This window comes from Nonomuraea sp. NPDC050540 (assembly GCF_044457485.1).
GTDB lineage: Bacteria > Actinomycetota > Actinomycetes > Streptosporangiales > Streptosporangiaceae > Nonomuraea.
Window position 1 is genome coordinate 223,970 of sequence record NZ_JBITHA010000002.1, and the last position, 55,302, is coordinate 279,271.

At 71.3% G+C, this 55,302-nt stretch carries 56 protein-coding genes (2 of these 56 only partly in view); 21 read left to right on the forward strand and 35 right to left on the reverse strand.

Annotated elements, in window-relative coordinates; all coding sequences use genetic code 11:
- The 3 genes from ACIBI5_RS07520 to ACIBI5_RS07530 form a co-directional block, all read right to left on the reverse strand.
- On the reverse strand, window positions 1–338 hold the 5' portion of the coding sequence (locus ACIBI5_RS07520) for a TetR/AcrR family transcriptional regulator (protein WP_397244220.1). 280 nt of this gene lie to the left of the window's left edge; the window shows 338 of its 618 coding nt (coding positions 1–338); the start codon lies at window positions 336–338; the stop codon falls past the left edge of the window.
- Between the two features lie 91 nt (window positions 339–429).
- Window positions 430–1,566, reverse strand: coding sequence for a pyridoxal phosphate-dependent aminotransferase (locus ACIBI5_RS07525; protein ID WP_397244222.1), 1,137 nt, complete (start codon window positions 1,564–1,566; stop codon window positions 430–432).
- Window positions 1,563–2,213 (reverse strand): methyltransferase, encoded by a 651-nt coding sequence (locus ACIBI5_RS07530; protein WP_397244225.1) that lies wholly within the window; start codon window positions 2,211–2,213, stop codon window positions 1,563–1,565. The genes ACIBI5_RS07525 and ACIBI5_RS07530 overlap by 4 nt, the downstream gene beginning before the upstream one ends.
- Window positions 2,214–2,336: 123 nt before the next feature.
- Between ACIBI5_RS07530 and ACIBI5_RS07535 the strand changes: the two genes are divergently transcribed.
- Together ACIBI5_RS07535 and ACIBI5_RS07540 are read left to right on the forward strand one after the other, a co-directional pair.
- Window positions 2,337–4,103: a gamma-glutamyltransferase family protein gene (locus ACIBI5_RS07535; RefSeq protein WP_397244227.1), complete on the forward strand. Its 1,767-nt coding sequence runs from the start codon at window positions 2,337–2,339 to the stop codon at window positions 4,101–4,103.
- A 129-nt stretch (window positions 4,104–4,232) separates the two neighbouring features.
- Window positions 4,233–4,532: a hypothetical protein gene (locus tag ACIBI5_RS07540; protein ID WP_397244228.1), complete on the forward strand. Its 300-nt coding sequence runs from the start codon at window positions 4,233–4,235 to the stop codon at window positions 4,530–4,532.
- A gap of 4 nt (window positions 4,533–4,536) precedes the next feature.
- Here ACIBI5_RS07540 and ACIBI5_RS07545 read toward each other — a convergent pair whose 3' ends face one another.
- Together ACIBI5_RS07545 and ACIBI5_RS07550 are read right to left on the reverse strand one after the other, a co-directional pair.
- Window positions 4,537–5,247 (reverse strand): hypothetical protein, encoded by a 711-nt coding sequence (locus ACIBI5_RS07545; protein WP_397244230.1) that lies wholly within the window; start codon window positions 5,245–5,247, stop codon window positions 4,537–4,539.
- A gap of 134 nt (window positions 5,248–5,381) precedes the next feature.
- Entirely contained in the window at window positions 5,382–5,726 is a 345-nt protein-coding gene (locus ACIBI5_RS07550) for a VOC family protein (protein ID WP_397244232.1), read from the reverse strand.
- 121 nt (window positions 5,727–5,847) lie between these two features.
- Here ACIBI5_RS07550 and ACIBI5_RS07555 point away from each other — a divergent pair, with 121 nt between their 5' ends.
- The gene (locus tag ACIBI5_RS07555) at window positions 5,848–7,050 is read left to right on the forward strand and encodes an MFS transporter (RefSeq protein ID WP_397244234.1); all 1,203 of its coding nucleotides are present in this window, start codon (window positions 5,848–5,850) and stop codon (window positions 7,048–7,050) included.
- Window positions 7,050–7,421, forward strand: a complete 372-nt coding sequence (locus tag ACIBI5_RS07560; RefSeq protein ID WP_397245282.1) for a MerR family DNA-binding transcriptional regulator — start codon at window positions 7,050–7,052, stop codon at window positions 7,419–7,421. The genes ACIBI5_RS07555 and ACIBI5_RS07560 overlap by 1 nt, the downstream gene beginning before the upstream one ends.
- On the opposite strand, the gene ACIBI5_RS07565 is transcribed toward ACIBI5_RS07560, so the two are convergent.
- Window positions 7,422–8,390: an alpha/beta hydrolase gene (locus ACIBI5_RS07565; protein WP_397244236.1), complete on the reverse strand. Its 969-nt coding sequence runs from the start codon at window positions 8,388–8,390 to the stop codon at window positions 7,422–7,424. It abuts the gene before it with no gap.
- A 214-nt stretch (window positions 8,391–8,604) separates the two neighbouring features.
- On the opposite strand from ACIBI5_RS07565, the gene ACIBI5_RS07570 reads away from it, so the two are divergent.
- Window positions 8,605–9,462, forward strand: a complete 858-nt coding sequence (locus ACIBI5_RS07570; RefSeq protein WP_397245284.1) for a GNAT family N-acetyltransferase — start codon at window positions 8,605–8,607, stop codon at window positions 9,460–9,462.
- Here ACIBI5_RS07570 and ACIBI5_RS07575 read toward each other — a convergent pair.
- The 11 genes from ACIBI5_RS07575 to ACIBI5_RS07625 all read right to left on the reverse strand — a co-directional run bounded on the left by ACIBI5_RS07575 (window position 9,423) and on the right by ACIBI5_RS07625 (window position 21,652).
- A complete protein-coding gene (locus ACIBI5_RS07575) occupies window positions 9,423–11,033 on the reverse strand; it encodes a PucR family transcriptional regulator (protein WP_397244239.1) in 1,611 nt (536 codons plus the stop codon). The two genes, ACIBI5_RS07570 and ACIBI5_RS07575, sit on opposite strands and share 40 nt — an antisense overlap.
- A gap of 222 nt (window positions 11,034–11,255) precedes the next feature.
- Complete coding sequence (locus ACIBI5_RS07580; protein ID WP_397244241.1) at window positions 11,256–11,897, reverse strand: FMN-binding negative transcriptional regulator; 642 nt, start codon at window positions 11,895–11,897, stop codon at window positions 11,256–11,258.
- The gene (locus tag ACIBI5_RS07585; RefSeq protein WP_397244243.1) at window positions 11,888–12,730 is read right to left on the reverse strand and encodes an ABC transporter ATP-binding protein; all 843 of its coding nucleotides are present in this window, start codon (window positions 12,728–12,730) and stop codon (window positions 11,888–11,890) included. Before ACIBI5_RS07585 ends, ACIBI5_RS07580 begins: the two co-directional genes overlap by 10 nt.
- A gap of 12 nt (window positions 12,731–12,742) precedes the next feature.
- Window positions 12,743–13,804: a FecCD family ABC transporter permease gene (locus ACIBI5_RS07590; RefSeq protein ID WP_397244245.1), complete on the reverse strand. Its 1,062-nt coding sequence runs from the start codon at window positions 13,802–13,804 to the stop codon at window positions 12,743–12,745.
- A 5-nt stretch (window positions 13,805–13,809) separates the two neighbouring features.
- Window positions 13,810–14,844: a FecCD family ABC transporter permease gene (locus ACIBI5_RS07595; RefSeq protein ID WP_397244247.1), complete on the reverse strand. Its 1,035-nt coding sequence runs from the start codon at window positions 14,842–14,844 to the stop codon at window positions 13,810–13,812.
- Window positions 14,841–16,211, reverse strand: a complete 1,371-nt coding sequence (locus tag ACIBI5_RS07600) for a serine hydrolase domain-containing protein (RefSeq protein WP_397244249.1) — start codon at window positions 16,209–16,211, stop codon at window positions 14,841–14,843. The genes ACIBI5_RS07595 and ACIBI5_RS07600 overlap by 4 nt, the downstream gene beginning before the upstream one ends.
- Window positions 16,208–17,314, reverse strand: coding sequence for an o-succinylbenzoate synthase (menC, locus tag ACIBI5_RS07605; RefSeq protein WP_397244251.1), 1,107 nt, complete (start codon window positions 17,312–17,314; stop codon window positions 16,208–16,210). Before menC ends, ACIBI5_RS07600 begins: the two co-directional genes overlap by 4 nt.
- Window positions 17,315–17,344: 30 nt before the next feature.
- Window positions 17,345–18,430, reverse strand: a complete 1,086-nt coding sequence (locus tag ACIBI5_RS07610; RefSeq protein WP_397244253.1) for an ABC transporter substrate-binding protein — start codon at window positions 18,428–18,430, stop codon at window positions 17,345–17,347.
- 50 nt (window positions 18,431–18,480) lie between these two features.
- A complete protein-coding gene (locus tag ACIBI5_RS07615) occupies window positions 18,481–18,606 on the reverse strand; it encodes a hypothetical protein (RefSeq protein ID WP_397244255.1) in 126 nt (41 codons plus the stop codon).
- Window positions 18,607–18,621: 15 nt separating this feature from the next.
- Window positions 18,622–20,133 (reverse strand): amidohydrolase, encoded by a 1,512-nt coding sequence (locus tag ACIBI5_RS07620; protein WP_397244258.1) that lies wholly within the window; start codon window positions 20,131–20,133, stop codon window positions 18,622–18,624.
- Window positions 20,134–20,260: 127 nt separating this feature from the next.
- Window positions 20,261–21,652, reverse strand: coding sequence for an MFS transporter (locus ACIBI5_RS07625; protein WP_397244260.1), 1,392 nt, complete (start codon window positions 21,650–21,652; stop codon window positions 20,261–20,263).
- 72 nt (window positions 21,653–21,724) lie between these two features.
- Between ACIBI5_RS07625 and ACIBI5_RS07630 the strand changes: the two genes are divergently transcribed.
- The gene (locus ACIBI5_RS07630; protein ID WP_397244262.1) at window positions 21,725–22,189 is read left to right on the forward strand and encodes a MarR family winged helix-turn-helix transcriptional regulator; all 465 of its coding nucleotides are present in this window, start codon (window positions 21,725–21,727) and stop codon (window positions 22,187–22,189) included.
- On the opposite strand, the gene ACIBI5_RS07635 is transcribed toward ACIBI5_RS07630, so the two are convergent.
- Window positions 22,186–22,545, reverse strand: coding sequence for a winged helix-turn-helix transcriptional regulator (locus ACIBI5_RS07635; protein WP_397244264.1), 360 nt, complete (start codon window positions 22,543–22,545; stop codon window positions 22,186–22,188). The genes ACIBI5_RS07630 and ACIBI5_RS07635 overlap by 4 nt on opposite strands.
- Before the next feature lie 120 nt (window positions 22,546–22,665).
- Between ACIBI5_RS07635 and ACIBI5_RS07640 the strand changes: the two genes are divergently transcribed.
- Window positions 22,666–23,544, forward strand: a complete 879-nt coding sequence (locus ACIBI5_RS07640; protein WP_397244266.1) for an NAD(P)-dependent oxidoreductase — start codon at window positions 22,666–22,668, stop codon at window positions 23,542–23,544.
- A 62-nt stretch (window positions 23,545–23,606) separates the two neighbouring features.
- Window positions 23,607–24,203, forward strand: coding sequence for a dihydrofolate reductase family protein (locus tag ACIBI5_RS07645; protein WP_397244268.1), 597 nt, complete (start codon window positions 23,607–23,609; stop codon window positions 24,201–24,203).
- A 6-nt stretch (window positions 24,204–24,209) separates the two neighbouring features.
- Here the strand turns inward: ACIBI5_RS07645 and ACIBI5_RS07650 are convergent, their stop codons facing one another.
- Genes ACIBI5_RS07650 through ACIBI5_RS07690 form a run of 9 tightly spaced genes read right to left on the reverse strand, consistent with a single transcriptional unit; the run spans window position 24,210 to window position 35,200 of the window.
- Window positions 24,210–24,842, reverse strand: coding sequence for a pyridoxamine 5'-phosphate oxidase family protein (locus ACIBI5_RS07650; protein ID WP_397244270.1), 633 nt, complete (start codon window positions 24,840–24,842; stop codon window positions 24,210–24,212).
- A gap of 21 nt (window positions 24,843–24,863) precedes the next feature.
- Entirely contained in the window at window positions 24,864–26,039 is a 1,176-nt protein-coding gene (locus ACIBI5_RS07655) for an MFS transporter (protein WP_397244272.1), read from the reverse strand.
- Entirely contained in the window at window positions 26,036–26,587 is a 552-nt protein-coding gene (locus tag ACIBI5_RS07660) for a Chromate resistance protein ChrB (protein WP_397244274.1), read from the reverse strand. Before ACIBI5_RS07660 ends, ACIBI5_RS07655 begins: the two co-directional genes overlap by 4 nt.
- A 41-nt stretch (window positions 26,588–26,628) precedes the next feature.
- The gene (locus ACIBI5_RS07665) at window positions 26,629–27,861 is read right to left on the reverse strand and encodes an aminotransferase class I/II-fold pyridoxal phosphate-dependent enzyme (RefSeq protein ID WP_397244275.1); all 1,233 of its coding nucleotides are present in this window, start codon (window positions 27,859–27,861) and stop codon (window positions 26,629–26,631) included.
- Window positions 27,858–29,330, reverse strand: a complete 1,473-nt coding sequence (locus ACIBI5_RS07670) for an MFS transporter (protein ID WP_397244277.1) — start codon at window positions 29,328–29,330, stop codon at window positions 27,858–27,860. Before ACIBI5_RS07670 ends, ACIBI5_RS07665 begins: the two co-directional genes overlap by 4 nt.
- A gap of 20 nt (window positions 29,331–29,350) precedes the next feature.
- Window positions 29,351–30,211 (reverse strand): SDR family NAD(P)-dependent oxidoreductase, encoded by an 861-nt coding sequence (locus ACIBI5_RS07675; protein WP_379610274.1) that lies wholly within the window; start codon window positions 30,209–30,211, stop codon window positions 29,351–29,353.
- Window positions 30,208–31,293, reverse strand: coding sequence for a hypothetical protein (locus ACIBI5_RS07680; protein ID WP_397244279.1), 1,086 nt, complete (start codon window positions 31,291–31,293; stop codon window positions 30,208–30,210). Before ACIBI5_RS07680 ends, ACIBI5_RS07675 begins: the two co-directional genes overlap by 4 nt.
- Before the next feature lie 23 nt (window positions 31,294–31,316).
- Entirely contained in the window at window positions 31,317–32,561 is a 1,245-nt protein-coding gene (locus tag ACIBI5_RS07685) for a beta-ketoacyl-[acyl-carrier-protein] synthase family protein (RefSeq protein WP_397244281.1), read from the reverse strand.
- Window positions 32,562–32,581: 20 nt separating this feature from the next.
- On the reverse strand, window positions 32,582–35,200 hold the full coding sequence (locus tag ACIBI5_RS07690) for an aldehyde dehydrogenase family protein (RefSeq protein WP_397244283.1): 2,619 nt from the start codon (window positions 35,198–35,200) through the stop codon (window positions 32,582–32,584).
- Window positions 35,201–35,547: 347 nt separating this feature from the next.
- Here ACIBI5_RS07690 and ACIBI5_RS07695 point away from each other — a divergent pair, with 347 nt between their 5' ends.
- The 6 genes from ACIBI5_RS07695 to ACIBI5_RS07720 are packed head-to-tail and all read left to right on the forward strand — an operon-like array spanning window position 35,548 to window position 40,764.
- Window positions 35,548–35,805: an acyl carrier protein gene (locus ACIBI5_RS07695; protein WP_397244285.1), complete on the forward strand. Its 258-nt coding sequence runs from the start codon at window positions 35,548–35,550 to the stop codon at window positions 35,803–35,805.
- Window positions 35,802–36,572, forward strand: a complete 771-nt coding sequence (fabI, locus tag ACIBI5_RS07700) for an enoyl-ACP reductase FabI (RefSeq protein ID WP_397244287.1) — start codon at window positions 35,802–35,804, stop codon at window positions 36,570–36,572. The genes ACIBI5_RS07695 and fabI overlap by 4 nt, the downstream gene beginning before the upstream one ends.
- Entirely contained in the window at window positions 36,559–38,244 is a 1,686-nt protein-coding gene (locus tag ACIBI5_RS07705; RefSeq protein WP_397244289.1) for a thiamine pyrophosphate-binding protein, read from the forward strand. The genes fabI and ACIBI5_RS07705 overlap by 14 nt, the downstream gene beginning before the upstream one ends.
- A complete protein-coding gene (locus ACIBI5_RS07710; protein ID WP_397244291.1) occupies window positions 38,234–39,313 on the forward strand; it encodes a hypothetical protein in 1,080 nt (359 codons plus the stop codon). The genes ACIBI5_RS07705 and ACIBI5_RS07710 overlap by 11 nt, the downstream gene beginning before the upstream one ends.
- A gap of 33 nt (window positions 39,314–39,346) precedes the next feature.
- A complete protein-coding gene (locus ACIBI5_RS07715) occupies window positions 39,347–40,177 on the forward strand; it encodes a metalloregulator ArsR/SmtB family transcription factor (protein WP_397244293.1) in 831 nt (276 codons plus the stop codon).
- Window positions 40,174–40,764, forward strand: coding sequence for a dihydrofolate reductase family protein (locus ACIBI5_RS07720; RefSeq protein ID WP_397244295.1), 591 nt, complete (start codon window positions 40,174–40,176; stop codon window positions 40,762–40,764). The genes ACIBI5_RS07715 and ACIBI5_RS07720 overlap by 4 nt, the downstream gene beginning before the upstream one ends.
- Window positions 40,765–40,769: 5 nt before the next feature.
- Here the strand turns inward: ACIBI5_RS07720 and ACIBI5_RS07725 are convergent, their stop codons facing one another.
- The 3 genes from ACIBI5_RS07725 to ACIBI5_RS07735 all read right to left on the reverse strand — a co-directional run bounded on the left by ACIBI5_RS07725 (window position 40,770) and on the right by ACIBI5_RS07735 (window position 42,870).
- Window positions 40,770–41,681, reverse strand: a complete 912-nt coding sequence (locus tag ACIBI5_RS07725; RefSeq protein WP_397245286.1) for a CU044_5270 family protein — start codon at window positions 41,679–41,681, stop codon at window positions 40,770–40,772.
- Window positions 41,681–42,214: an RNA polymerase sigma factor gene (locus ACIBI5_RS07730; protein ID WP_397244297.1), complete on the reverse strand. Its 534-nt coding sequence runs from the start codon at window positions 42,212–42,214 to the stop codon at window positions 41,681–41,683. Before ACIBI5_RS07730 ends, ACIBI5_RS07725 begins: the two co-directional genes overlap by 1 nt.
- A 65-nt stretch (window positions 42,215–42,279) precedes the next feature.
- Window positions 42,280–42,870: a hypothetical protein gene (locus ACIBI5_RS07735; RefSeq protein ID WP_397244299.1), complete on the reverse strand. Its 591-nt coding sequence runs from the start codon at window positions 42,868–42,870 to the stop codon at window positions 42,280–42,282.
- A 61-nt stretch (window positions 42,871–42,931) separates the two neighbouring features.
- On the opposite strand from ACIBI5_RS07735, the gene ACIBI5_RS07740 reads away from it, so the two are divergent.
- Window positions 42,932–43,315, forward strand: coding sequence for a Cpe/LpqF family protein (locus tag ACIBI5_RS07740; RefSeq protein WP_397244301.1), 384 nt, complete (start codon window positions 42,932–42,934; stop codon window positions 43,313–43,315).
- Between the two features lie 37 nt (window positions 43,316–43,352).
- On the opposite strand, the gene ACIBI5_RS07745 is transcribed toward ACIBI5_RS07740, so the two are convergent.
- The 3 genes from ACIBI5_RS07745 to ACIBI5_RS07755 form a co-directional block, all read right to left on the reverse strand.
- Window positions 43,353–45,062 (reverse strand): S8 family peptidase, encoded by a 1,710-nt coding sequence (locus tag ACIBI5_RS07745; RefSeq protein WP_397244304.1) that lies wholly within the window; start codon window positions 45,060–45,062, stop codon window positions 43,353–43,355.
- A gap of 115 nt (window positions 45,063–45,177) precedes the next feature.
- The gene (locus ACIBI5_RS07750) at window positions 45,178–46,122 is read right to left on the reverse strand and encodes a hypothetical protein (RefSeq protein ID WP_397244307.1); all 945 of its coding nucleotides are present in this window, start codon (window positions 46,120–46,122) and stop codon (window positions 45,178–45,180) included.
- A 63-nt stretch (window positions 46,123–46,185) separates the two neighbouring features.
- Window positions 46,186–47,100, reverse strand: coding sequence for a TetR family transcriptional regulator (locus ACIBI5_RS07755; RefSeq protein WP_397244309.1), 915 nt, complete (start codon window positions 47,098–47,100; stop codon window positions 46,186–46,188).
- 78 nt (window positions 47,101–47,178) lie between these two features.
- On the opposite strand from ACIBI5_RS07755, the gene ACIBI5_RS07760 reads away from it, so the two are divergent.
- Window positions 47,179–48,270 carry an FAD-dependent monooxygenase gene (locus tag ACIBI5_RS07760; protein WP_397244311.1) on the forward strand — a complete coding sequence of 364 codons (1,092 nt, stop codon included), beginning with the start codon at window positions 47,179–47,181 and terminating at the stop codon, window positions 48,268–48,270.
- 165 nt (window positions 48,271–48,435) lie between these two features.
- Here ACIBI5_RS07760 and ACIBI5_RS07765 read toward each other — a convergent pair whose 3' ends face one another.
- Window positions 48,436–49,242, reverse strand: coding sequence for an inositol-3-phosphate synthase (locus ACIBI5_RS07765; protein ID WP_397244313.1), 807 nt, complete (start codon window positions 49,240–49,242; stop codon window positions 48,436–48,438).
- Window positions 49,243–49,361: 119 nt separating this feature from the next.
- The gene (locus ACIBI5_RS07770; RefSeq protein WP_397244315.1) at window positions 49,362–52,010 is read right to left on the reverse strand and encodes an ATP-binding protein; all 2,649 of its coding nucleotides are present in this window, start codon (window positions 52,008–52,010) and stop codon (window positions 49,362–49,364) included.
- 73 nt (window positions 52,011–52,083) lie between these two features.
- On the opposite strand from ACIBI5_RS07770, the gene ACIBI5_RS07775 reads away from it, so the two are divergent.
- The 5 genes in view from ACIBI5_RS07775 to ACIBI5_RS07795 are tightly spaced (at most 30 nt apart) and all read left to right on the forward strand, a layout consistent with a single transcriptional unit that may run on beyond the window.
- A complete protein-coding gene (locus ACIBI5_RS07775) occupies window positions 52,084–53,130 on the forward strand; it encodes an MFS transporter (RefSeq protein WP_397244317.1) in 1,047 nt (348 codons plus the stop codon).
- Between the two features lie 30 nt (window positions 53,131–53,160).
- A complete protein-coding gene (locus tag ACIBI5_RS07780; protein WP_397244319.1) occupies window positions 53,161–53,514 on the forward strand; it encodes a GntR family transcriptional regulator in 354 nt (117 codons plus the stop codon).
- Complete coding sequence (locus tag ACIBI5_RS07785) at window positions 53,511–54,377, forward strand: ATP-binding cassette domain-containing protein (RefSeq protein WP_397244321.1); 867 nt, start codon at window positions 53,511–53,513, stop codon at window positions 54,375–54,377. The genes ACIBI5_RS07780 and ACIBI5_RS07785 overlap by 4 nt, the downstream gene beginning before the upstream one ends.
- Window positions 54,374–55,075: a hypothetical protein gene (locus ACIBI5_RS07790; protein ID WP_397244323.1), complete on the forward strand. Its 702-nt coding sequence runs from the start codon at window positions 54,374–54,376 to the stop codon at window positions 55,073–55,075. The genes ACIBI5_RS07785 and ACIBI5_RS07790 overlap by 4 nt, the downstream gene beginning before the upstream one ends.
- A 3-nt stretch (window positions 55,076–55,078) precedes the next feature.
- On the forward strand, window positions 55,079–55,302 hold the 5' portion of the coding sequence (locus tag ACIBI5_RS07795; RefSeq protein ID WP_397244325.1) for an ABC transporter ATP-binding protein. 469 nt of this gene lie beyond the right edge of the window; the window shows 224 of its 693 coding nt (coding positions 1–224); its start codon is at window positions 55,079–55,081; the stop codon falls past the right edge of the window.

The following is a 55,302-nucleotide window of genomic DNA, read 5'->3' on the forward strand; positions in this document are numbered from 1 at the left end:
TGCACCAACGCCGGGCCGTGCTCGGCGAGCAGGTCCACCCATTTGTCCACGACGGAGTCGAACAGCGGCTGCCCTTCCGCGGTCGAGGCCGCGGTGAAGTCGCGAAGCTCCTCGACGACGCTGAGCACATAGGCCGCGAGCACGTCCTCCACGGTGGAGTAGTAGCGGTAGGCGGTGGCCGGGCCGATCTCCGCCCGGGACGCGACGGCCTGCATGGTCAGCTGGTCGGGCGCTTCCCTGGCGAGCTCTCCGACGGCCTCAAGGAGGCGCCGGCGGTTGCGGCGGGTGTCGCTGCGCAGTTTGCCCTCCCCCCGTGGGGCGTCCTGCTGATCGGTCACAGGCTCCTCCGCCCTCATCGAAGTGCAGGCGAAGGATATCCCGTCCGAGTGGCCCGCGTTCGACCGCTCGGACCCGCGCGGACCGGCCGCGTCAGGATCTCGCACCGCCCAGGTGAGCGACGATGCGGGCCAGCCCGGTCCGCAGGTCGTCCTCGGAGGCCGCGAACGAGATCCGGATATGCCCCTCGCCCGAAGGCCCGTACTCGGCGCCGGCCCGGACCATCACCTTCCGCTCGGCGAGTTCGCGGGCGACCACCTCGGACGGCAGGCCGGCGTCGTAGCGGAGGAACCCGTAGAACGCCCCCTCGGGCGGAACCAGGTGCAGGCCGGGAACGCCGGACAGGTGCGCGACCACGAGCTCGCGACGCTGCCGGTATCTGCCGGCCATGCCCTCGACGACGTCGTCCGGCAGGTCAAGGGCGGCGAGGGCCGCGTGCTGGACCGCCGTGTTCAGCGATCCGTCGACGGTCCGGTGCGCGTGCGCCGCCGCGTCCACCACCTCGCGCGGCCCGGCCAGGTATCCCACCCGCCAGCCGGTCATCGCGTACGTCTTGGAGAACGTCTGCACGTAGACCGTCCGGTCCCGCAGCGACGCGATCTCCAGCGCCGAGGTGAACACGTGCCCCGGATGGACCAGCCGGTGGTAGGCCTCGTCGCTGACGACCAGGACGTCGGAGCCGTCGAGGAGTTCCCCGAGCGCCTTGAGCTCCTGCTCGCCGTGCACGATGCCGGTCGGGTTCGAGGGATTCGAGAAGATCATCATCGCGGCCCCGGGAAGCGCGGCGGCCAGCGCGCCGAGGTCCCAGTGCAGGTCCGGGGCGAGCGGGACGAAGTCGACGGTGCCTCCGGCCAGGACGACCAGGTCGGCGTAGAGCGAGTAGGCGGGCTCCGGGATGACCACGCGGTCGCCGGGGCCGACCGTCGCGAGCACCACGGCCGCCAGGGCCGCGGTGGCGCCGTGGGTGATCACGACGTCGTCGGCGGTCCAGGTCCTGCCGGGGCGCGCCGGCAGCCCGGAGGCGAGCGCGGCGCGCAGTTCCAGGAGGCCTTTCTGGTCGGCGTAGTGGGTGTGTCCCGCGCGCAGGGCGGCCACGGCGGCCTCGATCACCGGCGCGGGGGTGGGGAAGTCCGGCTCGCCCATGGCGAGGGAGACGGCTCCCGGCGGGGCCGGGGCGAGGGCCGGGCGCCGCGAGCGACGACGCAGCTCCTCCATCCGGAAGGCGGTCACCGGGCCGCCGCCGTACGCTCGGCCAGGATGCGCCGCCGGAGCGCCTCCTCCCTCTCGACGATCCCGTCGATCGCGGCCACGACCTCCTTCACCCGGTCCCGTGGAACCACGACGACGCCGTCGGCGTCACCGACGAGCACGTCGCCCGCCGCCACCACGACGCCGCCGACCGCCACCGGGGCCCCGATGGCGCCGGGGCCGTTCTTGAAGGGGCCGGCGGGGGTGATCGCCCGCGCGTACACGGGCAGGCCCATCTCCGACAGCGTCTGTACGTCGCGGACGGCGCCGTCGACCACCGCGCCGGCGACGCCGGCGTTGACCATGATCTCGCCGATGAGGCCGCCGATCAGCGCACGGGTCATGTCCCCGTGCCCGTTGACGACCAGGACGTCGCCCGGCCGGGCCTCGTCGAGCGCCCGGTGGATGGCCAGGTTGTCACCCGAGCGCACGTCCACCGGCAGGGCGTTCCCGAGGAGCGCGGCGCGCTCGGTGAACAGCCGGATGCCGCCGTCCATGACGGTCATCCGCTGCAGCGCGTCGCCGACGTCGGCGGCCGGCACCTCCCCGAGCCGGCGGGTCTCCTCCGCCGCCACCCGGTCCCAGCCCGGAGCGATGGACACGCTGTCCGTCGCCGCAACAATGAACATGATGACTCCACTCTCAAATGAGATACTCTTCTCAGATGAGATGACCATAACGCTTAAGACGCCCGTCTACAATGACGCGGCTCGACAAACCCCATCGATCCACCGCAGCCGAAAGGATCCAGAGTGTTCACCACCCGGCCCGAACTGGCGGGAAGCTTCGGAATGGTCGCCAGCACCCATTGGCTGGCCTCCGCGACAGGCATGAGCGTGCTCGAAGGCGGCGGCAACGCGTTCGACGCGGCGGTCGCGGCCGGATTCGTCCTGCAGGTGGCCGAACCACACCTGAACGGGCCGGCCGGCGAGGTGCCGATCCTGCTCTGGGACGAGTCCGCGCGGAAGGTGTCCGTCGTCTGCGGCCAGGGCGTCGCTCCCGGCTCGGCGACCATCGACCGCCTCGCCGGCCTCGGCGTCGAGGTCATGCCGGGCACCGGCCTGCTCGCCGCCACCGTGCCCGGGGCGTTCGGCGGCTGGATGCTCATGCTGGAGCGCTGGGGCACCTGGTCGGTCGCCGAGGTGCTCGAACCCGCGATCCACTACGCGGAGCACGGCGTACCCGTCCTGGACCGCATCTCGTCCACCATCGCGACGGTCGAGCAGTTGTTCACCGGCGACTGGCCGACCTCCGCCGCGACGTGGCTGCCCGGCGGGAACGTGCCCGCGCCCGGGTCACGGCTGACGAACCCCGTGCTCGCCGCCACCTACCGCCGCATCGTCGCCGAGGCGATCGGCGGCACCAGGGAGGCTCAGATCGCCAACGCCCGCGACGCCTGGTACCGCGGCTTCGTCGCCGAGGCGATCGCCGAGTTCAGCGCCACGACCGCGTGGCGGGACAGCTCGGGCGAGGTGCACGGCGGGTTGCTCACCGGCGACGACCTCGCCTCGTGGTCGGCGACCGTGGAGGAGCCGCTGCGGTTCGGCTACCACGGCCACACGGTGTGCAAGACCGGGCCGTGGGGTCAGGGTCCGGCGTTCCTCCAGCAGCTCGCGTTGCTGTCCGGCTACGACCTGACCGCGATGGGCCACCTGAGCGCCGACTACATCCACACGGTGATCGAGTGCGCCAAGCTGGCCTTCGCCGACCGCGAGGCATGGTACGGCGACGCGGCGGAGGTCCCCATGAACGACCTGCTCAGCGACGCCTACAACGCCGAGCGCCGCGGCCTCGTCGGCACGGAGTCCTCCTTCGACCTACGCCCGGGCTCGCCGGGCGGCCGCGAACCGCGGCTCCCCGACTACCCGGCCCCCGAAGGCCTGCTGAGCGCCCGCGGCGTGGGCGAACCGACGGTCGGCGCCGACGGCCGGGTACGTGGGGACACCTGCCACGTGGACGTCGTCGACCGGTACGGCAACATGGTCTCCGCCACCCCGAGCGGCGGCTGGCTGCAGAGCTCTCCCACGATTCCGTCCCTGGGCTTCTGCCTGGGTACGCGCGCGCAGATGTTCTGGCTCCAGGAGGGCCTGCCCAACTCCCTGCGTCCCGGCATCCGGCCCCGCACCACCCTGTCCCCGTCGTTCGCCCTGCGCGACGGCAGGCCCTGGATGGCCTTCGGCACTCCCGGCGGCGACCAGCAGGATCAGTGGAGCGTGAACTTCTTCCTCGCCCTCGTCCACGGCGGCGGACTGAACCTCCAGGAGGCCGTCGACGCCCCGATGTTCCACTCCGAACACTTCCCCAGCTCCTTCTACCCGCGCGCGTCCCGACCCGGCGTCATGCACGTCGAGGACAGGATCGCCCCCGATGTCGTGGCGGAACTCCGCCGCCGCGGCCACGAGGTGGAAGTCCAGGACGGGTGGTCGATCGGCAGGCTCAGCGCGGTGTCCCGCGACGGCACGTTCCTGCGCGCGGCGGCCAACCCCCGCGGCGCCCAGGGCTACGCGGCCGGCCGCTGACGGTCATCGAAGGGTCGGTGTTTGGCCTGGGTCGTATCAACGCGGCGCTGCCTGGGCGGCATCTGGGTTTGGGTTGTGGGCGGTGGTCGCCGGATCGGTACCACCCCGGACAACACCAAGGGAGAAAGCATGACCATCATGCGGGCGGCGGCACGGTTGACGTCCATCGGGCTGGTCGGCGCCGCCATCGGCGTGCTGCCCGCCCTGCCCGCGCCCGCCGAGGCGCACACGACGGTGACGGCCGCCTGTGACCCGGCCAGGCTGGTGGCGAAGGCCAAGAAGGCCGGCAAGACGGTCTCCATGAAGAACGCGAAGAAGCGGTGCGCGCTCCTGAACGGCCGGGCCAAGTCGCACACACCGGCCCCCGCGAACAAGCCGAATTCCCTCCAGGTCACCGACCTGCTGAACGGCCTGATCAAGCAACGCTGACCGGCTACCAGCTCAGCACCTTCGACCGCCCCGGTGGGGTGAGCGGCCGGTCGCCGAGGATCCGTACGCCCAGCGGGACCAAGGCCACGCAGAGCAGGCCGGCGACCAGCGCGTCGGGGATCGAGGCGCTCTTCAGCACGCCCATCCAGGTGCCTCCGGCCAGGAGCAGCATCACCGCGCGGGCCGTACCCAGGAGCCCGGAACGCCAGGCGGCGACGGCCAGCAGCAGCGAGCCCGCGTACTGGCCGACCGAGGCCCAGACCGGCACCAGCCACGGCCCGTAGGAGATGTCCACGTACTCCTTCATGATCGCGTCCGTGGCCTGGTCCAGCCCGACGACCTCGGTGAGCTGGAAGGCGGTCTGGTCGGCGCCGGCGAAGTACAGGCGGGCGAAGAGGCCGGCGGCCAGCAGCGTGGCGCCCCAGGAGGCGAGGCCGCCGCCCACCCGCTGGGCCAGGGCGATGAACGCGGGGAAGAGCAGCAGCGCCCCCAGCGCGAAGACCGCGTAGGCGAGGGCGAACAGGGCGGGTTCGGCCGTGTACGCCAGCAGTTGCCCGTAGGCGGCGAACGGCTGCGCCTCGGCCCATTCCTGCTGCTGAGGGGTGAGGGCGGTGACCGTGCCGAGGTGGCGCAGCAGCAGTCCCGCGCACAGGACCACCGGCCCCAGGACGAGCGTCAGCCCACCGATCCAACGCCCGGGAAAGTCTGTGTTCATGGAGGGCGAGTCTGGCGACGGAGGGCCGGGCGGATCATCGGCCGATCGTCAACCGCCGCCCCTGCCGAAAGTCAGGTTTCACCACATGACTCTCGCCGGACATCGGCCCATCATGAACACGTCAGGCAGCGTGATCAGGCCACGGGACCGCCGCCGTAGCTGATCTCGTTGCCGTCCGGGTCCCGGTAGATCATCTTGACCACGCCGCCGTCGAACGTCTCGCGCTCCGCGGGCTCGATGCCCCGCCCGGCGAGCGCGGCGACCCGCTCGTCCAGGTCCTCGACGAAGGAGAACACCAGGGCGTTCCCCGCCCGTTTCGGGTCCTGCACGATGTAGACGTACCGGTGCTCGGCCACCTCCCACACCGCCTCGATCTCGTTCGGCAGGAACGACGGCCGCGCGCCGAAGAAGCGCTCGTACCACGGCAGCGCCGTGGCGTAGTCGGTGACGGGGATACCGGCAAAGAGGTCCAAGGCCATGATGTCCTCCGGGTTGGGTCGGCAGGTCGCCGATACTGACCCCGGCGGCGTCCCGAACTCATCGGTGACCGCGCGATCCGCCTTGACCTTGACGCCTGCGTGAAGGTTCTAGCGTCGCCGCATGAATACGCAAGGGAGCGGCCCCCGGCTGCCGTTGTGGCTGCTGAGCCTTTTCCTCCTCGCCTTCTCCTTCGGCACCGACGACCTGATCATCGCCGGCATCCTCCCGGACCTCGCCCGCGACCTAGACGTGTCGGTCGCGATGAGCGGCCAGCTCGTCACGGTGTTCGCGCTGACCTACGCGCTGGGCGCGCCGGTCGCCGCCCTCCTGACCTCCCGGCTGCCGCGGCGGCCGGTGCTCGTCGGGGCCGCCGCCGTGTTCGTCCTGGCCAACCTCGCCGCCGCCGTCGCCCCCTCGTACGGCCTGCTGATGGTGGCGAGGATCGTCTCGGGGCTGGCCGCCGCGACCGCCTCGCCCGCCGCCTTCGCCGTCGCGGCCACGGCCGCCCCCGAAGGCCGGCAGGGGCGCTTCCTCGCGGTCGTCGGGGCCGGGCTGACGACGTCGCTGGTAGCCGGGGTGCCCGTCGGCACCTGGATCGGCGGCGAGCTGGGCTGGCGGGCCACGATGGTCTACGTCGCCGCGATCGCCCTGCTCGCCGGACTCGGGCTGCTGTCGTCCCTGCCCGCCCTGCCGGGCACGGGCGCGTCCCGTCTCAAGGAACGGCTGGCGCCGCTACGCCGTCCCGGCACCGCCGCGGCGCTCCTGGCGATGATCCCCAGCGGCGCCGGCGGCATGATGTCCTACGTCTACATCACCGAGATCGTCGGCCGGATCGGCGGCATCCGCGGCGCCGCCGTCGCCCCGCTCATCACCGTCGTGGGCCTGGCCGGGATCGCCGGCGCGTTCGCCGGCGGCCGGCTGGTCGACGCGGTGGGCGCCCTGCGCGCGCTGATGATCCTCCTGCTCGGCGTGTTCGCCGCGCCCGCGCTCATGGCCGTCCTGGGGCTCGCCGGGGGGCCGTACCCCCTCCCCGTCGTCACGGTGCTCGTGATCCTGTACGGCCTCGCGACCTGGGGAATCGCACCAGCCACCCAGGCCTGGCTGCTGGAGCGGGCCGACGGCCCCGGCGCCGCCAACGAGCTGATCGCGCTCAACAACAGCGCCATGTTCCTCGGCTTCTCCCTGGCCGGCGGGATCGGCGGCCTGGCTCTGGAGGCGTTCGGCCCGGCGGCCGTGCCCGCGACCGCCGCGGGATGCGTGCTGGTGTCGCTGGCGTTGTTCGGTAGGGCGTTCACGTCCGGCGGAAGAAGGGTGGACCGGTGATGCGGATCGGCGAGGTGGCACGCCGCGCGGGTGTATCCACCCGGGCGCTGCGCTACTACGAGGAGCAGGGCCTGATCAGCGCGGAGCGCGATCACAACGGCTACCGGAGGTACGACGGCCACGCCGTTCCGCTCGTGCGCGACATCGCCCGCCTGCTGCACGCCGGGCTGAGCTCGGAGGACGTGCTGCGGTTCGTGCACTGCCTGGGCACCGGCGAGCCCGACCCGCCCAAGGACTGCCTGTCCCTGATCCGGACCTACTCCGAGCGCCTCGGGGCGCTGGACGAGCGCATCGCCGCCATGAACGGCGTGCGCGAGCGCCTGGCCGCCGAGATCGACCGCCTGGCCGAGACGATGGGCGACCCGAGGTGATCAGGCGGGGAGGGACGCGAGCCAGCCGGTGAGGATGTGGTTGACCTCGTCCCAGCGCTCCTGCTGAATCCAGTGGCCGCATCCGTCGAGGATGTGTGAGCCCATCAGGCCGGGCAACGTCGCGGGGTAGGCCTGGATCGCCTCGGCCAGCCATGTGGTGGAGGCGTCCTGGGCCCCGCCGGCGAACAGGGACGGCTGGGTGATGGGCCGGCCGGAATGGGCGGCGAGGTCCTCCCAGTCCCGGTCCATGTTGCGGTAGCGGTTGAGCGCCCCGGTGAAGCCGGTCCGCTCGAACTCCGCGGCGTACAAGTCGAGGTCGCCCTCGCCGAGCCAGGCGGGCAGCCGCCCGGCCGGGAACCGGTCGCGCAACCTCCCGCCGCGGCTCACGAAGTGCGGGTCCGGGGCGCCGGGCGCGGGCATGGTGCCGGAGGACAAGGCGGCGTAGAAGCCCGCCAGCCAGCCACGGACATCCGGTTCGATCTCCGCTTCGGCTCTGCCGGGCTCCTGGAAGTAGGACACGTAGAACTCGTCGTCGCCGCCCATGCCGGCGAAGACCTCGCTGGGGCGCGGGCCGCCGGGCGGCGTATAGGGAACGCTCAGCAGGGCGACCGCGCGGAAGACGTCCGGCCGGGTGAGCGCGGAGGTCGCGGCGATGGTCGCGCCCCAGTCGTGCCCGACGATCACCGCGCTGTCCGCGCCGAGCGCTTCCACGACGGCGACGTTGTCCTCGACCAGCTCGAGCATCCGGTACGCGGACACCTCCGCCGGCTTGGAGGAGCGCCCATAGCCGCGGACGTCCACGGCCACGGCACGGTATCCGGCGGCGGCCAGCGCCGGCAGCTGGTGGCGCCAGGAGTACCAGAACTCCGGGAACCCGTGCACCAAGAGCACCAGCGGGCCGGCACCCTGCTCCACGAGGTGCGTCCTGCCCGCCGGAGAGGAAACCAGCCGGTGTGTGAGCCTCGACATGCGTTCTCCGTTCCTGTCGGTGTCAGCATGCGACCTCGGCGGAGATCGCCGCAAATGCCTTTGCCGCTTCGGCAAAGCCGGGTCATGCGGGCCTGTTCGTTTGGATCACCCAAGGAGCCCGGCGGAATTTGTGAGTCGGTCTGTGCCGCTGCCCATGCCTCGCCGGTCAGGATGGCCCGGTCCGTGACAAGGCGTGAGGTGGAGCAGAAGCGTGATGACGAATGACAACAAGGTTGCGGACGGCTGGCTGCTCGGTGCGGCCTCGCTCGCGGCCGATGCCGCCGAGCGCGCCGGAGTGACGATCGACCTGGCCTCCTCCCAGGCCGACTGCGAGGCCGCGAGCCGGCTCTTCGATCGGGTCTGGAACCAGCGGGAGAACAGCCTGCTCATCCCGGGCGCGTTGATCGCTCTGGCCCACAGCGGCAACTACGTCGCCGTGGTGCGGGCCGGTGACCGGGTGGTGGGCGCCGCGGCCGGCTTCTTCGGGCCGCCGTGGGCGCGTACGTTGCACAGTCACCTCGCCGGCGTCCTGCCCGAGCTGCGGGGGCGTGGGGCGGGGAACGCCCTGAAACTGCACCAGCGCCACTGGGCGCTGAGCGTGGGGGCCACGAACATCACGTGGACCTTCGACCCCCTCGTGGCCCGCAACGCCTACCTGAACGTGCACCGCCTGGGCGCGCAGATCGACCGCTACTTCGAGAACTTCTACGGCAGCATGGGCGACACGCTCAACGGTCACGACGACTCGGACCGGGCGCTGGCGAACTGGAACCTGCTGCGCCCGTACCCGCGCCCCTCCGCCGGCATGGGCGGAGAGCCGCACTACCTGCTCCGCCAGGACGGCGACCGCCCGCTCCTGGACAGCCCCGGCTCGGGAGCCGAACTGCTGGCGCTGCAGATCCCGGCGGACATCGAGACGCTGCGGCACACGAACCCGGGCGCCGCCAGCGCGTGGCGCGCCGGTCTGCGCAAGGCGATGACGTGGGCGCTCTCCGACGGCTGGGCCGTCGTCGACGTCCGCCGCGACGGCTGCTACCTGCTGGAGCGCCCGGTGGCGGGCTCCGGCGGATAGAGATGCAGCTGGAGCTGCAGCGTGAACCTCGCCGCCGGGTCGTCGAGGGAGAACTCCCCGATCTCCGACATCCGCTTGAGCCGGTACCGGAAGGTGTTCTGGTGGACGTGGGTCGCCGCGGAGGCGGCCATCACGTCGCCATGGGCGTCCAGCCAGGCGCGCAACGTCTCCACCATGAACGTCGAGTCCCGGGTCTCGTCGTAGGCGAGCAGCCGCGCGTAGGCGCCGAACGGCCCGCGCTTCGAGCTCGCGGCGAGGTCGCGCAGCTCCATCATGAGCGCCTCCACCTCGATGTCGCACGCGCGGGCCACCCGGTCGGCCCAGGGCGCCGATGACGGCTCGGGCGGACGCCGTCCCAGCACCCGCAGCGCACGGTCCGCGTCCGCCCGTGACAGCTCCAGTTCCGCGGCCTCGTGCACGACTCTGCCGATGCCCACGACGGCGCCCTCGGCGCCTCGTCCGATGAAGCTCCGGCAGGTGAGTTCGAGGCTGACCTCGGTGTCCTCGCGGCGGGACGGCACGAGCGCGTAGACGGTGTCGTCCAGGAGCGCCACGGCCGTGTCGGCCCAGGTCCCGGCCAGGTGGACCTGGAAGGAGACCGCCAGCCGCTGCAGCTTGGTGACGTGTGCCGCCGCCCCGGTGTACGCGCCGTCGGCCGGTTCGTTCAGCGTCAGCGCGACGACGATCAGCGAATGCCCGGCCAGGCGCAGCCGGTCCAGCGCGGAACGGGCCTCGGGACCGCCGGTCAGGGCGGTCGCCACGAGGTCGGTCCGCAGCCGTCTGGCTCCGTCGGCGCCGGCCCGCAGCTGGAGCATGTGCAGGGCCACGAGCCGGGAGGCGTCGAGCAGCAGGTCGTCCTTCTCCGTGGTGAGCGGTTTGTCGACGACGCCCCAGATCGAGCCCAGGATCTCGTCGCCGGCGCGGACGGCGACCGCGACCCGGCCCCGGGTGACGCGGCCGTCGGGAAGGTCGAGCGGCGGCAGGAACACCGGGCGCACGGACTCGCGGATCGCGCGCAGCGCCCCGCGCTCCTCGTCGAAGACCCAGTAGGGCTCGGGCGTCCGGCGTCCCAGGATCACCTCGACGCGGATCGGGTCGGTCTCCCCCTGGTGGTCGGAGTAGGCCAGCACGACGGAGTTGCGGTCCTCGATGGTGACGTGGGCGCCGATGAGATCGCTGATGGCGCCCGCCATGCCGAACAGATCGCCGACCTCGCGCCCGCCCAGATCGTGGACCTTCGGGTGCGGGGGCGACTGCAGGGCCGTCCCGAGCACCGCGATCACCTGCTGCCAGGACACTCCCGCCGGCAGGCCGAGCACGACCATTCCCTCATCGGGAAGCAGGTCGTCGACGGCGAGCCCGCGTTCGCGCGGCTGCCGGATGAGCACCGCGGCGGCGGCGTGCAGACAGGCCAGCCGGACCAGCGAGCGGACGTCGTCGGGCGCCGTGACGCCGACGCCGAGGACGATCGCCCCCACGGGGATCGGCGGCGGGTCGTCCGCGTCGTGGACGACGACGCCGCCGACGGGCGCCAGGTAGCGGGGCGTGCCGGCGAGCGTCGCGAGCAGCATCGGTCCCAGATGCTGCAGGACCCTGCCCAGGGTCGGTCCTCGACCGGCGGGCTCACCGTGGGAGGAGCGTCCGTCCTCGGTGGGATTCGGAGTGGTTCCCACTGTTCACCTGCCTGTCGTTCCCGGAGTGGTCCGCCCATGGTAGGCACGTCCACCAGCGCGGATCTCGGTGGAAACGACGAGAGCGGCCCGGCGGATTCGTGCGCCCGACCCACCGGACGGTCAGTGGGGGCACCCGTCGGCGCCGTATCGCGCGCGCATCAAGGCGGCGGCCTCGGCGTGGTGCGAGGGGTTCGCCGCCTCCAGGCCGGCGATGGTGCCCAGGCGGTCGCCCGGCGTGCGGTTCTGACCGATCTTCAGCTTCACCTCCAGCCGGTCGATCGGCATCACGAACGCCTGCAGCTCGCCCAGGAGCTCCTCGGTGCGGTGCCGCGCCCAGCCGTCGGGCCGCCACCTGTCCAGCCCGTCGGTACGCGCCCCTTCGTGCGCCGCGACCAGCGCCATCAGGTGCTGCCTGACCAGCTTCGGATCATCGAGCGGCCGGGCGGTTCCCGCCGCCTCGACCGCGCCGAAGTTGTAGGTCGGCAGGCCCGGCTGGGCGTACCACGCCGGGCTCACGTAGGCGACGGGCCCGGTGAAGGCGACGCGCAGGGCGGTGCCCTGGCGGAGCGCGCCGGCCACGGGGTCCGCGGCCGAGACGTGCCCGACCAGCGTCCCGTGCCGGCCCTGGTCCCGGCGGAGCTCCACCGGCACGAACGACAGCCGGACGTCCGGGTCGAGCGCGATGACGACCGCGAACGGCCAGCGCTCCATCAGGTCGTGGGCCTGCCGCGTGCCGGCGGCGAAGTCGGGGTTCACGTACATGGTGCGCCGGTCCTGTGACGGGCCGCCGGGATGACCAGCGGCGTTCCGGTCTCGGGGTCGTCGATGATCGAGCAGGGAAGCTGGTAGACCTTCTCGATCAGCTCCGGGGTGACGATGTCCTTGGGCGACCCGCTGGCCACCACCGACCCGTCGCGCATGGCGATCAGGTGGGTGGCGTACCGGGCGGCGAGGTTGAGCTCGTGCAGCACCACCACGATCGTGCGCTCCCCGCTCTCCTGCAGCTCGGCGCAGAGGTCCAGCACTTCGACCTGGTGGGTGATGTCGAGGTAGGTGGTCGGCTCGTCGAGCAGCAGCAGCGGAGTCTCCTGGGCGAGGGCCATGGCCAGCCACACGCGCTGGCGCTGGCCGCCGGAGAGCTCGTCGACGTAGCGGGTCGCGAGATCGCCGGTGTTCGTCCGTTCCAGCGCGTTGGTCACGGCCACGTCGTCGTCGGCCGACCACTGGCGCAGGAACTTCTGGTGTGGAAACCGGCCGCGGGCCACGAGGTCGGCCACGGTGATGCCGTCGGGGGCGATCGAGGTCTGCGGGAGGAGCCCGAGCCGGCGCGCGACCTCCTTCGACGGGTACTTCGCTATGTCCTCGCCGTCGAGTACGACGCTGCCGCGCTCCGGTGGCAGGAGCCGCGCGAGCGCGCGCAACAGGGTGGACTTCCCGCAGGCGTTCGGGCCGACGATCATCGTGAGCGAACCGTCGGGGATGTCGATCGACAGGTTCTCCGCGACGACCCGCTCGCCGTACCGCAGAGACAGGTTGTGCGCGCGCAGGCGGTTGCCGTGGAGCGCGTCGGGCGCGGGCGGGTTCTCTATCTTCATGGGCACTCCAGGTCAGAGTCGGGAGGCACGGCTCTGCTGGTACAGCAGCCAGGCCAGGTAGGTACCGCCGATACAAAGGGTCGGGATGCCGACCGGCATCTGGGAGTCCGGCCAGACGCGCTGGGCGGCGAGATCGCTCACGATCAGGATCAGGGCGCCCATCAGGGCCGCGGGCACGATCGACACCGAGCCGCCGGTCAGGCGGCGCATGATCTGCGGTGCGGCCAGCGCGACGAACGCGATCGGCCCCGCGGTCGCGACGGCTCCCGCGCACAGCACCGTCCCGATCACCAGCAACCGCAGCCGGGTCGGCTTGACGCGGACGCCGAGCCCCTGCGCGAGATCGTCGCCCATCTCCAGGAGGCGCATCTGGCTCCCGATCGCGAGCACCGGGACGATCATCAGGCAGACGGTCAGCCCGATGATCTGGACCTGCTGCCAGTCGGCCCCGTTGAGGCTGCCCACCAGCCAGGTGTACGCGCTCTCGGCGTCCTGCAGCCGGGCACGCAGCAGCAGGTAGGAGATGAGGCTGTCGAGCAGCGCGGTGGCGGCGACGCCGACCAGGATCAGGCGGAACCCCTGGATGCCGCGGCGATGGGCGAGCCCGTAGACGGTGGCGGCGGTGGCGAATCCGCCGATGAGGGCGCCGGCCATCCCGGAGCCTTCCTGGCCGCCGAAGACGAGGACCATCGCCACGGCGCCCGCGGAGGCGCCCATGGTGAAGCCCATGATCTCGGGGCTGCCCAGGGGGTTGCGGGTCACCGACTGGAAGATCGCGCCACTGGCTCCCAGCGCGAGTCCGACCAGCCCGGCGGTGAGCAGCCGGGGAAGCCGGAGATCGAAGATCACGAACTCCTGGGCGGCGCCCCGGTTGCCGGTCAGCGTCGCCAGTACCTCTCCCGGGGACATCGGGTAGTCGCCGACGCCCAGCTGCACCAGGGCGAAGCCGAGCGCGACCAGCACGACCGCGGCGCTCGCGAGCACGGCGCGCGGACGCCACAGGACCGACCATCCGCGCCAGGACAGCCGCGCGGCCGTGTGCGGGGCCGCCTGCTCACGGCGGGCCGTCTTCACGGCGCTCACAGTCCGGCCATCCGGCGACGGCGGATCAGGTAGACGAACACGGGCGCGCCGACGATGGCGGTGACCAGTGCCGTGGGCAGCTCACCCGGCCGGGCGATCAGGCGCCCGGCCAGGTCGGCGGCCACCATGAGGATCGGCCCGGCGAGCAGGCAGTACGGCAGCAGCCAGCGATGGTCGGGGCCGGTGAAGGTGCGGACCATGTGCGGCACCACCAGGCCGACGAACGAGATCGGCCCGGCCGCCGCCGTGGCCGCGCCGCACAGCAGCGTCGTCGCGACGACTCCCAGCAGGCGGGTACGCCCCACGTTGGCCCCCAGCCCCTTCGCCGCGTCCTCGCCGAGGGCCAGCGCGTTGAGCGAGGAGACCAGGAACAGCGTCAGCACGATGCCGGCGACGATGAACGGCGCCACCTGGATCACCACCGGAGCCGTGCGGCCGGACAACGTTCCGACGCTCCAGGCCCGGAACCCGTTGAACACCGTCGAGGACAGCAGGACGATCGCGGAGATCACTCCCGTGAGCGCCGCGGTGATGGCCGCGCCGGCGAGGGCGAGCCGGGCCGGGCTGGCTCCCGCCGTGCCCGCGGAGCCGAGGGTGTAGACGGCGACCGTCGCGATGCTGGCTCCGATGAGGGCGAACCAGACGTAGCCGGTGAGGGAGGCGACCCCGAGGTGCGCCATCGCGATCACCACGCCCAGCGCGGCGCCGGCGTTGACGCCGAGCAGGCCGGGCTCGGCGAGCGGGTTGCGGCTCAGCGCCTGCATCAGCGCTCCGGCGACCGCCAGTGCGGCGCCGACCAGGACCGCGAGGATCGTCCGTGGCAACCGTACGCCTCGCACGATGACGTCGGCGTCGGTGCCGCCCACGGTCAGTGACTGCCAGACGTCGGCGAACGGCACGTTCTCGGCGCCCAGGGCCAGGCTCGCCGCCATGAGAAGGAGCAGGATCGCCGCCGCGACCCCGAGTCCGAGTGTCAGCCGCCGCTGACCGGCCCGTGCGACGGCGGGCGCCGGGAGCGTCTGGGTGCTCAACGGACCCGCTCCAGTTCGCACCAGTGGGTGAGGCAGTTGCCCACCCGGTCCCCGCTCTCGCCGTGCTTGACCGCCCTGGCGGACCCTGCCAGGCGGTCGTCGCCGACGTCGAGGGCGAGTTCGAGCCATGGGCTGGCCCGCAGCGCGTCAGGAGTGGGCAGTTGCAACTCGGCGGCGAGCATCACGTCGTACGACTCGTCCTCCTCGACCCGCGCCTGGACCCGGCCGGAGCCGGCGACCTCGATCCACACCGAGCCGGCGCCGTCCACCTCTGCTCGCAGCGGTACCGCGCCGAAGGGGGTCGCCACCTGGCCGGCCCACTCTCCGGCCGGCACGGGCTTGGGCGACGTCGTGTCCTCCTCCGGTCCGATGTGGCTCACCAGGGTCTCGAGGAGGATCTCGCAGGCCGTGCGCGCATGGGCGAAAGATCCGGTCTGGTTGACGACGGCGGCGGCGCTCACCCCGAATTCCGGGAGGATGGCCAGCGACGCGCCCACCCCGCACATGTCCCCGGCGTGGGCCAGCACCTCGACGCCGTGGGGGTGGCGGACGTTCAGTCCCAGGCCGTAGCGTTCCCCGTCCTCCAGGCCCGGTGTGCGCACCGCCGCGGCCGAACCCGGCGCCAGCACCGCCGACCCGTACGTGTGGGTCAGCCCGAACCTGGCCAGGTCGGCGGCCGACATCCAGGCCATGCTCGCGGCCGGGTGGCTGGTGGTGATCGTCGGGTAGGGAACATGCCGCTCGGCCGTGTACGGCACCGCCGCGTCCGCCCCTCCGGCTCCGGGACCATAGGCGCCGGAGCCCAGCCCCAGCGGCCCGAACAGATACCGCTCCAGCAGTTCGCCCAGCGGATGGCCGGTCGCCGCGGCCAGCCACGGCTCCAGCACGCCGTACCCGAGGTTGGCGTATTCGAAGCGGGTGCCCGGCGCGTGGATGAGGACGCCGTACCGGTCGGCGGCCCGCTCGATGCCCAGGGGCTCTTCGTCGTAGGCGAAGTCCCAGTAGCGTCCGAACCCGGCGGTGTGGTTCAGCGCCTGACGGGCGGTCGGCCGGCCGGCGCGGCCCGGCCGCTGCCGGTCTAGCCAGGGCAGCCGGTCGGCCAGCGGCTCGTCGAGGTCGATGAGCCCGCGCTCGGCGAGCATGACGCACAGGGTCGCGACGACGGGTTTGGTGACCGAGGCCAGCAGGTACGGCGTGTCGCCGGTCGCCGGCCGCCCCCGCAGGTCGGCCATCCCGAAGCCGCGGGCCTCCACCCGGTCACCCTGGGCGATCGCGAGCGAGACCGACGGCAGCCGGTGCCGGGCCATCAGGTCCTCGATCCGGTCGGCGACCTGGTCGAGGCTCGGTATGAGCGTGCTGTCGGTCATCGTTCGTAGCTCCAGGTGTCCACGGTGTACGTGCGGAGAAGGTCCGGGTCGGGCGTGGCGCCGATGCCGGGTTCGGTGGGGACGAGCACATGCCCGTCCGTCTCAAGCGTGACGGGGTCGGTGATGTCGGTCTCGTAGAAGCGGTCGGAGGCCGACGTGTCGCCCGGGAGGGTGAAACCCGGGAGCGCGGCGAGGGCGATGTTGGCCCGGCGGCCGAGGCCGCTCTCCAGCATGCCGCCGCACCACACCGCCACCCCGTGGGCCTGGGCCAGGTCGTGGATCCGCTTGGCCTCCAGGTATCCGCCGACGCGTCCCGGCTTGACGTTGATGATGCTCGCGGCGCCCATCGAGATCGCCGCCGCGGCCGAGCGGGCCGAGACCACGGACTCGTCCAGGCACAGCGGCGTCGTCAGCGTCTCGGCCAGCCGCGCGTGCTGATAGAGGTCGTCGTGATGCAGGGGCTGCTCGATGAGCAGCAGCCCGAACTCGTCGAGCCGGCGCAGGAGCGGGGCGTCGGCGAGGTCGTAGGCCGCGTTGGCGTCGACCTGCAGCGGCAGCTCGTCGCCGAACTTCTTCCTGACCGCCCGGACCGGCTCCACGTCCCAGCCGGGCTGGATCTTGAGCTTGATCCGCCGGTAGCCCTCGTCCACGAACCCGCCCACGACGTCCAGCAGCGCCGCCACCGACGGCTGGATGCCGACCGAGACGCCGGCGGGAATCCTCGTCCTGGTGGCGCCGAAGTACTGGGCGAGTGACACCCCGCGCAGACGGAGCACGAGGTCGAGGACGGCCAGCTCCAGCGCCGCCTTCGCCATGGGATGGCCGACCACGCCGCGCAGCGCCGGCGCCACCTCCTCCGCGGTGCGGACCTCCGCCGCGAGCAGCCGAGGCAGCAGGAACGAACGCATGACGTCCACGGCGCCGCGGCTGTGCTCGCTGGAGTAGGTCGGCTCCCGCTCCGCCACGCACTCGCCCCAGCCCTCGGCCCCTCCTCCCGCGATCCGGACCAGGACGAGCTCGCGCTCGGTGCTGACGCCGTTCGACGTCTGGAACGGCGCGCGGAGCGGCAGCCGCACGGTGCGTATCTCGATGGACTCGATCATGCGTTCCTCCTGTGTTCTCTGGTCCGGCCGTCAGGAGGAGAAGTTCTCGACCTTGGTGCCCGTGTTCCCGTCGATCGCCGCCTTGATCTGCGGGATGACGTGCTCGATGGCGTACGGCAGGCTCAGCACCGTGCCCCAGTCCATCGACCAGAACGCGGAGTCGATCTTCATCCCGGTCGACCAGAGGGAGCGGCCCTCCTTTGTGGACTTCAGCCCGGAGACGACCGGGTTCTTCTTCAGCGCCTCCACCTGACCGCCGTCGGTCGTCCACAGCACGAGGTCGGCCGCTCCGATCAGGGAGAGCTTCTCGGAGGAGATGTCCGCGCTGTAGGCGGTGCCCACCAGGGCATCCAGCTCGGGCAGGCTCTTGAAGCCGAGGTTGGTGAAGAACTTGGAGCGCGGGGTGGCGGGACCGATCACCTTGAACGTGTCCCCCCAGCACTCGGCGATCGCCACGGTCAGGCCGGCGAAGCCCGGGTTGGCCGCGACGGCCGCCTTCACCTGGCTGGTGATGCCGTCCACCAGCGTCTTGCCCTTGTCCTCCCGGCCCAGGGCGGTCGCGAGCATCTGGGTCTGCTGCTCCAGCGGCGCGTTCCAGTCGGTGAAGCCCTTGGGCTGCGCCACCACCGGGCAGATCGAGCTGAGCTTGTCGTACTCCTTCTTCGTCATGCCGCCCATGACCCCGGTGATCAGGTCGGGCTTCAGCGCGAGGATCTTCTCGATGGAGTACTCCTCGAAGTCGAGGAAGTCCGGGTTCTTGGGGAAGGCGTCCTTGTTCCACGGGTGCAGCGGCGAGTACCAGTCACCGCTGAACACCCCGACGGCCACGGGCGGCACGCCGAGCGCGACGAGGACGTCGATGTCGGTCTGGCCCAGAGCGACGATCCGCTTCGGGTCCTTGGGAACCGTGGTCTTGCCGTACGCGTGCTCGACCACCTTGTCGGCGTTGTCGGCGCTGCCGGTGGCCCCGGCCGGCGACGGCTTGCCGTCCTCCTTCGCGCAGCCCGGCACCGCGAGCGCCATGCCCAGCGCTCCGAGCCCGGTCAAAAAGCCTCGCCGTCCGAAACTCTTCTGTGTGGTGGCGCGCAGCGCGCTGCCTGCCGTCGGCCTGATCATGCCGGACCACTCCTCCACGTTCTGGAACCCGGTCTGGGGTGCGGCATACCTTAGGTCGGCACATCGCCGCACTTCGTCAGTGATCCCGACGAACTCTGCGCCGCCGATCCGTGCGTACGGCAGACGCCGTTGACGACCTCCTCGCGCTCGTCGAGCCGGTCGGGCAGGAGGTTCACCCGATTCGCCGAAGATCACCAGCGCCGGTGGACCAGCTCACCGGCCACCACCGTGGCCTCGACGGGCATGGCGGCCAGCTCCTCGGCATCGAGGGCGCGAGGGTCCGCCGCGAGGACGGCGATGTCGGCGGGCACGCCGGGTGCCAGGCGGTCGTGGCGGGCCGAGGCGCGCAGGGCCTGGTCGACGGAGACCCGCTGCTCCGCGTGCCACGGCCGTTGACCGCGGCCGGCCCGGGACACCGCCGAGGCCATCGAGACCCACGGATCCAGCGGCGCCACCGGCGCGTCCGACCCGAAGAGGACCCGGGCGCCGGCCGACAGGAGCGACGCCAGCGGGAAGGCCCGCTCGGTACGCCCCTGCCAGTGCCGGTCGGCCACGTCCCGGTCGTCGATGACGTGGCGCGGCTGCACGCTCGCCGCCACCCCGAGCCGGGCGAAGCGGCCCAGATCCCGCGTGCTCAGGAGCTGCGCGTGCTCGATCGTCCCGCGGGCGCCGGTCGTCTCGAACGTGTCGAGGGCGAGCGTGTTGGCGCGATCGCCGATCGCGTGGACGGCGGACGCGATGCCGGCGGCGTGTGCCCGGCCGACCAGGTCACGCAGGTCGCCGGCCTCCACCGCCTGCAGGCCGAAGGCGTCCTCCCCGTCGAGACCGGGGAAGGCGTCGTGGCACCACGCGGTGCGCGTGTTCAGCGAACCGTCCACCACGATCTTGAACGACCCCATCTCGACCAGGCCCCGGGTGCCGGGCAGCACGTCACCGGTGGCCAGCCCGCGCCGGATCGCGTCGTCGAGGTGGTCGGTGTACACCCCGCACGCCACCCGCATCGTCACCCCCGATCGTGCCCGGCGCGCCCAGCTGTCCAGGTTCGGCCGGCGCTCGAACTCGACGATCCCCACGGTTCCGCGCGCGTGCGCGCGGCGGACCGACTCGGCCACGAGTGCGTCAAGGTGCTCGACGGGAAGGTCGTTGAGCCGGGCGACGAGCTCGTAGCAGTCCTGCTCGCGAACCAGCCCGTCCGAGCGCAGGGACGGCGCCCAGCGGCGCAGCGCCTCGGTGTTGAGCCAGGCGCAGTGGATGTCGTGGCTGATCAGGACGACCGGGATGGGTCCGGCGCAGGCGTCGAGCAGGTCCGCGGTGGGCAGGTCGGGCCAGGTCCCGTCCTGGAAGCCGGTGCCGACCAGCGTGGCGCCCGGGTCCGGCGGCCGCTCGGCCAGCCGGGTGCGCACGAGCGCCGCGCACTCGGCCGCCGACCGGGCCGGCGAGACGTCCAGGCGGCTCTCGCGCAGGGCCCACATGTCGAAGTGCACATGGTGGTCCCACAGGCCGGGCATCACCACCCGGCCGTCCAGGTCGACGGTCTCACCTTTGGTCTGAACGGTCCCGGTGGGGTGGATGGCGTGCACCCGGTCGTCCCGTAGCACGATGTCCATGAGCTGCCCGTCACCGTCCGGGAGCGGGCCAGCGAGGCGGGCGCGGGTGAGGGTGAGGGTGAGGGTGAGGGGTGTCTCGGTGGGGTTCGAAATCATGTTCACACTGTCCAGGGCCCGCCTGACGCGGACACCGGGCCATCGCACGGATTTGCTCGCGGCGCATCGTCGCGGTCAACGAAAAGCCGGCGTCACCCCCGCCGTCGTCAGCCGTCCGCTCAGACGCTCAGGCGCGGTTCGCCGTGGCCGTCAGGTCGCGGTTGAGCCTTCCGTAGAGGAACGCGAAGGCGGCGGCCAGCGCGCCCGCCCCGGCGGCGACGCCGAAGACCCACTGGTAGCCGTGTTCCCCGGGCAGCGAGGCTAGGATGGCGGCGATCACGGCGCCGGCCGTGCTGCCGCCCGCGATGCGTACCAGCGCGTTGATCCCGGCCGCGACCGCGGTCTGCTCGGGCCGGACGTGTTCGACCGCCATCGTGCCCAGCGCGGCGTAGCTGACGCCCAGTCCGATGCCCATGAGCGAGGTGGCGACCAGGATGTCGGCGGGGCCGGTGTGCGCGAAGACGAGCCACAGGCCCGCCGCGCCGGCGATCGCGGAACCCGTCCCGACCAGCGAGGCGGCGGCGAAGCGGCGCATGAGCCGGCCCGCGAACAGCGAGATCACCAGCATGAACAGCGTGCTGGGCAGCAGGTAGAGACCGACCTGCAGGACGCTCGCGCGCAGCGCGGGTCCCTGTACGAAGCCGGAGATGCCGGTCATGCTCATGAAGAAGCCGAACCCGAGCAGCATCGAGGCCACGGTCGCGCCGACGGTGCCGCGGTGGACCAGCATCGCCATCTGCACCAGCGGCTCGGACACCCGGCGCTCGACCAGCACCCAGACGACGGCCACCACGGCCGCCAGCGCGAACACGCCGAGCGTCGCCGCCGAGGTCCAGCCCCACGTGCCGCCCTGGCTGATCGCCAGCAGGAGCGCCACCAGCCAGACGATCATCAGTGCGGCGCCGGCCAGGTCGGGGCGGCCGCCGCCGGCCGGCGCGGTGTCGCGTACCAGGAAGAAGACGAAGACCGAGCCGATCACCGACAGCCCGGTCGTCACCCAGAAGAGCATGTGGTAGTCACCGGCGACCAGGCCCGCCAGGAGCATGCCGCCGCCCGCGCCGAACCCCATGGTCGCGCTGAGCACGCCGATGCCGGTGGCGAGCTGGTCGCGTGGCAGGACGTCACGGACCACGCCGATCGCCAGCGGGACCAGGGCGGCGACGAAGCCCTGGAGCACGCGGCCCACGATCAACCAGGGCAAGGTGGTGGCCACCGCGGCGATGACAGAGCCGGCGATGAGCAGGGCCAGCGCGCCGAGGATCACGCGGCGCTTGCCGTACATGTCGCCGAATCGCGACAACAGCGGTGTCGCGACCGCGCTGACGAGCAAGCTGATCGTGAGTGTCCAGCTCACGGCGGTCAACGAGGCGTTCAGTTCGCGCTGGAGGATGGGAAGCAACGGGACGACCGCGGTGTTCTGGACGGCGGCCACGGAGGCGGCGAACGCCAGCACCACCACTCCTGGCCATGGGTTCCTGGTGGGTGTCATGCGCTCGGCGGTCGCGGCGACTGTCGCCATGACGGCTCCTTAGGTAACTTGGGTAAGTAACTGAGAAGCGATAATACATACGTAAGTTAGGTAAGCAAATAGATGGACCAGGAGCTCGCTTCCACCGTCGCCGCCTTCCGCAGCGTCGTGTCGACGCTCAAGCGCGCCAAGACCCACGACATGCTGGGCACCGTCGCCGGCATGCGGGTCGATCAGCCGGACGCGCAAGTCCTGATCCACCTGCTCGACTCCGGTGAGCCGCGGCGCGTCGGCGCGATCGCGCAGGCCCTGCACGTGGAGAGCCCGCACGTCACCAGGACCGTCACCAAGCTCGAACGGCAGGGCCTGCTGGAACGCGTGCGCGACCCCGACGACGGCCGGGCATGGCGCATCTGGCTGACTCCGCGGGGAACCGACGTGGCCCAGGTCTGCCTGCGGGTCAACCTCGAGCTCTTCGAGACCGCCATGGCCGCCTGGGACCCCGAGGACCGCGCCGACCTCACGCGCCTGCTCGGCAAGCTCTCCACGGAGATGACGGCGATCCTCGAGGAACGCCTGCGCGGCTAGAGCGGCAGGTTCACCTTCTCCGCCCCGATCCGCTCGATGCGTTCGGTGCCCCAGCGTCCCAGGGAGCTCAGGGCGGCGTTGAGCGAGAGGCCGTCCTCGGTCAGGGAGTACTCGACCTTCGGCGGCACCTCGCGATACACCTCACGGTGCACGAGCCCGTCTTCCTCCATCTCGCGCAGATGCTGGATCAGCATCTTCTCGCTGACGCCGGGCAGCCCGCGCCGGAGCTCGGCGAAGCGGCGGGTCCCGTAGTTGTTCAGCTCCCAGAGGATCAGCGACTTCCACTTCCCCGAGACCACGTCCATCGCCGCGTCGATGCCGCAGAAGTACGGGCCCCTTCGTGCTGATGTCGCCATCCGCCCTCCTCAGACGTACTTACCTGTGGGTGGGTACCCCACTAAATAGTCGGTACTGGTCAACTCTAACGGCGGTGGAAAGGATGGGCCCCGAACGACGAACTCGAAGGGGGACCCAAGATGACGGACAACGTCCAGGTGAGCGTTCTCGGGCTGGGGGCGATGGGCGGCGCGCTCGCGGGCGCCCTGGTGAAGGCCGGGCACCCGACCACCGTATGGAACCGCTCCCCCGGCAGGGCCGACGACCTCGTGGCCCTCGGCGCGCGGAACGCCGGCAGCGCCGGTGAGGCGGTCCTCGCCGGCCCGCTGGTGATCGCGTGCCTGCTGGACCACGCGTCGGTCCACGAGGTGCTCGATCCGATCGCCGGTGAGCTGGCCGGCCGTACCTTGGTCAATGTGACCACGACGTCACCGGCCCAGTCGCGGGAGCTGGCCGAGTGGGCGGCCCGTGCCGGGATCGCGTACCTGGACGGCGGGATCATGGCCGTGCCCGCCATGATCGGCGGGCCAGGGTCGTCGATCCTCTACAGCGGCTCCGCCGAGGTGTTCGAGCAGTACAAGCCACTACTGGATCTGTGGGGAACGAGCACCTACTTCGGGCAGGACGCCGGGCTGGCGTCTCTGTACGACCTCGCGCTGCTCGCGGGCATGTACGTGATGTTCGCCGGATTCCTGCACGGCGCCGCCATGGTCGCGCCGGCCGGGGTGACGGCGGGCGAGTTCGCCTCCATGGCCGCGCCCTGGCTGAGCGCCATGACCGGCTCCTTCCAGGGGTTCGCCGCGGTCGTCGACGGCGGCGACTACACCGTCGCCGGGCAGCAGAGCCTGGAGTTCTCCAACCTCAACGACCTCGTGGCCGCCAGTGCCGAGCAGGGCGTCAGCACCGAGGTGATCGGCATGGTCCAGACGCTCGTCCGCCGCCAGATCGACGCGGGCCACGGCCAGGAGGGCTTCGCCCGGATCATCGAGAGCATCAGGAATTCTCCGCAGGACATGTAGAGGACGCGCGGACGGCTCCGACCCTCCTGTGAAAGCGCACCGGAGTCGCAGGAGGTAGCACGATGAGCAAGGTCATCTGTGACATGTCGATGTCACTCGACGGCTACGTGGCCGGACCGCACCAGAGCATGGACAACCCGTTCGGCGAGGGCGTGGGCGACCGTCTGCACCAGTGGATGTTCGAGGAGGCCGAACGGCACGCCAAGGTGATCGAGGGCGTCACCGCCGCCGGGGCGTTCATCATGGGCCGCAACATGTTCGGCCCCGGCCGCGGCGCCTGGGACCTGGACTGGAAGGGCTGGTGGGGCGACGAGCCGCCGTACCACGCGCCGGTCTTCGTCCTGACCCACCACCCGCGCGAGCCGCTGACGATGAAGGGCGGCACGAGCTACGTCTTCGTCACCGACGGGATCGAAGCGGCCCTGGCCCAGGCGCGCGCGGCCGCCGGAGACCGGGACGTCGCGATCGCCGGCGGCGCCGAGACGGTGAACCGGTACCTGGCGGCGGGGCTCATCGACGAACTGCGCCTGCACGTCGCGCCCCTGACCCTCGGCCGGGGCGAGCGGCTGCTGCACGGAGTCGGGGAGCACGCGCTGGAACCCGTCGGCGCGCCCTGGGGCACCGGCCTCGTCACCCACCTGACGTACAAGGTGATGTGACGGGCGTCAGTACTGGTTCGTCCTGGCGTCCAGGGCGAGACCCTCGTCGATCGCCGCCACGGGGACGTCCTTGAGGTTCATCTGGTCCTTGGCGATCTGCCCGAGCGTGGGCAGGCTCTTGCGGTCCGGCCAGGTCTCCGGCTTCCAGAGCGAGGAGCGCAGGAACGCCTTGGCACAGTGCATGTACAGCTCTTCGACCTCGATCAGTACGGCCAGCCGCGGCCGCTTGCCCTGCACGACCAGGTCGTCGAAGAACGGCGCGTCGGCCACCAGCGAGGCGCGCCCGTTGACCCGGAGCGTCTCGTTCATCCCCGGCACGATGAACAGTAGTCCGGCGTGGGGGTTGCGCAGCATGTTGCGGAAGCTGTCGAGCCGGTGGTTGCCGGGCCGGTCGGCGAGGACGAGGCGCTGGTCGTCGAGCACCAGCACCGATCCGGCGGGGTCACCGCGGGGCGAGACGTCACAGGTGCCGTCGGTGTTCGAGGTGGCCAGCAGCACGAACGGCGAGTGCGCGATGATCGTGCGCGCGTGCTCGTCGATGCGGGCGATGTCCTTGTCCCAGATGACCTGATGCGGTTCCTTGACGATGTCCCGGAGCTCGGCATCGGTCGTCACCACACGCATCTCAGAGGAGCTCATCTCCCGAGAATAAGGTAAGCCTCATCTAACTTGCGAGGTCGGGCCGGATCTCCGGAGGAAGAGCGGCAGCACCGCGGTGGCCGCGGCCAGGATGGCGAAGCCCCAGGGCAGCGTGGCCGCACTGGCGACGGCGGCGACCAGCAACGGGCCGCCCGCGTCGCCCAGTTCGCGGCCGAGTTCCGCGGTGCCCATGGTCTGGCCGAGCCGCTCCGGCGGGGTCGCGGCGGCGAGCGCGGCGAAGGCGAGCGGGGTGATCAGTCCGGTTCCGGCCCCGATCAGCGCGGCGGCCGGTAGCAATCCGGGCAGGCCGGGCAGCATGGCGGCGGCCAGGCCGCTCGCGGCGAGCAGCAGACCGGCCGCCACCCCGTTGCCGGTGCGCAGGCGTCCGGAGTCGAGTGCGCGCCCCGCCCACGGCTGCACGAGCGCGGCGCACAGGGCCAGGACCGAGACGGCCGCACCGGTGGCCAGCGGCGACAGCCCGGCCGTGGCTCCGGACAGCGGCAGGAACCCGACCCCCACGGACAGGGCGGCCGTGGCGGCGGCCAGTGCGGCCACCGGGCGGAGGAACGCGCCGTCGGTCAGGCGCCGGACCAGGTCCACGACGCTCTGCCTGGCCCTGGGCAGGGGCGGCACCACCGGAACCGCGAGCCAGGCCCACACCGCCACCATGGCGGGCAGAACGGCGAGCACCACGAACAGCGACGTCAGCCCACCGGCCCAGACCAGCGCGCCACCGAGCAGGGGTCCGGCGGTGTAGCCGATGCTCTTGAAGAAGCCGTAGGAACCGAACGCGCGACCGTGCCTGGCCTGAGGGTTGAGCCGGGCCACCAGCGCGGAGGCGGCCGGGGAGAACGCCGAGGCGGCCGCGCCCTGGCCCAGCCGGGCCGCCCACAACCAGCCGGGGTCGCGGACCAGGACGAAGAGGGCGGAGGCCGCGGCGAAGCCGATCAGCCCGCCGAGCAGGACCGGCCGGGCGCCGATCCGGTCGGCCAGCGCGCCGAACACCGGCTTGAGCACCACCTCGGCGCCGTCGTACAGGGCGAGCAGCAGCCCCAGGTACAGCACCGACCTGACCAGGTCGGCCTCGCCCTGGCCGAGGTTGGCGGCGATGCCGTGGGCGCCGAAGGCGGTGGTGAACCCGGCCGCGTACAGGGGCCAGGTCCGCCGGACGGAGACGGGCGGCGCGGAGAGGGTCATGGCTCCTCGCCCGGACCGAACGCGTGCAGGTGGGCGAACACCCGCTCGCTGTAGTCCTCGAAGCGGCGCGCGCACTCGGCCAGCCGTTGCTCGGCGGGACCGGCGCCGGGCGCGCCGAACACGTCCCTGGCCTTCAGGTCGCGGTGCCAGCGGCGCAGCCGTTCCAGGCTCTGCTCTTCTTCTTCGAGTTCGGCCAGCGTGAACTTGGCGGTGCGGATCTCCTTGTCCAGTTCTGCCTCGTACTTGCCGCAGTCGGCGGTGAACTCCGCCCAGTCCTCCTCGCGGGCGGCGGTGAACATCGCCTGGAACCGGGCCGCGTCGGCGGGCTCACGTCCGCTGGCGCGCAGGACCACGACCTCGCCGTCCGCGCGCCCGGCCAGGTGGACGGCGCGCTCGATGCCGTCGGCGAACACCGGCACCCGCGGCACCGCCCACACGCCCTGCCCGAGCGACAGCCCGCCGACCTTGCGCAGTTCCCGCCAGACCGCGACCCGATGCCGGGACGGCTGCGCGGGCAAGCGCACGATCAGCACCACCCATTCATTCACCAGAGGAAAGTAACATGCGTTACATTCCGGAGTGAAGCAGCTCAGAACCTGAACTGCTCCTTGAGCGTCGCCAGGGTGGAGAGGAAGCCGTCCAGCTGGTCCTCGGTGTGGCCGTCGCTGATGATCAGGCGGAGCAGGGCCTTGTTGCGCTTGACGGCCGGGTAGACGAAGACGGGCACGAGGTAGCCGTGGTCCAGGAACGCCTGCCGCAGTTCCACGGCGATGTCGTCGTCGTTGACCGGGACCGAGACGATGTAGGTGCTCGTCTCGCTGGTCTCGCAGCCGATGTCGGCCAGCCGCCGGCGGAACGCGGTCACCTTCGCCAGGTAGGAGTCGACGATCTCAGGATCGTGGCTCAGGCGGCGGATGATCTCCCGGGCGGTGACGGCGGTGGGCGGTTGCATGGCGGCGGTGAACATCGAGGTTCCCGACAGGAGCTCGAACGACTGCACCGCCGCCGACGGACCGGCGATCGCCCCGCCCTCAAGGCCCACCGCCTTGGAGAAGGACATCATCACGAAGTCGGCCCGGTCGCGCATGTGCTGGTACTCGGTGGCGAAGGGGCGGTGGGCGGGGCCGTAGATCATGAAGCCGTTGGCGTCGTCGACGAAGCTGATGGCGTTGTGCTTCTCGCACAGGTCCAGGAGCGCGGGGAGGGGGCCCATGGTGCCGTCCGCCGAGTAGACGCTCTCCATGACCACGACCACCTTGCCGCCGCCGACCTTGGCGAGGACGCGGTCGAGGTGGTCCGGGTCGTTGTGGCGGAAGAAGAAGACGCGTTTGCCGTATCCCAGGCCCTCCACCGCCTTCCACAGGCTCCAGTGGGAGTCCCGGTCCAGGACGAACACCGAGTCGGAGTTGTTCATGCGGACGCCGGCGCCGAGGTCGATGTCCTGGCTCATGGCATGGACGAAGCCCACGTTGGCCAGCAGGCCGGTGGCGAAGGTGAGGGCGCGTTCCTTGCCCGTCGCCTGGCTGACGTCGTGTTCCAGTTCCAGGTGGGCGCGGCAGACGCCCTGCGTCATGCGGGAGCCGCCGGTGGTGAGGCCGTACCGGTGGGCGCCTTCCGTGAAGCACTGCCGCAGGTCGGAACGCTGGTGCATGTTCAGGAGGTTGATGCTGGCGAGGTTGGTCAGCGTGCGGCCGTTCTGCGTGATGCTGGGGCCGGTGATGCCGTCCACGATCGCGGGCTCACCGATCAGGCCCGATCCCTCTTCGAGGACCTGGGTGAAGGTCTCGAAGCCCCACTTGTCCACGGCGCCGGAGCTGGTCATGCCTTTTCTCCTAGGTTCGGGGCGATTCGGGGATGTCTGCGGAGCACGACCACGATGACCAGCCCGGTGATCATCAGGAGCGCCGCGGACACGATGACGGTCAGGTGCAGACTGGCGACGAACGTCTCCCGGGCGGATTCGGCTATCTGGGGGTACGCGCTGCGCAGGGCGAGGGCCGAGTCCCTGACCACTCCCGCGTGGGGAAACCAGGCGGCGAAGGCGGCGGACATGACACTGCCCAGGACGGCGATCCCGAGCCCGCCGCCGAGCTCGTAGGAGGTCTCCTCGACGGCCGCCGCCTGGCCGGCGTGTTCGGTGGCGACGGCGTTCATCATCGCGTTGGACGCCGCGGTCAGTGCCACGGACAGCGAGAAACCCATCGCGGCGAAGCAGAGGCCGATCAGCCACGGCTGGTCGGTGGTGGTCAGCGTCACCAGGGGTGCCAGTGCCACCGAGGTGCCCACCAGCCCGGCCGCGACCAGCGGCGGCGCGCCGAAGCGGGCGACGAGCGGGCCGCCGGCGAGGCTGCCGAGCACGCTGGTCACGCTCATCGGCAGGATGCGCAGGGCGGCCGACAGCGGGCCGAGACCCACGACCAGTTGCAGGTACTGGGTGAAGAACAGCTCCAGCCCGACCAGCACGAGGAACGTGACCAGGATGGACACGGCCGCCGTGGAGAAGGCGGGGTTGGCGAACAGCCGTACTTCGAGCAACGGCTCGGCGGCGCGCAGTTGCCTGCGCACGAACCACATCAGCAGGACGGCGGCGCCGGCCCAGCTCGCCAGGGCCGGCGGCGCGAACAACGACTCGTGCCCCGCCGTCTTGATGCCGAAGGCGAGGCTGAGCACCCCGCCCGTGGCCAGGAGCGCGCCCAGCGCGTCCCAGCGTCCCGAGTCGGCGCGCGGCGACTCCGGCACCAGCAGCAGGGTGAGCGGGATCGCGGCGAGCATGACCGGGACGTTGATCAGGAACACCGCGCCCCACCAGGTCCATTCGACGAGCGCGCCGCCGACGAGCGGGCCGATGATGGCGCCTCCGGCGGCGACGGCGCTCCACACGCCGAGGGCCGTCGCCCGCGGCTTCGGATCGGTGAACACCTGCCTGATCATCGAGAGCGTGGACGGCATGATCATCGCGCCGCCCAGCCCGAGGATCGCGCGGGCCGCGATGAGGATCGCGACGTTCGGGGCGAACGCCGCCGCCAGGGAGGCGAGCCCGAACACCGCGTATCCCCACAGCAGCATCGCCCGCCGGCCGTACCGGTCGCCGAGGGCGGCGAACGGGAGCAGCAGGGGCGCGCAGACGAGCGAGTAGACGTCGGCGATCCACAGCACCTGCGACGAACTCGGGCCGAGCTCGGCCGAGAGCATCGGCAGCGCCGTGTAGAGCACCGTGATGTCGATGACGACGATGAACAGGCTGGCGCACAGAATCGTCAGCACGACCCACGGGTTTTGCGAACCCTTCATATCGTCCTGTCCTGGTCGTCCTATTCCCGGAAGGTGTACGAGGCGAGAGTGTCGAAGGCCCGCGTGGGCAGAATCCATCGGGCCATGGCGAGCACTCGCGCGTCCCAGCCGACCAGGTAGCGGCTGCGCGGCCGCGCCGAGGTCAGGGCATGGACGATGGCCTCGCTCACCCGCGTGGGATGGGCGGCCAGCTTCAGCATGCGGTCCTGGTCGACCCGCGCCCGCTCGACCGAACGGGCCCAGGCCGGGTAGTACAGGCGTAGCTGGTCGGCGTGCACCTTGTCCGGCAGAGACTCGAACGCGCGCAGCGAGCGTGGCCACAGGGCCGTGCGCACCGCGCCCGGGTTGACGAGCACCACGTGGATGCCCCACCGGCGCAGCTCCATGCGCAGCGCGTTCGACGACGCCTCCAGGGCGTACTTGGCCGCGCAGCTCGCGCCGATGCTGGGGAAGACGCACAGCCCGTTGATGCTGCTGATGTTGACCACGCGGCCGCCGTTCGTGCGGAGATGGGGTGTGAACGCCCTGGTCACGGCCAGCGGGCCCAGGTAGTTGACCTCCAGTTCGTGCCGGACGAACTCCATGGGCAGGATCTCCAGCGGGCCGTGGTACTCGGCGGTCGCCGCGTTGACCACGCCGACCAGGCGCCGCCCCGGCCCCGGCACCTTCGCCACCGCCTCCTCGACGGAATCGGGCGAGGTGACGTCGAGGTGGATCACCTCGATCCCCTCCGGGCTGTCGGCGAAGGTCTCGGTGACGGCCCGCTCGGGGTCGCGTACGCCGGCGAAGACGTGGAACCCCTTGGCCGCCAGCGCCCGTGCGGTGACCGAGCCGATCCCGCCGGCCGCGCCGGTGATCAATACGGTACGGCCGTCGGTCATGCGGGGAAGTACGACCGGAGCGGGCCGTCACGCCGGACGTCGAGCGTCGCGCAGTGGAACGACCCGGCGAAGGCGTAGTAGGACTCGAACGAGCAGGGCACGGGCGTGAAGCCCCACTCCTTGAACGCCTGGATCATGGGCTCCTGGCTGCGTTCGACGACCACGCGGCGCTCGTCGAGCATGAGGACGTTCATGTTGACCCAGCCGCTGACCACGCCGATCGGGTTGGAGTCGGTGTGGACCGGATCGGGCGCCACGAGCACGTCCCAGTCCCGCAGGACCGGCGGGAGACTGGCCAGGTCGAGGAACTCGGGGTTGACCAGCACCTTGCCGGGCGCCAGCGGCATGAACGTGGTGTCGATGTGCATGGCCTGCGGGCAGCGGGACTCCAGCACGTGGATGCGGTAGTCGTCGCCGAGGTGGCGGCGCAGCCAGTCGATGCCGGCCTGGTTGGTGACGTGGCTGCGCTGGCAGAAGATGTCGCGGCCGGCCCGGACGAAGTCGGCGGCGTCGAAGGTCGGCTCGAACTCGGTGGTGACGAACCCGATGGGCTCGCCGGGCTCGGGCACGCGGTAGTCGTCGTCGTACAGGTCGTCGAGCAGCTGCGGGCGGGGGGCGGCCGTCCACCGGGCGCCGGCCGCGGAGTATTCCTTCAGAAGCCGCCGGTAGGGCCAGGTCTCGTACTGCCGCCCGCGGTCGGCCATCGGCGCCTCGATGATCTCGTCGCCGATGACCAGGAAGACGTCACGGGGGTTGGCCGCGCAGAATCCGGTCCCGACCTGCCAGGACGGGGTGGAGAAACCGGCGGCGAAGTCGATGGGGTCGGGCCGGCGCACCCGTACCCCGGCCGTCTGGAGGATGTCGATGAACTGTTCCAGGTCCGCCTTGGCGGGCTCGATCATCTCGGGCGGGTAGGGGGTGCCGTCCGCCCCGCTGACCTCCTCGATCGTCTCCCACGACCCCGGCGGCACGGTGACCTTGTTGATCACGTTCCAGTCGGGCAGCATCGCGCCGTCCACCACGCCGACGACGACCTCTTCCAGGGGGTCCCACTCGTTGTGCGAACTGACGGGTCCAGACATCGTTGCCCTTTCCGATAGCGATGTCACGGCGTCCACGCGCGGACCACCAGGGCCGCGTTGTGACCGCCGAATCCGAAGGAGTTGCTCAGTGCGGCGCCCACGTCCATGCGGCGCACGTGGTTCGGGACGTAGTCGAGGTCCTCGTCCTCGGGCGCGTCGCAGTTGAACGTGGGCGGCACGAGGCCGGTCGCGATCGCCCTGACGGTGGCGATGAGCTCGGCGGTGCCCGCGGCGCCGATCATGTGCCCGGTCAGCGCCTTGATGGAGCTGATCGGCGGCACCCGCGCGCCGAAGACCTTGCGGATCGCCAGGCTCTCGATCCTGTCGTTGAGCACGGTCCCGGTGCCGTGCGCGTTGATGTAGTCGATGCCGTCCGGTTCGAGGCCCGCATCCTGCAGCGCGAGCCGCATCACCGTCGCCGCGCCCAGCCCGTCGGGATGCGGCGCGGTGGGATGGAAGGCGTCGGTGGTGGCCGCGTAGCCGGCGACCTCCGCCTGGATCGCCGCGCCCCTTCGCAGGGCGTGCTCGGCCTCCTCCAGGACGACCACCGCCGCGCCAGAACCCACGACGAAGCCGTCGCGGTCCCTGTCGAAGGGGCGGCAGGCGCGTTCCGGCTCGTCGTTGCGCCGCGACAGCGCTCCGGTGATGCCGGTGGTCGCCATGTCGAACGCGGTGATCGAGTCGTCGCAGCCGCCGGCGATCGCCAGATCCGCCCGGCCGGTCCTGATCCACATGGCCGCCTCGCCGACGCTCATGGTGCCGGTGGCGCAGGCCGTACTCATGGAGCCCGAAGGTCCCGCGGCGCCGAAGCGCAGGGCGATCTCCGCCGACGGGCTGTCGGCGGACAGCGCCGCCGCCGCGTACGGCGGCACGCCACGGGGACCACGCTCGGCGAAGCGGCTGTAGAGCGACTGCTGCAGCCAGCTGCTTCCGTACCCCGAGCTGACCAGGACGCCCAGCCGGGGGTTGAGGTCCCCGCCCTGCGCCAGCTTGGCCTCGTCGGCCGCCTGGACCGCCGCCGCCAGGCCGTACCGCGCGAAGTGGTCGAGCCTGCGGCTCACCTTGTGCGGCATGTACTCCAGAGGGTCGAAGTCGCGGACCTGCGCGGCGATCGTGGTGCTGAGTCCGGCCGGGTCGAACGCGTCGATCGTCGCTATGCCGCTGCGGCCCTGGAGCAGGCTGGTCCAGAACGTGTCCACGTCCCGGCCGACGGGAGAGATGACGCCCGCGCCGGTGATGACCACGCGTCGGGGATGGCGGATCGGCATGGGCAGGCTGCCTTTCGCGTTCAGTCGAGTCGTGGCGTGGTCAGGTGCTCGGCGACCACCTGGGAGATGAGTGCGGGCCCGGTCCAGCGCTTGCCGTACCGCATGACGTAGCCCGCCATGACGCCGTGCCCGCCGAACGGCTGGTTGCCGTTGTCGACGTCGATCAGCGTGCTGTTCACGGCCACGGTGTGCCGTTTGCGCAGGGTGTCGACGAGGCCGGGCTCGCCGTCGTACACCATGGCGCCCATCGCCCGTTCGGCGAAGAAGGGCGAGTCGATGTGCTGGTTCACCTGCTGCGCCGTGGAGTAGCCGACGACGTTGAAGATCGGGGCGAAGAACTCCACGATGGGCACGCGCGGGGCCCAGTCCCGTACCAGGACGGTGGGTTCGACGCGTTTGGTACGGAAGTCGATGGCGCCTCCGGCGACGATGTTCTCGTGGTTGCGGCGCAGGTAGTCGGCGGAGGCCTCCACCGCGGTGTCGTACCAGAGGCTTCCGTAGTCGGCTTCCGGGTCGCGGTTGCTGCCGTACTTGGCCGCCGTCACCGCCTGGGTGAGGCCGTCGATGAAGCTGTCCTTGACGGAGTCGTGGACGTAGAGGACATCGGGTCCGTAGCAGTCCTGGCCCGAGTTGAGCAGCCGCACCCGCATGGCATCGCGTACGGCCCGGCCGACCTGCGCGTCCGGCCCCACGATGAACGGGTTGACCCCCTGCCCGAAGAAGACGAAGAGCTGTTCGTCGCGCAGAGTGGCACGGACCTGTTCGGCGTTCTTGTAGGTGCCGGTGAAGATGACGACGTCGGCGGAGGCCACCTGGCCGGTGACGAACTCCCGCTGGCTGGCCTCGACCACCTCGATCGGCAGGTTGTGCACGGGCGCCAGGAGGGCGTGCAGCCGGTGGAGCTGGCCGGCGATCACGCTCGCCGGCCTGGCGGTCAGCCGTTCGGTGAACAGCGCGGGCACCAGGAGGTAGAGGACGTAGCTGTAGAGCAGGACGTTCGACGGCATGAACGCGGCCAGGCGGCGGATTCTGGCCGGCCCGTGGGTGAGGACCTCCTCGACCGCGCCGGCCAGGGTGGCGCGGGAGGCTTCGATCTCGTCCATGACCGACCGGTGCAGCGAGATCTCGGTCAGGATGTCGATGATCGGCTGCGGATCGTCCCGCAGCATCTCCTCCACGGCCCGCAGGCCTCGCACCCGTTCCTCGGGCGGCATCATGGCCGACGTCCCCGCCGGCACCTGGACGCCGCCGGTGGCGGTCAGCCGCCGCAACGCCGCCATGTCGGGTTTGCCGCGGGCGGTGACCGGGATCCGGTCGAGCACGATGACCTGGTTGGGGCCTTCGTGCGCGGGAAGCTGCGTGGTGAGCCGGGCCCGCCAGTCCGCGGGCTGCGGTTCACCGGCTCCGGCGACGAAGAAGACGAGCCGGCACCCGAGCCGCTCGTCCTCCACCGGGACGACCGCGACCGGACGCCCCAGCACGGCCGCCGCCCGCCGTTCCACGGCCTCCGGATAGATGGTGTGCCCGAGGCGGTGGACGGCGAACTTGCGGCCGACCACGTAGAGGTTGCCCTCGGTGTCCATGTGGCCCAGGTCGTTGGTGCGCAGCTCGGTCAGGGGCGCCGCCTCCTCCTCCAGAGGCAGGTAGCCCTCCATCAGGTCGGCGGAGCGTACGACGACCTCGCCCATCTGGCCGGCGCTCAGCTCCTTGCCGTCGTCGTCGACGATCGTCACGTCCACCCCGGCCAGCGGGCGGCCGCAGCCGTTCGGGTTGTCCGGCGTGGCCAGCGCGATGTTGCCGGCCTCCGTGCTGCCGTAGCCGTCCAGCAGCGGCTGGCCGACCTCGGTGAGGAACCTGTCGGAGAGCGTCGGATCCAGGGGCGCGCCGCCCACACACCACATGCGGACACGGGACAGATCGGCCAGCAGCTCCGGCCGGCGCTCCGCGAGATTCAGGATCGTGTGGTACGTCGAGGGGGTCGCGTCCACGGACGTGGCGCCCGCGTCGGCGCCCGCCCGCAGGGCCCGGTCGAGCCGGCTGTACGGGGTGATGAGCAGCGAGCAGTCGCTCATCAGCCAGATCAGGACCAGCGAGATCCCGTATTGGTGGGAGAAGGGGAGGAGCGGCAGGAGCACGTCCTCGCGCGTGTACGCCATGCGGGCGGAGGTCCGCTCGGTGTTCGCGATGATCGAACGGCCGGAGCGCACGATGCCCTTGGGGTGCCCGGTCGAACCGGAGGACCACGCGATCAGCGCGTCGCGGCGGCCGGTCCAGGCGTTGAGGTCGAGTGACCGCACGGGCGGGTCCTGCACCGTCGAGACCAGCCGGCCGAGCTCGATGGTTCGCATACCGGCCGGTGGCGGTGTGGCGTCATCCGTCAGTGCGATGTTCGCTCCCGAGACGGCGGCCATCCGCTCGAGTTCACCACGCGTTTGATGAGCGTCCACCATCACGATGGAAATGTTTAGGTTGACGAGAGCGAAGAATCCTACGACAAAGTCCGGCGAGTTCCGCGCGACCAGGAGAATGCGATCCCCCGGTGCTATGCCGTCCCGTGCGAGCCCCTGCGAGACGGCGGCTGCGATGCTCGCCACCCGTTCATTCGTTATTGCCGATCCATCGGAGATCAGCATCAGCATCACCTACCGAGGACTTTCCTACGTGACGCCGGATAACGGGTCAACGTCGGTCTTTCCGGTCATCCGACCTCCAAACTCCGGCGACTGACCGCGCGGTACTTCCTAGTCATGCAAGGTATTTGCATCTGCATACTCACCTCATGCATCGGGTCACCCACCGTCCGTCAGGGCAGGGACAGCGCTCCTACCAGCGATTATGAGAAGTCTGGAAATCGACCTAGCCAGATTGCCCGCCATTTGGACACGGATAACGGCCGGTCCGAAAAGGATCATCGACCATCCTTGACGCTTACAAGTGTTCCGACGTATAACCTCATTCGGCGTAACTTCCATCGAGAGGCTGGGTAATGACCGAAACTCGCGAAGACATATACGGCGAGGTCAGCGCCATCATCCAGGAAGTAACAGGAATGCAAGCGGCAGATGTATCGCCGAAGAAATCCATCGTCGATGACCTCGATATCGACTCGCTGTCGATGGTCGAGATCGGGGTGGCGGTCGAGGACAAGTTCGCAGTCGAGATCACGGACGCCGAGATGCCGAGAATAGTGACGGTCGAGGACCTGATCGACCACATCGAGCAGGCGATGGCGGCTCGGGATTGAACGGGATTCTGACCGGAAAACGACTGCTCATCACGGGTGTTCTCACCCCCTCGTCCATCGCATTCCATGTGGCCAGGCTGGCACTGGAAAATGGCGCGGAAGTCGTTCTCACGGCCTTTCCCCGGGTCAGCCTCGTCGAGCGCCTCGTACGCCGGCTGCCGGGTCCGGCGCCGGTCGTCGGCCTCGACGTCACCGACCCCGAACAGCTCGCCGACCTCGCCGACCGCGTCGGCGAGCATGTCGGCGAACTCGACGGCGTGCTCCACTCGATCGCCTACGCGCCGCCCGCCGCTCTGGGCGGCAACTTCACCACCACCACGTGGCCGGACGTCGCCACCACGCTGCGGACCTCGACCTACTCACTCCACAGCCTGTCGATCGCGCTCCTGCCCCTGCTGCGCAAGCCGGGCTCGTCGATCGTCGGGCTCGACTTCGACTCGACGGTGAGCTGGTCCGAGTACGACTGGATGGGCGTGGCCAAGAGCGGGCTCGAATCCTGCGCCCGCTACCTCGCGTACTACCTCGGCCGCCAGGGCATCCGGGTGAACCTGGTCGCGGCGGGCCCGATCAGGACCGTGGCGGCCGCGGAGTTCGACAAGCAGCCCGGCGACGACTTCTACGCCAAGTGGCAGGCCAAGTCTCCTTTGGGCTGGGAGGCCGACGCCGATCCTGTGGCACGGGCCTGCGTGGCGTTGTTCTCCGACTGGTTCCCCGCCACGACCGGGGAGATCCTGCACGTGGACGGCGGCGCGCATGCCGTCGGATGAGCCCGGGACGGTCATGTGGCGCCACATCGCCACGACCCTCGCGCACGCCGGATGCGACCTGGTGACCGGCGTGCCCTCCGACGAACCCGCTCTGCTCGACGCCGCCCTCGCCGTACCCGGCCTCAAGGCGGTGCCGGTGCGCGACCAGCGGGCCGGCGCCTGCCTGGCGGCGGGGCACGCGCTGGTGTCCGGCAACCCGGCCGTCCTCGCGACCAACTCCGGCCCTTCGCTGCCCAACGCCCTCGCGGGCCTGCTGGAGGCGGCGTCGCTGCACGCGCCCGTCGTCGTGGTGACCACGCGGATCCCCAGGGCCGGTCTGGGCAGAGGCGGATTCCAGCAGGTGGACCAGCGTGCGGTCAGCGCCGCCGTGGCCAAGTGGTACGTGCTGGCCGAGGACGTGGACCAGCTCGGCTGGGCCCTGCGGCAGGCCGTACACCGTGCGATCAACGGCGCGCCCGGGGTCACGGTCGTCGAGCTGGCAGAGGAGGCACTCCAGGGCGAGCCACCGCGAAACGCCGCGCCGGCGGCTCCCCCGCGTCGCCTGCGCTCCGCCCCCGCGGGCGACGATCTCGACCGGGCGGTGGACGTGATGGCTCGGGCCACCGCGCCGGTGATCATCGCGGGCGGCGGCGCCAAGGCGGCCGGCGCGGGCGCTCCCCTGCGGGCGCTGGCCGAGACCTGGGGCGCGGCCGTGTTCGCCACCGCCGCCGGGCGGGGCGTGCTCGACGAGGACCACCCGCGCTACTGCGGACTCGCCGGGCTCTACGCCGCCGCTCCCGCCGCCGAACTGCTCGACGACGCCGATGTGATCCTGGCCTTGGGCACCCGCCTGGAGGAGACCGTACGCACGGGGTGGAGCCTCACCGGGCAGCGCCTGATCCACGTGGACGCCGATCCCGACGCCTTCGACCTCGCCGTCCGCCCCGAGATCGCGCTGGCCGGCGACGCCGCGCTCACCGCGCGCCTGCTCGCCGACGGCCTCACGGCGCACCCGTCACCGGCCTGGTCGCAGCGCGTCGCCGCGGTGAAGACCGAACTCCCCCACACCGGCTCCTTCGCCGCTTCGGCCCTGCGCGCGGTCCGGTCCAGGTTCGGGCGTGACCTCGTGCTCGTCCAGGAGAACGGCCTGCACGACATGTGGAGCTACCACTACCCCTTGCTGTCGCTGTCCGAGCGGGCCAAGGTGGTGGCGCCGGGCGAGCAGACCATGATGGGCTTCGGCGTCGCCGCCTCGCTGGGCGCCGCGCTCGCCGAGCCGTCGCTGCCCACCGTCGTGATCTGCGGCGACGGTGCGATGACGATGAGCATGAACGCGCTGCCGGTCGCCGCCGAGCAAGGGCGCGGAATCGTCTTCGTCGTCTTCGAGAACGGCGGCTTCGGCTGGCCGCGCTACGTCCGCGCCCTGGCCGGATCCGACACCGGCATCACCCGGTTCGCCGCCGGCGAACCGCCCTACGAGGCGGTCATCCGCGCGCTCGGCGGCTGGAGCACCCGCTGCCGGACGACCGGCGATCTCGACGCCGCGCTGGAGGAAGCCGCCAAGCACGCCAAGAACGGCGCGCTCGCGCTGGTCGCCGTCCCCGTCTCCGACACCGACATCCCTCCTGGCGTGCTCCGCGCGTACGGCGGCGCCCCAGAGTCCCCAGGCAAGGCGGAGGCCCATGACGCGTGACATCTACACCTGGCAGGGTGGATCGGTCGGCATCGCGGTCGGCGACAGCCCCGCCCTCTGGCCGTCCGTCGGTGAATACCCCTTCTACGACCGGGTCCTGTACTACGTCATGACCCACGACCACCTGAGGAACGCGGCCCTCGGCCACGCGCTCCGGGCGGTGGCGGCGGGCCGCCGGGTCATCGACATCGGGACGGGCCGCGATCTCAACTGGGCCCTGGAGGCCGCCGGTCACGGGGCCGAGCACGTGTACGCGGTCGAGGCCAACCGGGAAAGCCACACCATGGCGGCCAAGAGGGGGGCGGCCTCGCCGTACGCCGACATCATCGAGGTCGTGCACGGCACCTCCTTCGACGTGCGGCCGGCGGCGCGGGCGGAGGTGTGCGTGGCCGAGCTCATCGGGTCGATCGCCAGCTCGGAGGGCATGCTCGCGGCCATGACCGACGCGCACGCGCGCCTGCTCACCCACGACGGCGTGGTCGTGCCCGCCGCCTGTGACACCTTGGTCGGGGCGGTGTCGTCGCGGGAGCTGTTTCCCGGTGGCCCGGCCTTCTCGCGGAAGGCGCTGCCGTACCTCAGGAAGATCTTCGATCTTTATGAGCGGCCCTTCGACGTGCGGCTGTCGGTGGCCGATCCGGGGCCGGACGTCCTGCTGTCGACGGCCGGGGCGGTGGAGAGGCTCCGGTTCGACGGGTCCGCGCCGCTGGAGGACACCTCGCGCGTGAGCCTGACGATCGAGCGCGACGGGTCCGTGGACGGGTTGTTGTGCTGGATCGGGCTGGAGGCGGGCGCGGGCGCCAGGCGGCTGGACTCGCTGCGGGACAAGACGAACTGGATGCCGGTGTACCTGCCGGTGTTCGACTCCGTCGTGCCCGTGCGGCGGGGGGACGAGCTCACGGTGGAGTTCGAGCGCCGGACGAGCGACGACGGCGTTCATCCCGACTACCACGTACGCGGGACGCTGGTCACGGCCGCCGGGGCGACCAGCGGGTCGATCCTGTCCGGGCACCACACGCCGCTACTCGGGACGAAGCCGATCTACCGCCGACTGTTCGAAGCTATTCCTTGACACGAATATTCGCCATGGTGAATACTCAAGGCCATGGACGCACTCCTCACCGCACTGGCCGACCCGGCCCGCTGGCGGCTCGTCACCCTGTTGGCCGAGCGGCCCCGCTCGGTCGGCGTCCTCGCCCAGCTCGCCGACGCGCGCCAGCCGCAGACGACCAAACACCTGCAGACCCTGGAACGCGCCGGCGTCGTCACCTCCCACCGCACCGGCCAGCGCCGCGTCTACGCGCTGCAGCCGGGTCCCCTGCGGGACCTGGCGGCCGCGATCAACCGGCTGGCCGAGACCGCGGAACAACGCGGCGGCCACCGCGAGACCTTCGACCGCTACGAGCGCAGCCTCGGCGCGGAGCGGCTCGCGGCGGATGAGGCGGGGTGGGCCGACGGCCGCTCGTTCCGGTTCCAGCGCGCGCTGCCCGGACCACCTGAGCTGGTCTGGCGTCATCTCACCGAGACCTCCCTGCTCGCCCACTGGTGGACACCCGACGACCTGCGCGTCTCCGAGCTCGTCTTCGAGGCGCGGCCGGGCGGCAGGATCATCCACGAGTACCGCGACGTCGAGGACGCCGACGGCTCCGACCTGGTGGTCGGGCGCGCCGAGGGGACCGTCGGCGAGGTACGCCCCCGCGAGCGCCTCACCTACCGCAACTCCCCGCTGCTCCCCGGCGGCGGGACCGCCTTCACCGCCCACGTCGACCTCGGTCTCCGGCCCACCGACACGGGCACGGAACTCGACGTCCACTGGCGGATCACCGACAGCACCGTCGACTCCGCCGACTTCATCGCCGGCATCGAGATCGGCTTCGGCCAGAGCCTCGACAAACTGACCGCGGCCGTCGCCGCCGACGCAAGGAGCACGAAATGACCAGCCGCAAGGTGACCGCGAACATCTCCCTCACCCTCGACGGCCGCTACCACGGCGCCGGCGGTCCCGGCGACTTCGGGGCGTTCGCCCCGTACGTGACCAGCGACGTCGCCCGCGACCACATGAACCTCATCTGGGAGAACGCCACGACGGCGGTGCTCGGCCGGGTCAACGCCGAAGGCTTCATCGGCTACTGGTCCACGGTCGCCGCGGACGACAACGCCGACCCGCGTGATCGCGGCTACGCCAAATGGCTGGTCAACACCGAGAAGGTGGTCTTCTCCACCACCCTGACCGAAGCGCCGTGGGAGCGCACGCGCATGGTGAACGCCCCCGTCGCCGACGTCGTCACCGAGCTCAAAGCCACCGGCGAAGGCGACATCCTGGCCAACACCAGCCCCACCATCATCAAGGCGCTGCTGTCGGCGGATTTGCTCGACCGGCTGTACCTCATGATCTTCCCCGAGATCACCGGCGGCGGGCAGCGCCTGTTCGAGGACGGCCTGCCGGCCACGAAGTGGACGCTCACCCACCAGGTGACCGGCCGGCTCGGCGAGATGGCCATGGTGTACGACAGGGTCCGCTGAACACCTCAGCCCCGAGGCGTCTCGTCGGTCCAGCCCAGCCGCGTGACCACGTACGACGTCATCTCGTCCTGTACGGCCAGCAGTTCGCCGGTGTCCCGGTCGATGATGATCCGCTGCTCGCCGTACTCCACCGCGACCCCGGCGCGGCCCTCGGCGTCGGTGACCCCGTCGGCGACCCGGAAGCCCGGCAGCCCGGCGAGCAGCCGGTAGAGCGCCGCCCTCGTGCCCGGGGTGCTCTCGGCGTCGAGGAGCATCCACTTGGCCGAGGCCCAGAGCCAGGTCTCCTGGCTGTCGGCCCCGTCGGCCGGGAACTCCTTGAGCATCTCGGCCTTGAGCGCTCCGGCCTCGGTGGGCAGGCTGGTGACGGGCGTCAGGGCCAGGGGGATGAAGTAGGTCCTGCCGATGTCGCAGCCGTCGGCGCCCTGGCAGAGCGCGGGCGACCCGTCGTCCTTCCACGCCTGTTCGTCGGCGGGGGTGAGGGGCTTGGTGGTGACCTGGCCACGGTCGGTGTGCCGGCGTCCTTCCCCGTTCACCCACAACACCTCCTCGATCCGGTGCTCGACGGTGTAACCGGCGGCGGTCCTGGTCCGCGAGAGGCGCAGCAGGTCCCGCCGCCACCAGGCGCCCTCGCCCGCAGGTCGCGCGGCCAGCCGGTCGGCCGCCGTGCCGAGCACCGCGACCGGATCCGGCACGAGCGCCGCCGTCTCGATCCGGGGGCCGCCCAGCACGGGCGCAACCACGAAGCCACCGGTCAGCACCACCCCGACCGCCGCCGCGGCGAGCGCCATCTTGGACCAGACCGGCAGGCCGCGGCGTCGCGCGCCGCCGAGCATCCGCGCGCGGACCGCCATCGCCCTGGCCGGGTCGGCGGGCGGCACGTCCGGCATCACCTCGTCGATGAGCTGGAACTCCTTCATCACACTTCAACTCCCAACGCGTCACGCAGCTTGTTCCTGGCCCGGCTCAGCCGGGAGGCGACGGTGCCGTTGGCGACGCCGAGCGCCGCGGCCACCTCGTCGTAGGTCAGCTCGCCGTACGCGACGAGCAGCACCACATCGCGTTCCCCGCGCGACAGCCCGGCCAGCGCGGCCGAGAGCTTCTGCACGGTCACCCCGGCGGCGATCCGGTCCACGACGCGTTGTTCGTGACCGTCGTCGCCGGGGGACGGGCCTGATCTGGCCAGTGCGCGGTAGCGCCGGAGCTCGGCCCGCCGGTGTTTGCCGATGAGGTTGGTGGCGATGCCGTACAGCCAAGGTCTGATGCCGCCTATGGCGGCGTCGAAGCTGTCGCGGCGGCGGAAGGCGATCAGAAACGTCTCCGCGGCGAGGTCCTCGGCGATGTCGAGGTCGAGGCGGCGGCCGACGTAGCGGCGTATCTCCTCGTAGTGCGCGTCGAAGACGGTGGCGAATCGCTCGGGGTCGGCGACCGCGCCGTCGAGTGACAGGGTCATACGGCGATCTCTCTTGCCGGGAAGTCTGGACACCTGTGATTGCCCGCTCCCGGCCGGGCCTTCCATCAGATTTCGAGTACGGCGGTGAGCAGCGCGGCGAGGGCGTCCGCGTCGAGCCGGTGGCGAGCCCCTTCCGGCGTGGAGACGGTCACCCCGACCCAGTGCGGGCGCGGCCGCGTCGCCGCGAACTCCGCGGCGACGGGGTGCGCGCAGAGCAGCAGGTCAGGTCGCGCGCTCAGACGGTGTACGGCCTGCGGCGCGGTCACCGGCCGCTCCCTGCGCCAGACCACCTGCGAGCCGGTCGAGCGCCAGGCGTTGACCGCGCCGACCTCCACGAAGGCCGTTTCCGCCCGCGCCTGCGCACCCAGCAGGGCGGCGAGGTCGGCGGCGACGGACCCGGGGCCGGACCCGAGACGCCCGAGGGCGTGGACCGCTTCGCCCGCCTCCCGCACCGGCCAGCGGACGCCGACGAACGCCTGCCCCGGCCACAGCACCTCGACGGCGACGGACTCGCGCGCCCGGCGCGCGACCTCGTGGACCGCGTCCGCGCGCGGGTGCCGTCTGGGCACGACGAGCGCCGTCTCCCAGATTCCGTCGGCGGCGATCTGCACCACCGGCGACGACGTGACCCGGATCAGGCCGGCTGCCAGCACCATCGCCTCATTCTGCCTGAACGGTATGATCTCCTCCCGCCCGGCGAGATCATGAGGAGTCTTGGTGAAAGCTGTCAGGGTGCTGGCCACGGTGCTGGCCGCCGTCTCGATCGCGGCGGCGGGGTGTGGCGGCGGTGGCAGGGCGGCGGTCGCCGTTCCCGACAGCCCGGCGGGCAAGCAGCTGAGCTGGTACATGGACGCCGTGAACCGGACGCCGGTCGCGGACAAGGAGCTCAAGGAGCACCTCAGCGCGACCTTCCTCAAGGAGATCCCGCCGGAGGAGTTCAACCGGCTCGCCAAGACGCTGGCCGGGCTGAAGATGACGGAGCTGACCGAAGTGAAGCCGGACGCGCTGAAGGGCAGGGCGTCCGCGTCCGGGCAGGAGTACAAGACGGAGATCTCGGTCGACGACGCCGGGAAGATCGACTATCTCCTGATCACGGGCTGAGACCAGGTGCGGCCCGGCGGCCGCACCTGGCCGGGATTCAACGGACGGCGTCCAGGGCGTCGACGATGCCGGAGCCGTAGAAGCCGTTACGGGCCCGGCCGCCTTCGCACAGGTGCGTGGCGGTCACCGTGGTGCCGTTGGGCAGGTGGCGGGTGTAGGTGAAGGCCGGCGGCGTCGGGCACGAGGTCCTGGTCGCGGAGCCCTTGAGCGCCGACTCGACGAAGCTCGGGCTCAGGGTCTTGCCGCCGTGCCTCGGGTCGCGGTGGCCGTACCGGCTGACGATCAGCGCGGCGACGCCCGCGGCGCGCGGGGAGGCCATCGAGGTGCCCTGCAGGTACTGGTAGTACGCGCAGGTGCCGCGCTGGCAGTCCCGGACCACGTAGTCGACGTTGGGCGAGCCGTCGGGGTTGAGTTCGCCGTTGTCCTTGGCGAGCTGCTCGGGGTAGGCCGACAGCGTGGCCTTGGTGACGTCGCGGGTGTTGGCCGCGGTGTCGTAGACGTCGCCGCCGGGGGCGGACACGTCGACGAATCCGTTGCCGAAGCTGGAGAAGTACGACTTGCGCTTGCTGATGCCCGTGGCCGAGACGCTGATCACGTTGCGTCCCTCGCCGGGCATGGAGACGCAGCTCGGCGGGATGGTCCGCTCGTACGGCGCCTCGCCGGGCTCGCTGGCGAAGTCGGGGCTGCTCGCGTCCACGTACGGCTTGGTGTAGTCGGCGGCCTGGTTGCCCGCCGCCGCCACCAGCGTGACGCCGCGCCGGTGGGCGTAGTCGAGCGCCCGCTGCGTCGCCTTGATGATCACTGCCTGCTCGGCCCGGTCCGCGGGGGAATCGGCGGCGTTGTCCGTGCAGTTGAACAGCCACGGGTCGATGTAGTAGCTCATGTTGACCACGTCGATGCCGTGGTCGCCGGCGTACGTCAGCGCGTCCACGCTGGGCTGCAGGAAGAAGTAGCCGGAGTCCTGGCCGGCCCGCAGGTTGACCAGCGTGACCTTGGGCGCCACGCCCGCGATGCCCAGCCGGTTGATCGGCGAGCCGATCGAGGACGCCACGTGGGTGCCGTGGCCGTTCTCGTCCACGTTGGCCGCGTCCTCGCACGAACCGTCGGCCTCATCCGCGCACGGGCCGTCGATCGGCGCGCCGTTGGCGTCGGCGGGGATGTCGGTGGTGAAGTTCCGGCTCAGCGAGTTGCTGAAGTTGGGCGCGATGTCCGGGTGCGTACCGTCCACGCCGGTGTCCAGGATGGCCACGACCACGTCGCGTCCGCCCTGGTTGTACCGGTGCGAACCGTCGGCGGTCGCGTGCATCTGCTTCATGTCCCACTGCAGCTCGGCCAGCGGCTCGGCGCCCGGCCTCGGCCTTCCGGCCGTCGGGCCCGCCTTGCCGCGCCCGGCGTCGTGCCCTTCCTTTTCGACCGTGTCGGTACGGCGTGCCGTACCCGCGGCCCGTGCGCTGGGCGGCGCCTGCCCGATCGTGCGGTTGCGGGCGACGCCCTCGATCGCCCCGTCCGACGCCAGCGCGGCGGCGAAGTCGGCGCGGCTGGTGGTGACGGTGGCCAGGCCGACCGCGGTGTTCTCCTTGACGACGACGCCGCCCGCTGCCTCGATGGCCTGGCGGGCGCCGGTGGCACCGTCCTTGTAGAGCACCACGTACTCGGCTTCTGGTCCTTGCCGCTGTGCCTGTACCGGTGCCGACATGGCGGCACCGACAAGTAAGGCCGCGGCGGAGACCATGATGACGCGTTTCACGCGTACCTCCCGTAGGGCGGAAAGAGCTCGCCCGCCACTTTGAAGGGATTTGCCGGATTCGACCACCTTTGATGAGATCCGTAACCCGAGCGTGACCAACGCCGGTCGGAGCGAGTCAGGGGTGCAGGTGGGACCAGCTGGCCTCGTGGCCCCAGAGGGAGGCGGGATCGACGTAGTGGCGCAGGAGGTCGTTCAGCTCGGCGTCGCCCCGGCCGTTCAGCTCCTCCGAGGCGATCTTCCTCGCCACCCCGGCCAGGAAGTCGGCGATCTGGATACGCGCGTCGAGCCGGGACTCGGTCAGGCGCAGACCCGCCAGCCGGGCGCGCGAGGCCAGGCGGGGGTCGTTGAAGACGCCCTTCAGCTCGACGATCCGCTCCTCCGACAACGTGGTCTGCCGGTCGTGAACGACCTCGACGGGACGGCCCGACGAGCTCCATGCCACGACGGCCTGGATGATCGCGGGGATCAGCGGGTCGAGGACGGGGATCGTCCGGGGATCCTCGGCCAGGCGCGCCAGGAAGGCGTCCATGTTCCGGCGGGTCGCGGCGAGCGGGCCGGTCAGCTCCGGAGCGCGCAGGTCGTTCAGGCGGTCGTAGAAGGTCTGCGCGGGTACGCGGGCGCGCATGACGTCGTTGAACGATTCCAGGAACGGGATCCAGCCATCCAGGGCAGGGCCGGTGCGGTAGAGGGCCTCTGTCTCAAAACTGCGGTAGAAGCCGAGGCTGGGGCTGTAGGGGTCGTCCAGCAGGTCGACGATCCTGCTGACGATGAAGAAGCGTTTCTCCACCAGATAGACGCGGGCGGTGCCGTAGATGGGACCGGAGGGGCCCAGGAGCCAGACGAGGGCCGAGCGGTGCTTGCCGCGCAGCAGGTGGTTGGCCTTGTACTCGGTGGCAGGTGAGCGGATGCGGTCCCGTAGCACGCGGATGACGTCGTCGGCCGCCTCGATCTCCATCGACACGCTGGCGTGCGCGAACACGTCGGTGATCGCGGCGGTCAGGTTCTCCCCCTCCGCCCCGGACTCGTCACAGGCGATTTCAAGATCTTGACCGGTCACCATAAGGGCTCCATCGTTGCCCGTGCCTCGAACCAGGCGCAACGGGTTTCGTGCTGTGTCTCAAAACTAGAGGTGTCGGTAGAGGGTGGCTCGTGAGACACCCAGGATCCGGGCGATCTCCGACATAGGGGTGTCGCCGTTCTGGCGGAGGCGGCGGGCTTCGGCGACCATCTCCTCACTCATACTCCGAGGCCGACCCCCCGCTCCACTGCCACCCCCACCGGCCAACGCCCCCTCACCTCCGGCCGCACGCCGCCGCCCTCCGGCGAAAGGCCGCTCCCCTTCGGCCGAAGACCGCTCCCCTTCGGCCAAGGCTCCCGCGCCCACGGAAAGCTCCCCCTCCTCGGCCCACGCCCCCTCGCTTCCGGTTGGTCGCTCGTCTCCGGTCGCGGGCCTCCTGCCGGCCGAAGGGCTGGTGGTTCCGGGGGGCGCCGCTTGCGCGGGGCGTTCCGGTGGCTCGGGGGGTTCGGTGAGGAGGCGGCGGGCGCCGTTCAGGATGTGGTGGCGTAGTTCGTCTGTCGGTACGTCGGCGAGCAGGATCACCGGGTCACTGAGCAGCGCCACCACCTGGATGGCGCGCACCCGTCCGCCCAGGTCGGGGCTGGGGCCGGCGACCATCTCGTTGGCGCGGTTCATCACCGTGAACCACCGCTCGAACACCTCCGGCGGCAGCGCCGGCATGTTGGCGACGACGGTGCTCAGCACGTCCCGGTGCCGCAGGTACACCTCCAGCAGCGTCTCGACCGTCCCCCACCCGCCGCCGCCCTCCCGCGCCACCCGCTCCACTGCCGCGTCGGTGTCGTCGATGAGCGGCTGGGCGAGGGTGGCGAGGATGTCGGCCTTGGTGCGGAAGTGGTACAGGATGGCCGTCTTGGTCAGGCCCAGCTCCTCGGCGATCTCCCTGACCGAGGTGTTCTGGCTGCCCTGACGCGCGAACAGTTCCCTCGCGGCGGCGAGGATCCTGTCCCTGGTGTCGATCACACCGCGCATCCTATCTCTTGCCTGACCATTGGTCAGGGGGTTATGGTCGCAACTGACCAATGGTCAGGAAGGACCATCATGAACATCCTCATCTCAGGGGCGGGCATCGCGGGCTCCACGCTGGCGTACTGGCTGGCGCGGCACGGCATGAGCGCCACCGTCGTCGAGCGGTCGGCGAGACAGCGTTCGAGCGGCAGCCCGGTGGACGTCCGGGGGCACGCGGTCGAGGTGGCCGAGCGGATGGGCGTGCTGCCCCGGCTGCGGGAGGCCGCCACCCGCGTGAACAGGATGTCGTTCGTGGACGCCGCCGGTCGGCGCGTGGGCGGCATGCGCGTTGGGCGGCCGGATGGCGGGGAGGTCGAGCTGCGCCGTACCGACCTCGCCGGGATTTTGACGGCGGCCGCCCGCGACCACGCCGAGTTCGTCTACGGCGACTCCATCGCGAGCCTCACGCAGGACGGCGGCGGCGTGGACGTCGAGTTCGACAGTGGCACGCGGCGGCGGTTCGACCTGGTGGTGGGCGCCGACGGCCTGCACTCCAACGTGCGGCGGCTGGCATTCGGCCCGGAATCCCGGTTTGTACGGCATCTGGGGCTCTATGTCGCGACACTTCCCTTCACCGGGCGGGTGCCCGATCCGAGCGAGGTCGTCATGTACAACGCCCCCGGCCGCTCCGCCACCCTCCATCCCTCGAACGGCGAGGCCGTCGCGGCCTTCATCTTCCACGCGCCCACGTTGCCCGGCTTCGACCACCGCGACACCGGGCGGCACCGGCGCCTGCTGCACACCGCCTACCCCGAGCCCGCCTGGCGCCTGCCCGAGCTGATGGAACAGGTCGCGGCCACGGACGACCTGTTCTTCGACGCCGTCAGCCGGGTCCGCCTGGACACCTGGACGGCGGGACGGGTGACGCTGGTGGGCGACGCCGCGTCATCGGTGTCCCTGTTCGGCGACGGGTCGACCTTGGCCATGTCAGCCGCGTACACGCTGGCAGCCGAACTGGCAGCCGACACCACCACCACCGCCCTGCCCCGCTACGAACACCGCCACCGCACCCTGGCCGGCCCCCGCCAACGCCACGTCACGATGGTCTCCCGCCTCCTGATCCTCAAGACCCGCTACGGCCTGACCACCCGCAACCTCCTGACCCGCCTCCTCCCCACCCCCTAACCCCTCGCTCCCCGCCCTTCGCCCCTTCGCCCACCACGCTCCGCGCGGGCTTCCCGGACGCCGCGCTGCCCAAGGCCACGTGTGCCCGGAGCAGTGCCCCGGAGGCCGCGCTACGCCCAGGGCCGGGTTCCGGAGGCCGCCCCCATGGCCTGGTGTTTGTGCAGGTTAGGACTTCATGAGGGTGGTGGGCAGGACGCCGCCTGTTCCGGTGTCGAGGGCTGCCTTGGCCTGCCGTACCGCCTCAAGGACGTTGCCCGCGGCGCTAGGGGAATCCTCTACGGTCATGCGCACCTCCACCTCCACCGGCGACCCGCCGAACCCCTCCCCCTCAAGCCGGATGTAGGCGACCTTGCGGTCCTCCAGGAACGGGATGTACGCGGCCGACACATGCGTGGACGCCCCCGCGCCCGTCACCTTCGTCGCGCGTTTGCCGGACATCCGGGCCGGGTCCTGGAGGTTGAGGAAGTCGGCGTTGCCCCCACCGAGCAGTTGGTAGGCATCGTGGAGCGCGACGCCGCCGGAGGTCAGAGCGTCGACGAGCGCCCGGTGTACGAGCGTGGCGCCGAACGAGCTCTTCAGGTCGTCGCCGATCAGCGGAAGCCCGGCCGCGGCGAACCGTTCGGCCCAGGCGGGGTCGCGGGCGATCACGGAGGGCATGCAGTTGACGAAGGCGCATCCGGCCAGCAGCGCCGCCCGCGCGTACAGCTCGGTGGTGCGTTGCGCGCCGACCGGGAGGAAGTTGACGAGCACGTCAGTACCACGCAACGCCGCGACGACATCCTCCAGAACGGCCTCGCCACGCGCGTCGGGAACCCCAGCCACGGCTTCCCCGGCGAGCGGCTCCTCTTCACCGGCCATGAGCCCCTCGGCGACCACCACGCCCGTCGGCGGCACCTCCGCGAAGGCGCGGGCGTTGTTGGGCGCCGCCCAGATCGCGTCCGCGAGATCCCGCCCGACCTTCGCAGGATTCACATCAAAAGCCACGCTGAACGAAATATCCGGCCAGTCATAGAAGACCGCCCCCTGCACCAGCGAGGACGCGCAGTTCCCCACCCCAACCAACCCGACATTTATCACAAAGGCCGAGCATGTCAGATCAACCCGCTACGCCGCGCCACCGCCGCCGCCTCCACCCGTGACGACACCGCCAGCTTGGCCATGATGTTCGAGACATGCACCCCCGACGTACGTGCCGAGATGAACAACCGCTCCGCGATCTGCCGGTTGCTCAACCCCTCCGCCACCAGCCCCAGCACCTCAAGCTCCCGCGCCGTCAGCCCGTGCCCCGCACCGTCGAGATCCACCCGCCCCGCCGCCGCGAAGGCCTCCACCTCCCGCCGCAACGGCCCCGCCCCCAGCCGCGCCGCGATCTCCCCCGCCTCCCGCAGCCCGTCCCCCACCCGCGACCGCCCACGTTGACCCTTCCGCGACTCCCCGCCATCCCGCCGCCCGGACCGCGGCGGTCCCGACGCCTCCCGCACCTGTCCGTCCTGCGCGGCACGCAGCAAAGCCCACCCCAGCATGTACGGCTGGCCGACCGACCGCCACGCGCCCACGGCCTCCTCCCACGACCCCCCGAGCTCAGCCTCGAACGTCACCCGATGCGCCCGCTGCACCCGTCCCACCGTGGCCACGCCGTCCGGCGCCCGGGTCAGCGCCCCCGCCCGAGCCGCGATCACGAGCAACGGCCAGGCGTACCGCCGGCTGAGCGTCAGGTCGTGCGCCTCCAGCACATGCCCGGCCAGGCGGCGCACGCGAAGCCGGTCCCCGAATGCCTCGGCCAGGCGGCATTCGAGCAGATCGGGCTCCAGGCACGAGTCGTACCCACGCGAACGCCCCAGCATCAGCGGCCGCGCCTCGTCCACAACGGCCGCGGCCTCGTCGAGCGCGCCCTCCCAGACCGCGACCGTGCCCCGCACCATGAGCAGCCAGGCGCGGTAGATGGGCGGCGGGTCCAGGGCCAGCGCGACCCCGATCACCTCCCGCGCCTCCCGCCAGCGGCCGAGCGACGACAGCGGCTCGGCGAGGTTGGCGGCCAGCAGCGCCCCCCGCGACCTGGCCATCCCAGATCGCTCGGCCCGCTGGATCCCCGCCCTGGCCACGGCCTCGGCCCTGGCGTGCTCGCCTGCCGCCTCCAGGACGTCCGCTTCGCTGGCGTAGGCCATGAGCACGGCGTCCTCGTCCACCACCTCCGCTCCGGCCCCGAGCCCCGGGACACGCCCAGAGCCCAAGGAACCGGAGGAAGTCACCGAAGACGTGCGGGCCTGGGTGTAGAGGGTGGCGGCGGTGGCCAGGTCGCCCTCCAGGGCGGTCAGAGCGGCGAGGGTGGTGAGCGAGCGGGTGTCGCCCAGGTGGAGTGCCTGCTCGGCGTGCCGTCTGGCCTCGGTGTCCTGGCCGTTCCAGGCCAGGGTGGTGGCCAGGGCGCCGAGGAGGCGGGCGTCGCCGGGCGCCAGCCGTACCGCCTCGTGAAGGTCGGACAGGCCGTCCTCGCCGAGCTGGTCGCGCACGGTCACCCGGAGTTCCAGCAGGCGCGCCCGCCGGGTGCCGGTGACCTCGGACAGAGCCGATGTGGTCAGGTCCTCCGCTCGTCGTGCCTCGCCCGCGTGCAGGGCGTCGCGGGCGGCCAGTTCCAGCACTCGGGCGTGGTCGAGGCCGGGTGGGGGCTCGGCCGGGGGCCACAGGTCGAGCGCCAGGTCCCAGCGCCGTCCCGCCACGGCCGCCGCGAACGCCCGCTCCGGCTCCCCCGCCGCCCGCCAATGCCCCGCCGCCCCAGAAGCGGTCTCGGAAACCCCATCACCGGTCAGCCCCTCAAGGGCGGCGGCGACCCGGGCATGCAGCCGCTTACGCTCCCCCGGCAACAACTCGTCGTACGCCGCGTCCCGTATCAACGCGTGCCGGAACCGGTACCCGTCACCGTCCACCAGCAACAACCGCGCCCGCACCAAGGGCCGCAACGCCTCGTCCAGCGCCAGCTCCCCCACCCCGGCCGCCGCCAGCAACACGGGATGATCGACCCGCCGCCCGGCCACGGCCGCCACGCGCAGCACCTCACGGCACGGCGAGGGAAGTTTGTCGGCCGCCCCCAGCAGCACGTCACGCAGCGAGTCCGGCACCGCGGTGCCGCAGTCGGCGAGGGCCTCGGCGAACAGCGGGTTCCCCTCGCTCCTGGCCATGATCACGTCAAGACCGGCGCCCGGCCGCGACCCGACCAGCCGCGCCACCTCATCCCGCCCCAGCGGCGGCAACCACAACGTCCGCGCCCCGGGCAGCCGCACGACGGTCCGCGAGGTGGCGACCACCATCACCCCGCCTCCGGTCAGATTCCGCAGGAGAAAGGCGAGCAGATCAAGGCTGGCCTGGTCAGCCCAGTGGAGGTCGTCGAGGACGAGCACCAGCGGACCGGCCTTCTCCACCACCTGCAGCGCCTCCTCGAACAAGCGCGCCCGCCCGAGATCCACGGCAGGCACCCCCAGCTCAGGCAGCAACCGAGCCAGCTCACCGGGCCCGAAGGGCGCGCCATGCTCCCTGACCAGCCGCCGCAGCACCGGCACGAACACCGAGTACGGCAGTCCGCCGGGATCCCCGCCCCCCGTCACCACGCGGGCATCCACCCGCCCGGCGAACTCCGTGGCCAGCCGCGTCTTCCCCATCCCCGCCTCACCGACGACGAGCACGGCGGAGGGCGTGTCGGCCCACGCCTCGGCGAGCGCCGCCAGTTCCGCATCCCTGCCCACGAACACGTAGGCAGCTTAAAGAGTCATCTACGCATCCTGCCGGATCCGCGAGGAAGGCCAGGCTGGCACCGTCACCCCCATGAACCGCCTCATGCTCGCGTCAGCCGCCGGCCTCCTGGGCTTCTACCTGCTGTTCTCCGCCGTCCCCGCCTACCTGGGCGACGGCATGTCGGCCGGCCTGGCCACCGGCGCGCTCATGCTGGGCACCGTTCTGCTCGAACTCGCCGTCCCCTGGCTCCTCAGCCGGTACGGCTACCGCCGCGTCCTGTCCGCCGGCCTGCTCCTCCTGGGCCCGCCCTCGTTCGCCCTGCCGATCCACGAACTGGTCCTGCCGATCTCCCTGCTCCGCGGCGCCGGCCTGGGCATCGTCGTGGTGGCCGGCACCGCGCTGGTGGCCGAGCTGGTCCCGGCCGAACGCCGCAGCGAGGGGCTCGGCCTGTACGGCGTCGCCGTAGGCGTCCCCTCGATCATCGGCCTGCCCCTGGGTCTGTGGGCCGGCGACCACCTGGGCTTCGTGCCCATCTTCCTCGTGGCCGGCCTGGTCCCGCTGGCGGGCCTGGCCGCGGCGAGGGGGCTGCCGGACCTGAGGCCGGCCCCGCGGCAGCACCAGAAGAGCGGCGGCCTGGCGGCGCCGATCGCCGTCTTCGGCGCCATCACGCTGGCCGCGGGCGTGGCCATCACCTTCCTGCCCCTGGCCACCTCCCCGAAGCTCGCCTCGGCGGCGCTGCTGGCGCAGTCGATCCTGACCCCCGCCGCCCGCTGGTGGGCGGGCCGTCACGCGGGGACGCGCTGGCTGGCCCCGTCGGTTCTGGCCGCGGCCGCGGGCATCGGCCTGCTGTTCTGGTCGGCGGAGCCGGTGGCGGTGGTGGCGGGGATGGCGTTGTTCGGCGCCGGGTTCGGGGTGGCGCAGAACCTGACGCTGACGCTGATGTTCGAGCGCGGCGAGGCGGGGCGGGTGAGCGCGCTGTGGAATCTCGCCTTCGACGCCGGCATGGGCGTGGGCGCCCTGGGCCTGGGCGTGGTGATGGGCGTGACGGGCTACCCGCTGGGTTTCGCGCTGGTGGCCGTGGTGGTTCTGGCAGCTCTTCCGTTGACCGGGAACCGCCGACCTTCTATGGTTCGTTAGTGGAGTAATGAACCATAGAAGCAGGTGTCCATGTTCGACGACCGGAGCCCCATCTACCGGCAGATCGCGGATCGCATCAAATCCGATGTGCTGAGCGAGGCGTTGAAGGGCGACGAGCAGGTGATGTCGACCAACCAGTACGCCGCCTTCTACCGGATCAACCCGGCCACCGCCGCCAAGGCGTTCCAGCAGCTCGTCGACGAAGGCGTGCTCTACAAAAAGCGAGGTATCGGCATGTTCGTCAGCCCGGACGCCCGGGACGCGCTGAGGGCCGGCCGGAGGGAGGGCTTCTTCACCGACGTGGTCGACCCCATGGTGAAGGAGGCCAAGGCCATCGGCATATCCCTCGATGACGTGATCGAGCGGATCAAGGGGGAAATGTGAGGATCGAAGCCCGGGACCTGGTGCTGCGCTATGGCGAGGTCACCGCGCTCGACCGGCTGACGTTCGAGCTGGAGGGCGGCAAGATCTACGGCCTGCTGGGCCGTAACGGCTCCGGCAAGACGAGCCTGATGTCCGTGCTGTCCGCCTTCCGCAAGCAGTCGGCGGGCACCGTGCTGCTGGACGGCGCCCCTGTGTGGGAGAACCCCGCCGTGACCGGCGCCGTCAGCCTGATCCGCGACGCCGGCGAGAGCGTCGACCTCGGCACCGCCGCTGACGCGCTCTACTTCGCCGAGTGGCTCCGCCCCACCTGGGACGCCGCCTACGCCAAGGAACTAATGGAGCTGTTCGAGCTGCGGCCGAAGACGAGCGTCAAAGCCATGTCGAAGGGCCAGCGCTCGGCGATGGGCGTGGTGGTCGGGCTGGCCTCGCGGGCACCGCTGACCATGTTCGACGAGTCGTACCTGGGCATGGACGCGCCCTCCCGGCACGCCTTCTACGACGCGCTGCTGGCCGACTACATGGCCCACCCGCGCACGATCATCCTGTCCACCCACCTCATCGAGGAGGTCAGCCCGATGTTCGAAGAGGTCGTCATCATCGACCGCGGGCGCCTCATCGTGCACGAGGAGACCGAGCGCCTGCTGGCCCGCGGCCACGCCGTCACCGGGGCGGCCGCCGCCGTGGACGAGTTCGTGGCCGGGCTGACCATCCTCGGCGAGAAGGTGCTCGGGCCGACGAAGTCCGCGATGGTCTACGGCGAGCTCGACGCCGCCCGCCGCCGCAAGGCCGCGGAGGCGGGGCTCACGCTCGGGCCGATCGCCATGCAGGAGCTGTTCATCCACCTGACCGGAGGCCCCAAGTGAGGTTCCCCACGCGGCTGCTGGCCGCCAACCTGTGGGTCGCCTTCTTCGCCTGGGCCGCGTACCTGGTGGTGGTGATCGCGATCACCCTGGCCATCCACTTCTTCGGCAACCTCACGCAGAGCGTGTGGGAGCAGGCCGGCCAACTGCCGCGCTGGGTGGTGCTGTTCGTCGGGGTGGCGATGGTGCGCCAGTTCCTGCCGCTGTTCATCGCCAACGGGCAGACCAGGCGGCAGTTCGGCTTCCAGGCGGCGATCACCACGGCGCTCTACACGCCGTTCGTGGCCCTGCTGATGAGCGCCGGGTACCTGGTCGAACGGGTGCTCTACATGATCATCGAGCGGCCGCAGTCGCTGGAGCGGGCGCACCTGTACACCGACCCGACGCAGGTGCCGCTGGTCTTCCTTGAGCACACCGTGGAGTTCATGGCCTGGATCACCGCGGGCATGTTCATGGGCGCCGGCTTCTACCGCTGGCAGGCGGGCGGCCTGCTGACCATCCCGGTCGGCGTCGGGCTGGTCGTGCTCGGGCTGAGCGCCGTAGGCGCCCGGTTCGGGGTGCCGATGAGCGCCTTCTCGCTCGGCTTCCGTATTCAGGCCGGGCCGTTGCTGACGCTGGTCATGGGGCTGGGCACGTTCGCGCTCGGGCTGCTGCTGACCTGGTCGGTGATCAGGGACACACCACTGAGGAACGGGGGTTAGGTCATGGCGGTGTTAGCCGTCGAGGGACTGCGCAAGAGCTATCGCGATCTGGTGGCCGTGGACGGGCTCGGCTTCGCCGTACAGGAAGGGGAGACCTACGGTCTGCTCGGGCCGAACGGCGCGGGCAAGAGCACGGCGATCTCCATGATCGTCGGCATCCTCTCTCCCGACGCGGGCAGCGTGAGCGCGCCGCCCAAGGCGCGCGTCGGCTACGTCCCGCAGGAGCT

Bases quoted from the DNA above. Each gene is read 5' to 3' on its own strand.
- ACIBI5_RS07530 (WP_397244225.1), bottom strand. From the start codon at position 2,213: ATGTTCATTGTTGCGGCGACGGACAGCGTGTCCATCGCTCCGGGCTGG.
- ACIBI5_RS07540 (WP_397244228.1), top strand. From the start codon at position 4,233: ATGACCATCATGCGGGCGGCGGCACGGTTGACGTCCATCGGGCTGGTC.
- ACIBI5_RS07545 (WP_397244230.1), bottom strand. From the start codon at position 5,247: ATGAACACAGACTTTCCCGGGCGTTGGATCGGTGGGCTGACGCTCGTC.
- ACIBI5_RS07550 (WP_397244232.1), bottom strand. From the start codon at position 5,726: ATGGCCTTGGACCTCTTTGCCGGTATCCCCGTCACCGACTACGCCACG.
- ACIBI5_RS07555 (WP_397244234.1), top strand. From the start codon at position 5,848: ATGAATACGCAAGGGAGCGGCCCCCGGCTGCCGTTGTGGCTGCTGAGC.
- ACIBI5_RS07560 (WP_397245282.1), top strand. From the start codon at position 7,050: ATGCGGATCGGCGAGGTGGCACGCCGCGCGGGTGTATCCACCCGGGCG.
- ACIBI5_RS07565 (WP_397244236.1), bottom strand. From the start codon at position 8,390: ATGTCGAGGCTCACACACCGGCTGGTTTCCTCTCCGGCGGGCAGGACG.
- ACIBI5_RS07570 (WP_397245284.1), top strand. From the start codon at position 8,605: ATGACGAATGACAACAAGGTTGCGGACGGCTGGCTGCTCGGTGCGGCC.
- ACIBI5_RS07575 (WP_397244239.1), bottom strand. From the start codon at position 11,033: ATGCTGCTCGCGACGCTCGCCGGCACGCCCCGCTACCTGGCGCCCGTC.
- ACIBI5_RS07580 (WP_397244241.1), bottom strand. From the start codon at position 11,897: ATGTACGTGAACCCCGACTTCGCCGCCGGCACGCGGCAGGCCCACGAC.
- ACIBI5_RS07585 (WP_397244243.1), bottom strand. From the start codon at position 12,730: ATGAAGATAGAGAACCCGCCCGCGCCCGACGCGCTCCACGGCAACCGC.
- ACIBI5_RS07600 (WP_397244249.1), bottom strand. From the start codon at position 16,211: ATGACCGACAGCACGCTCATACCGAGCCTCGACCAGGTCGCCGACCGG.
- menC (WP_397244251.1), bottom strand. From the start codon at position 17,314: ATGATCGAGTCCATCGAGATACGCACCGTGCGGCTGCCGCTCCGCGCG.
- ACIBI5_RS07610 (WP_397244253.1), bottom strand. From the start codon at position 18,430: ATGATCAGGCCGACGGCAGGCAGCGCGCTGCGCGCCACCACACAGAAG.
- ACIBI5_RS07620 (WP_397244258.1), bottom strand. From the start codon at position 20,133: ATGATTTCGAACCCCACCGAGACACCCCTCACCCTCACCCTCACCCTC.
- ACIBI5_RS07625 (WP_397244260.1), bottom strand. From the start codon at position 21,652: ATGGCGACAGTCGCCGCGACCGCCGAGCGCATGACACCCACCAGGAAC.
- ACIBI5_RS07630 (WP_397244262.1), top strand. From the start codon at position 21,725: ATGGACCAGGAGCTCGCTTCCACCGTCGCCGCCTTCCGCAGCGTCGTG.
- ACIBI5_RS07635 (WP_397244264.1), bottom strand. From the start codon at position 22,545: ATGGCGACATCAGCACGAAGGGGCCCGTACTTCTGCGGCATCGACGCG.
- ACIBI5_RS07640 (WP_397244266.1), top strand. From the start codon at position 22,666: ATGACGGACAACGTCCAGGTGAGCGTTCTCGGGCTGGGGGCGATGGGC.
- ACIBI5_RS07645 (WP_397244268.1), top strand. From the start codon at position 23,607: ATGAGCAAGGTCATCTGTGACATGTCGATGTCACTCGACGGCTACGTG.
- ACIBI5_RS07650 (WP_397244270.1), bottom strand. From the start codon at position 24,842: ATGAGCTCCTCTGAGATGCGTGTGGTGACGACCGATGCCGAGCTCCGG.
- ACIBI5_RS07655 (WP_397244272.1), bottom strand. From the start codon at position 26,039: ATGACCCTCTCCGCGCCGCCCGTCTCCGTCCGGCGGACCTGGCCCCTG.
- ACIBI5_RS07665 (WP_397244275.1), bottom strand. From the start codon at position 27,861: ATGACCAGCTCCGGCGCCGTGGACAAGTGGGGCTTCGAGACCTTCACC.
- ACIBI5_RS07670 (WP_397244277.1), bottom strand. From the start codon at position 29,330: ATGAAGGGTTCGCAAAACCCGTGGGTCGTGCTGACGATTCTGTGCGCC.
- ACIBI5_RS07675 (WP_379610274.1), bottom strand. From the start codon at position 30,211: ATGACCGACGGCCGTACCGTATTGATCACCGGCGCGGCCGGCGGGATC.
- ACIBI5_RS07680 (WP_397244279.1), bottom strand. From the start codon at position 31,293: ATGTCTGGACCCGTCAGTTCGCACAACGAGTGGGACCCCCTGGAAGAG.
- ACIBI5_RS07685 (WP_397244281.1), bottom strand. From the start codon at position 32,561: ATGCCGATCCGCCATCCCCGACGCGTGGTCATCACCGGCGCGGGCGTC.
- ACIBI5_RS07690 (WP_397244283.1), bottom strand. From the start codon at position 35,200: ATGCTGATGCTGATCTCCGATGGATCGGCAATAACGAATGAACGGGTG.
- ACIBI5_RS07695 (WP_397244285.1), top strand. From the start codon at position 35,548: ATGACCGAAACTCGCGAAGACATATACGGCGAGGTCAGCGCCATCATC.
- ACIBI5_RS07705 (WP_397244289.1), top strand. From the start codon at position 36,559: ATGCCGTCGGATGAGCCCGGGACGGTCATGTGGCGCCACATCGCCACG.
- ACIBI5_RS07710 (WP_397244291.1), top strand. From the start codon at position 38,234: ATGACGCGTGACATCTACACCTGGCAGGGTGGATCGGTCGGCATCGCG.
- ACIBI5_RS07715 (WP_397244293.1), top strand. From the start codon at position 39,347: ATGGACGCACTCCTCACCGCACTGGCCGACCCGGCCCGCTGGCGGCTC.
- ACIBI5_RS07720 (WP_397244295.1), top strand. From the start codon at position 40,174: ATGACCAGCCGCAAGGTGACCGCGAACATCTCCCTCACCCTCGACGGC.
- ACIBI5_RS07725 (WP_397245286.1), bottom strand. From the start codon at position 41,681: ATGAAGGAGTTCCAGCTCATCGACGAGGTGATGCCGGACGTGCCGCCC.
- ACIBI5_RS07730 (WP_397244297.1), bottom strand. From the start codon at position 42,214: ATGACCCTGTCACTCGACGGCGCGGTCGCCGACCCCGAGCGATTCGCC.
- ACIBI5_RS07735 (WP_397244299.1), bottom strand. From the start codon at position 42,870: ATGGTGCTGGCAGCCGGCCTGATCCGGGTCACGTCGTCGCCGGTGGTG.
- ACIBI5_RS07750 (WP_397244307.1), bottom strand. From the start codon at position 46,122: ATGGTGACCGGTCAAGATCTTGAAATCGCCTGTGACGAGTCCGGGGCG.
- ACIBI5_RS07760 (WP_397244311.1), top strand. From the start codon at position 47,179: ATGAACATCCTCATCTCAGGGGCGGGCATCGCGGGCTCCACGCTGGCG.
- ACIBI5_RS07775 (WP_397244317.1), top strand. From the start codon at position 52,084: ATGAACCGCCTCATGCTCGCGTCAGCCGCCGGCCTCCTGGGCTTCTAC.
- ACIBI5_RS07780 (WP_397244319.1), top strand. From the start codon at position 53,161: ATGTTCGACGACCGGAGCCCCATCTACCGGCAGATCGCGGATCGCATC.